This is a genomic window from Rhizobium sp. ZW T2_16, assembly GCF_044987325.1.
GTDB lineage: Bacteria > Pseudomonadota > Alphaproteobacteria > Rhizobiales > Rhizobiaceae > Neorhizobium > Neorhizobium cellulosilyticum.
In genome coordinates this window covers 170,970-225,564 of the sequence record NZ_JBJDRG010000001.1, presented here as the reverse complement: position 1 = coordinate 225,564, position 54,595 = coordinate 170,970, and the positions used below count along the sequence as shown (strand labels likewise).

The following is a 54,595-nucleotide window of genomic DNA, read 5'->3' as shown; positions in this document are numbered from 1 at the left end:
TCGCCAGACCATTTCAGATCGGATCGGTCACTGTCCGCAATCGGGCGGTGCTTGCGCCGATGTCGGGAGTAACCGACCTTGCTTTCCGTAAGCTTGCATGGCGCTTCGGGGCGGGCCTTGTCGTTACCGAAATGGTGGCGAGCCGCGAGCTTGCGATGAACAAGGGTGAATCCTGGGCGCGACTGAAGAATGCCGGCATGACGCCGCATATGGTGCAACTGGCAGGTCGCGAAGCCTATTGGATGGCTGAGGCTGCGAAGATTTCCGCCGACAATGGCGCCGACATCATCGATATCAATATGGGGTGTCCCGCCAAGAAGGTAACCGGCGGTTATTCCGGATCGGCCCTGATGCGGGATCCGGACCATGCGTTGTCGATGATCGAGGCAACGGTGAAGGCCGTTTCCGTCCCGGTCACGGTGAAGATGCGGCTGGGCTGGGATCATGACAGTCTCAACGCTCCACTGATTGCGCGCCGCGCGCAGGAGGCGGGTGTTCAGCTTGTCACCGTGCATGGACGCACCCGTATGCAGTTCTACGAAGGCAAGGCGGATTGGGACGCTATTTACGCCGTGCGCGACGTGCTCTCCATTCCGCTGATTGCCAATGGTGACGTGCAGACGCCTGAGGATGCGACGGAAATCCTGCGCCGGTCGGGTGCGGATGCAGTCATGGTCGGTCGCGGCGCGCAGGGGCGCCCCTGGCATGTCGGCTGGCTCGCAGGCCATGCGGCACCGGCGGCAAACGAAATCTGCGCCATCGTCATAGAACACTATGAGGCGATGCTCGAGTTTTACGGCGTCGAGGCCGGGCTCAGGCACGCCCGCAAACAACTCGGCTGGTATATCGAACGTCAGGATTGCGACATTTCGGCAGAGGACAAGGCTGCCATCATGATGTCTCGTGATCCGGCTGATGTTATCCGCCGCCTTACATCCGTTTTCGAAAACGGCGCATCAATACCGGCCCGCAAGGAGGCTGCATGACAAAGTCCGCCGTTCAGGATGCTGCCCATGGGCAGGCGCTGGCCATGGCCGTCCTCAATTCCGTGCAGAACCCGGTCATTCTGGTCGATCAGGCGGGGAAGATCGCGTTTGCCAACTGGGAGGCGGAAGCCTTTTTCGGGGCAAGCGCAGCGCATCTGGCCAAATACAAGATTTCGAGCTTCATTCCGTTCGGCAGCCCGCTTCTGGCGCTGATCGATCAGGTGCGGGAGCGCAAAGCGCCGGTCAACGAGTATCGCGTCGACCTGTCCTCGCCAAAACTCGGTCAGGAAAAGCTGGTCGATTTGTATGTCGCACCGGTGGTGAGCGAACCCGGTTCTGTCGTCGTGGTGTTCCAGGAACGCTCGATGGCGGACAAGATTGATCGCCAGCTGACCCATCGCGCGGCAGCCCGCTCGGTCACGGGACTTGCCTCGATGCTGGCGCACGAGATCAAGAACCCGCTGTCAGGCATTCGCGGTGCGGCGCAGTTGCTCGAATCGGTCGTGCCGGATGACGACCGCCCGCTGACGCGGCTGATCTGCGACGAGACCGACCGGATCGTATCTCTGGTCGATCGTATGGAAGTGTTCTCCGACGAGCGCCCGGTCGATCGTGTGCCGCTCAACATTCACTCCGTGCTCGATCATGTTAAGGCTGTCGCCAAGGCCGGCTTTGCCCGCGAAATCAAGATTTCGGAGATGTACGATCCGTCGCTGCCGCCGGTCTATGCCAACCGCGATCAACTGGTTCAGGTGTTTCTCAACCTGATCAAGAATGCGGCCGAAGCTGTGGATGGCCAGGCTGACGCAGAAATCATGCTGACGACGGCCTATCGCCCCGGTATCCGTCTCTCTGTCGCCGGCACGCGTGAGAAGATTTCTCTGCCGCTGGAATTTTGCGTTATCGACAATGGTCCCGGCGTACCGGCGGACCTTGTTCCCAACCTTTTCGACCCGTTCATCACCACAAAGACCAACGGTTCCGGCCTCGGGCTGGCGCTGGTCGCCAAGATCATCGGCGGCCATGGCGGCATAGTCGAATGCGACAGCCAGGCGCGCCGGACCATATTCCGTGTTCTGATGCCCATGCACAAGGAAGAAGCCGGTGACGGCCGCGCCTTGAACTCCACAGGAAGCGAAAAATGACTGCCACGATCCTTGTCGCCGACGACGACGCGGCCATACGTACCGTCCTGAACCAGGCCCTGACCCGGGCCGGTTACGAGGTACGCATCACGTCGAATGCCGCCACGCTGTGGCGATGGGTTTCGGCCGGAGAGGGTGACCTCGTCGTGACCGACGTCGTCATGCCGGACGAAAACGCCTTCGACCTTCTGCCGCGGATCAAGAAGGCTCGCCCCGATCTGCCGGTGCTCGTCATGAGCGCGCAGAATACGTTCATGACGGCGATCCGGGCATCGGAAAAGGGTGCCTATGATTATCTTCCGAAGCCCTTCGACCTCACGGAACTGATTGCCATCATCGGCCGGGCGCTGGCCGAGCCGAAGCGCAAGCCTGCCCGTCTCGATGACGACATGCAGGACGGCATGCCCCTGGTTGGTCGCTCTGCCGCGATGCAGGAAATCTACCGCGTTCTCGCCCGTCTGATGCAGACGGACCTGACGCTGATGATCACCGGTGAATCGGGTACCGGCAAGGAACTCGTTGCGCGCGCGCTGCACGATTACGGCAAGCGCCGTAACGGTCCGTTCGTGGCGATCAACATGGCCGCCATTCCGCGCGACCTGATCGAATCGGAATTGTTCGGTCACGAGAAGGGCGCCTTTACCGGTGCGCAAAACCGCTCGACCGGTCGTTTCGAACAGGCCGAGGGTGGCACGCTGTTCCTCGACGAAATCGGCGACATGCCGATGGATGCCCAGACGCGTCTCTTACGCGTGCTGCAGCAGGGCGAATATACGACTGTCGGCGGGCGCACGCCGATCCGCACCGACGTGCGCATCGTTGCTGCCACCAATAAGGATCTGAAGCACCTGATCAATCAGGGCCTGTTCCGCGAAGACCTCTATTATCGCCTCAATGTCGTGCCGCTGCGCCTGCCGCCGTTGCGCGACCGCGCGGAAGATATTCCCGATCTCGTCCGACACTTCATGCAGATGGCGGAAAAGGAAGGGCTTGACGGCAAGCGTTTCGACAGCGAGGCGCTGGACGTGATGAAGTCCTATGCCTGGCCGGGCAACGTGCGCGAACTGGAAAACCTGGTGCGCCGCCTGATGGCGCTTTATCCGCAAGAGGTGATCACGAGGGAGATCATCGATACGGAATTGCGGTCGGACGTGCCCGACAGCCCCATCGACAAGGTAAGTCCACGCGGCGGTTCACTGACCATCGCTCAGGCAGTGGAAGAAAACATGCGGACCTATTTTGCAGGGTTCGGCGACAACCTGCCGCCGCCTGGCCTTTACGATCGTGTCCTGACCGAAATGGAATATCCGCTGATCCTTGCTGCGCTGACTGCAACCCGTGGCAACCAGATCAAGGCGGCTGACCTGCTCGGTCTCAACCGTAACACGCTTCGCAAGAAGATCCGCGAACTCGGCGTGTCGGTCTATCGCAGTTCGCGTTCAGCATGATCCTTTGCGGACGTCGGATTACTGTCCGGCGTCCGATCCATTAACGCTCTGCGTTGTTACAGGAGTCTGCTGCGGATTTTTTCAACCGCATCGTCGGAGTCCGCACCATATGGGATAAGGCCTTTCAGGCGGCCATCGGCGCCGATGAGGAAAAGGTCCATTGTATGGCTCATGGAATAGCCGCCGCTCTTGTTCGGCACCTTTTCCGCAAATGCCTTCCAGCCGGCTATTACCCGCTTCATTTCTTCAGGCGTACCGGTCACGCCGGTGATCCGGTCTGAAAACGCGGTGACATATCCGTTCATGATCTCGGGCGTATCCCGTTCCGGATCGACCGTGAACAGGTAGCTCTTGATCGGAGCACCTTCTTCTCCGAGCTGGTTCAGATATCCCGCAACCTCGAAAAGCGTTGTCGGGCAAACCTCGGGGCAATGCGTATAGCCGAAATAGACCAGTGACGGATTGCCCTTGAAGATCGACTGGTCGACCGTTTCACCCTTGTCGTTGACCAGGGAGAAGGCGGTGCCGAACTTGCTGTTACGCGGCTCGTCCTTGAAGGTGAAGAACAGGATGCCGATCAGCACACAGAAGAAGGCCGCGCAGATCGTCGTGGCGATCAGCATGAACGGATTTTTCATCGTCATTTCCCGTGTTCAGCATGTGCATCACTGCCCTTGTCGCCGGCTACCGGGCCAACGGCAAATTCGACATCAACGGCCCCTGCTTTCTCAAACACCAGCGTCGCCTTGATCATCTCACCTTCCTTGAAGGGCTGCGGCACGTTAATGAACATCAGGTGGTAACTGCCGGGCTTGAGTTCGACCGTCGTGTTGGCCGGAATCGCGATGCCGGCTTCAAGCTCGCGCATCTGCATCACGGCGCCGTTCATCTTCATCTCGTGCAGCTCAACACTGCCGGCGCGATCGGATGTGACGCTGACGAGGCGGTCTGCCGGTCCGTTATTTGTAATCTTGAAATAGCCGCCGCCAACCTTTGCCATGGGCAACATTGCCCGGGAATAGGGGTGACCGATTTCGATCTGGCCGAGCTTGAAGCCGTGCGCCTGGGCAGAGCCGAATGCGAGCATGGTGCCGAGCACGGCATAGGTGGCGATGTTCCTGATGAACATGAGTGTCTCCGAGGGAGTGTTTCTGTTGGCTTTTGCCTGCCGGAGGAGAAAGCGCGCTCCGGTGACGGCCAACTAATGATGAAGGGCAAAGCGGTTAAAACTGCTTTGAAATGATAGATTGATGTTCCTGCCGTATCGGCGGACGATCAGACGAGCGAGGGAGGTGCTCTGGCGTCAGGCAATAGACCCCGACGCGTTGGTTCCGGTGTCGGGAGGACTGCGAAAACGATATTCGCCGGCGCCTGTGCCAAAGATACTTGCAAGGCAAGGCCGGCAGACAGGATCGCGGATGTGACAGAATGCGTCAGTCGGCACAGGCTTGCGCAGGGGCAGTCTGCACTTCGTTTCAGCGGTTTATCTGAACCGGCAGGCTGTGCGTCAAAAACGCCATTGGAGCCGCAAAGGACGTGAAGCTGATCTTGTGCGACGATCGCTGTCGACGCCCTTGCCATATTTCCGGTGAATCCCTGAAACACCAACAGGTAGCCAAGGGCTACGGCCAGTGCTGTAGCCAGAATCCTGTCCGATAGGATTTGCCGGATCGCCTTCATGATATCTCCATGCCACAGGCCGAAGATAAAGTCACCGGTGCGATTAAATTGTGCGGGTCCCGCTTCGCCTCTAACAGCAAGAAGCGTCGTTTTCCCAAGTGTACTGAACACCACGTTTGCGGTTGGCTATTTCCGTGGACATCCACTCATTGTGATGTGCCAAAATCACTGACTGCTTGACAGTTGGAGATGATCGTTGCATTTTCGCCACAATGCGTTGCTTAGAGGTCACGCAGGTGGCCTAGTGAGACCGGCGGCATTTTTCGGTCAAACACCCGGACATCCAAATTCGGTGATTTTGAAGCGTCTTTCCATATTTGGTCAGGCGACAATGTGGTTGGTCCCAGAGCGGGAGGGATATGATGGTGGACGGCGGGACGGCACCCCTTGCCGACGCTCAATCAGCGACCTTCATTCAGGATCGTCGCGCCTCCTTTGCCTTGCCGGGTATTCTTCTGGCTGGTGGTGCGCTGGTCTGCGCCATTCTAACCCTGCTTGTTCTCCTCGGACTGACGCCGATTGCGCCGACCGGAAACGTGGTGATTGCGTCGGCCGTCATCAATTCGCTGTTCATCATCGGCCTGATGTATCTCATTGGGCGCGAGGTGACGCGGCTGCTGCGTGCCCGGAACCGGGGCAGGGCCGCGGCGCGCCTCCACGTGCGAATCGTCGTTCTGTTTTCCATCGTCGCCATCACGCCGGCGGTGCTGGTGGCGATCTTTGCCAGCCTGACGCTGAATGTCGGCCTTGATCGCTGGTTTTCACTGCGCACGCAGTCGATCGTGCAGTCGTCGCAGGATATCGCCCGCGCTTACATGATGGAGAATGCGAGCTATCTGCAGGGTCAGACGGTCTCGATGTCCAACGACCTCGAACGCAATCGTGCGATGTTCTATCTCGATCGCACCGGCTTTCTGGACCTGATGACCCGTCAGGCGCGTGGGCGCGGCATGCTCGGGGCCTTCCTGGTTCAGGAGGATGGTCAGGCGATTGCACAGGCCGATATAAAGACCGAGCGACCGCTGCCTGCTATCCCAGCCGATGCGCTGAAGTCCGCCGCGGGCGGCCAGCCGACACTAATTCCGCCCGGCATCACCAATCTTGTGGGGGCGGTGATGAAGACGGAGGCTATATCGGGAACATTCCTCTACACGATCCGCGCCGTCGACCCGAAGGTCATGAATGCCATGCGGCTTATGGAGGAAAACACTGCCGAGTACAAGGCGATGGAAGCGGGCCGCTCGTCGCTCCAGTTTGCCTTTGCCGTGCTCTATCTCGGGTTCGCACTTATCGTTCTTCTGGCGGCAATCTGGGCAGCAATCGCGGTTGCCGACCGTATCGTGCGGCCGATCCGACTGCTGATCAGTGCTGCTGATGCTGTCGGCAGCGGCAACCTCAATGTTGTCGTTCCCGTTCGCGCTGCCGATGGCGACGTCGGCAGCCTGTCACGCACATTCAACAAGATGATCTCCGAAATCCGCACGCAGCAGGACGAGATTCTGGAGGCCAAGGACGAAGTCGATGATCGTCGCCGCTTCATCGAAGCCGTGCTTTCCGGTGTAACGGCGGCTGTCATCGGCGTCGACGACCGGAGGATCAGCATCGTCAATCCGTCCGCCGAAGAGATGCTCGGCGTTGAGCAGCAGGGCCTTATCGGTAGAACATTGCAGGAGATCGCACCCGAGATCGACCACGTGCTGACGGAAGCCACAACACGATCCCGCGGGGATTTCCGCAAGGAAGTCAACCTGATGCGCAACGGCAAGGAACGGACATTGTCAGTTCAGGTTACCCGCGAAGAACAGCGCACGTCGAACGATTCCTATGTCATCACGCTCGATGATATTACCGATCTAGTGATCGCACAGCGTTCAACGGCATGGGCGGATGTGGCGCGCCGCATCGCCCATGAGATCAAGAACCCGCTGACGCCTATCCAATTGTCGGCGGAGCGGCTGAAGCGCCGTTACGGCAAGCAGATCGATGAGAATGATAGGGCGGTCTTCGATCAGTGCACGGACACGATCGTCCGGCAGGTCGGCGATATCGGCCGCATGGTCGACGAATTCTCTTCGTTTGCCCGCATGCCAAAGCCGTCGAAGGAAATCACCGATCTCAGAGGCATCCTGAAGGATTCGATCTTCCTGCGCGAAATGGGCACGACCCATGTCGATTTCATTCGCGAACTCGGTGACGAACCTCTCAACGGCCTGTTCGATGGACGGATGCTCGGTCAGGCTTTCGGCAATCTCGTGAAGAATGCCGTCGAGGCGATCGAGATGGTGCCGGCCGACGAGGAGCGTGACGGGCGCAAGGTGATGGTGCGCTCCGGTTTTGACAAGGCACGCGATCTGTTCGTGGTGGATGTGATCGACAACGGCATCGGACTGCCGACCGAGAACCGCCACCGGATACTCGAACCCTATATGACAATGCGCGAAAAGGGCACAGGGCTCGGCCTCGCCATCGTCAAGAAGATCATTGAAGAACATGGGGGGCAGCTCGAACTGCACGATGCCCCTGCCGATTTCGATCATGGCAAGGGCGCCATGATCAGGGTGCTTTTGCCACATGTCGATGCGGTTGGCGCGCCCGTGAAAGATAAAGACAAGGAAATAGCTTATGGCGTCTGACATTCTGGTCGTCGATGACGAGGCGGATATCCGCGAGATCGTTTCGGGCATTCTCTCCGACGAGGGCCACGAGACACGGATGGCGTATGACAGCGACAGTGCTCTGGCGGCGATTTCCGACCGTGTGCCGCGGCTGGTTTTCCTCGATATCTGGATGCAGGGGTCGAAGCTCGATGGCCTGGCGTTGCTGGACGAGATCAAGAGCCGCCATCCCGACCTGCCGGTGGTGATGATCTCCGGTCACGGCAATGTCGAGACGGCCGTCTCGGCTATCAAGCGCGGCGCCTTCGATTTTATTGAAAAGCCGTTCAAGGCCGACCGCCTGATCCTGATCGCCGAGCGGGCACTGGAAAACTCCAAGCTCAAGCGCGAAGTGTCCGAACTGAAGAAGCGCACCGGTGATGCGGCCGAACTGGTCGGAACGTCGGTTGCCGTCTCCCAGCTTCGCCAGACGATCGAAAAGGTCGCGCCGACCAACAGCCGCATCATGATTCTCGGTCCTTCCGGCTCAGGCAAGGAACTCGTTGCCCGGATGATCCATCGCAAGTCGTCGCGCGCGACTGGTCCTTTCGTGGCGCTCAATGCGGCAACTATCACGCCCGACCGGATGGAGGTGGCACTTTTCGGCACCGAGGGGACGCCTGGCCAGCCGCGCAAGATTGGCGCGCTTGAAGAGGCGCATCGCGGCATCCTCTATCTCGACGAGATCGGCGAGATGCCGCGCGAGACACAGAACAAGATCCTGCGTGTGCTCGTCGATCAGCAATTCGAGCGCGTCGGTGGTTCGAAGCGGGTGAAGGTGGATGTCCGCATCATTTCCTCCACCGCCTACAATCTGGAGAGCCTGATCTCCGAAGGTGCCTTCCGCGAGGATCTCTATCATCGTCTCGCGGTCGTACCGGTCAAGGTTCCGGCCTTGGCAGAGCGTCGCGAAGACATTCCCTTCCTCGTCGACATGTTCATGAGGCAGGTTTCCGAACAGGCGGGTATCCGCCCGCGCAAGATTGGCGACGATGCCATGGCCGTCCTGCAGGCGCATGACTGGCCGGGCAATATCCGCCAGTTGCGCAACAATATCGAGCGGCTGATGATTCTCGCGCGCACGGATGGCCCGGATACGGCGATCTCCGCCGATATGCTGCCGACCGACCTCGGTGACATGCTGCCGAAGGTCTCGTCGAAGGGAGATGTCCACATCATGACGCTTCCGCTGAGAGAGGCGCGTGAAATGTTCGAGCGTGATTATCTTATCGCGCAGATCAACCGCTTCGGCGGCAATATTTCCCGCACCGCAGAATTTGTCGGCATGGAGCGCTCGGCGTTGCACCGCAAGCTGAAATCGCTCGGCGTCTGAGGTCTTTGCCTAGCTACCGGGGTCACATTCGTGCGGTCCCATGTATTTTTGACTAAGGCTTCACACAGAGTGCCGAAATCTGCATTCCAATCGTTTCAATCGATGGAAGACAGCGCCGGCGCACATAAAGGCAGTGTCGCATCGAATATGCGCGACGCCTTTTTCGAGATTGCGGAAAAGACGCCGATTTGGTAACCAGACTTGTGGGGGAAGGGAAACACGGGGCGTTTCTCCATCATCTCTTATCACGTGAGATCATTATCCCGGCAGATTGCCGGCAAGAAAGAAAGAATCGGCGCTATGGCGGAACGTTCTCAGAACCTGCAGGATTTATTTCTCAATACAGTCCGAAAGCAGAAGATTTCCCTGACTATATTCCTCATCAACGGGGTCAAGCTCACGGGAGTCGTAACCTCCTTCGACAATTTCTGCGTGCTTCTTCGTCGTGACGGGCACTCCCAGCTCGTGTATAAGCACGCGATCTCGACCATCATGCCGGGCCAGCCCATGCAGATGTTCGAAACCGAAGAAAACGCAGCCTAAGGACAGAGACAGATTTCTACACGAGATACGTCTAACGAATCGCTCGTCCCGGAAGCCGAAAAGCACCGGGACGATATGCGCGCCGTGGTCGTCGTGCCGGTGCTCAAGCAGACGCGCGCCCGCGGCAGCCAGAGCGACACACCGATCGTCGCCGCTCCCAAGAGATCCAACGAGGCACGACTGGAAGAGGCGACCGGGCTTGCCCGCGCCATCGATCTCGACGTGGTTCAGGGACTTATCGTTCCCGTCAATCAGCCCCGGCCAGCGACCTTGATGGGAACCGGCAAGATCGAGGAAATCAAGGCTCTTCTCGATGAGAGAGATGCCGGCCTCGTCATCGTCGATCATCCGCTGACGCCGGTGCAGCAGCGCAATCTCGAAAAAGAGCTGAACGCCAAGGTCATCGACCGTACCGGCCTGATCCTCGAGATTTTCGGCCGCCGTGCCTCCACCAAGGAAGGCACGCTGCAGGTCGATCTGGCGCATCTTAATTACCAGAAGGGTCGTCTGGTCCGGTCCTGGACGCACCTTGAACGCCAGCGCGGCGGTGGCGGGTTCATGGGCGGTCCGGGTGAAACCCAGATCGAAGCCGACCGTCGTCTGTTGCAGGACCGTATCGTCAAGCTTGAGCGCGAGCTTGAACAGGTGGTTCGCACTCGCCAGCTTCATCGCGCCAAGCGCCGCAAGGTGCCGCATCCGATCGTGGCTTTGGTCGGTTATACCAATGCCGGCAAGTCGACATTGTTCAACCGCATTACCGGTGCGGGCGTTCTCGCCGAAGACATGCTGTTTGCGACGCTCGATCCGACCCTGCGCCGGATGAAGCTGCCGCATGGCCGCACCGTCATCCTGTCCGACACCGTCGGTTTCATCTCCGACCTGCCGACCCATCTGGTTGCCGCCTTCCGTGCAACGCTGGAAGAGGTACTGGAAGCCGATCTCATCCTGCATGTGCGCGACATGTCCGATCCGGACAATGCCGCCCAGTCGCATGACGTCTTACGCATTCTCGCCGATCTCGGGATCGACGAGAAGGAAAGCTCCGAGCGCATCATCGAGGTCTGGAACAAGATCGACCGGCTCGACCCGGAAACCCATGACGCGCTGTTCGAGCGCGCCAAGGGCCGCGACAACATCATGGCGCTGTCGGCAATCACGGGCGAGGGGCTTGACCCCTTGATGGACGAGATCGCCAAGCGGCTCTCTGGCGTTCTCACCGAAACCTCTATCACCATTCCTGCGGACAAGCTTTCGCTGGTCTCCTGGGTCTACGGCAATTCGATCGTCGATGGCCGCGAGGACAACGAGGACGGTTCGGTGACGCTGGATGTGCGCATGTCGGAAGCGCAGGCGACCGAGATCGAACGTCGGCTCGGCAACGGGCCGAAGCGCGAGAAGGAAGACTGGGAGCGGTAGGTAGCCATGCGGTTCTTCACGTCAGAATGGGCACGTGGAGAAGACCACGACCACGATCCGGTCGCTCAATATCAACGGTTCCTCGATACGCTTGATCCGGCTAGTCCGGTCCATCAATTCGTGATGTCTGTCAATCTCAACGACGCGATTTTGGATCGCGCCGTTTATGACAGCGTGCAAAAGAGCCTGCAGCTCTTCCTGATAACCGGAGACTTGCAGGTTGGCTATTGGTCGACAGAGATCAACTACGTCGACGCCGAAATCAACGGGCGGAAAGTCCTGAGCAATGCTCTCGATGATCGCCGATCCGAGATCTTGTATGACGAGTTTTCGGTCGAAGGTAACGGGTTCTTACACCAGTTTCTGCTTGTGCAGAAAACGCGACGCAAAACCAAGGACCAAGAATTCGGTATCCGGTTCAGCTCGTTCAGCTATCGTCAGAGGTCGATCAACGAGCGTGCAGTCACGACGCTGGAAAATGTATCGGTCTGGCGTTAGGACCGTCCGCCTCTGGCTCTGGCTCTAGCTCTGGCCCTTTGGTTTAAGTCGCGGACTGGCAGTCGAAACGTATAAACGTGGCGCTCATCTGCCGCCCAGAGTTCGCGGCTGCCCTGCCGCTCGCTATGGCTCGTGGCGTTCGTCACTGCAATCGATTCACTGGATCGATTGCTCGGGCTCCGCCCGACCGTTCCTCACCCTACAAACGCCCGTTCGATGACGAACTCGCTCGGCTTATTATTGGCGCCTTCGGTCAATCCTGCCTTTTCGAGCAGTTCCTTGGTGTCCTTCAGCATCGCAGCCGAGCCGCAGATCATGCCGCGGTCGACGGCCGGGTCGAGCGGGGGAACGCCGAGGTCGGAGAACATCTTGCCGTTCTCGATCAGGTCGGTGATGCGGCCCTTAAACGGGTAGTCTTCGCGGGTGACGGTGGAATAGAGTTTTAGCTTGTCGCCGACTAGTTCGGAGAGGAACTCGTGGTTCTTGATCTCGTCGATCAGGTCCTGGCCGTATTTCAGCTCGGACACTTCGCGGCAGGTATGGGTGAGGATGACTTCCTCGAATTTTTCGTAGGTTTCCGGATCGCGGATCAGGCTGGCGAAGGGCGCAATGCCGGTGCCGGTCGAGAACATATAGAGACGCTTGCCGGGGGTGAGCGCATCGAGCACCAGCGTGCCGGTCGGCTTCTTGCGCATAAGAACGGTATCGCCCGGCTTGATCTTCTGCAGGTGCGAGGTCAGCGGGCCATCCGGCACCTTGATCGAGAAGAATTCCAGTTCCTCGTCCCAGGCCGGGCTTGCGATCGAATAGGCGCGGTAGATCGGCTTTTCGCCGACCATCAGGCCGATCATGGCAAATTCGCCCGAGCGGAAACGGAAGCCAGCCGGGCGCGTCATGCGGAAACGGAACAGCCGGTCGGTATAGTGCTGCACATCCAGCACTGTCTCGGCATAGACGCCATCCGGGATCTTTACGGCAAAGTCTTCGGTCTTCGTGGGAGCATTCATCGCGATCGGTCTTCCAGTCTCATCGTTCTGACAGCGAGATATACTATCAAGCTGCGCATTTGAAGGCATCCCCGCCCATTGTCGCGGAAAGCATAGAAAATATGTGTACGAAAGTCACCTTTAACTCTCCCAATTCGGGGGAGTGTCAGGCCGAGCGGCGGCGCCAGCTGTAACCTTCGCCGGCTTCCGCATGACGGGATGTCGGCTGGTAATGCACGGCAATACCGGGCAGACGGTCCTCCGAAAGTCGCTTCAGCGCCGTTGCGTTAGTGACGGCAAAGCTGTCGATACCGCAGCGAAGCATCAGTGGCACCTGATCGATCAGCACATCACCGACTGCCCGCAATTCGTTGCGATAGGCAAGCCGGTCGCGCAGCAGCGAGGCATGGCTGAAGGCGCGACCGTCGTTGAAGGCCGGGAAATCCACCGCAACGATCTCGATGCGATAGAGATAGGGCTCCAGCCTGGTGACGTCGTCGGCGGGCTTGATCAGCACGCCGAGGCCGACATCGTTGCTGGCCTCCGCTTTCTCGATAAACTGATCGAGCGGCAGAAGCGCCTTCTGCTCGCCTTCGGCCTTCGCCTCGTCTGTTTCGATCACCCACGGATCGTTCTCGACGAAACCGGTTTCTCTCCAGATCTTCGTCATCACGCGGCCTCCGCCTTGGCTTCACCATAGAGCGCATCCTTGAAAGGCTGCGGCCCGACACGGCGATAGGCGGCCAAGAAGGTTTCTTCCTTGCCCGTACGCAGACCGAGATAGGTATCGACGATGGTTTCGATCGCGTCCGTCACCTTGGCCGGCTCGAAGCCACGGCCGATGATTTCGCCGATTGATGTATGTTCGTCGCCGGAACCGCCGAGCGTGATCTGATAGAGCTCGGCGCCTTTCTTTTCCACGCCCAGAAGGCCGATATGGCCGACATGGTGGTGGCCACAGGCATTAATGCAGCCGGAGATTTTTATCTTGAGCTCACCAATCTCGGCCTGTCTTTCAGGCGCGCCGAAGCGTGAAGAAATTTCCTGGGCTACCGGGATCGAACGGGCGTTCGCGAGTGCGCAATAGTCCAGGCCGGGACAGGCAATGATATCGGTGATCAGGTTGGAATTCGCCGTTTCCAGCCCGTGCGCCGTCAGGGCACGATAGAGCGGCTCCAGATCGGCCAGCGCCACATGCGGGAAGATGACGTTCTGCTCATGGCTGATGCGGATCTCATCATGGGCGAATTCTTCCGCCAGATCGGCAATCACATCCATCTGGACGTCGGATGCATCCCCCGGAATGCCGCCGATGGGTTTCAGCGAAATCGTCACCATGCCGTAATCGGGATGCTTGTGCGGCTGGACATTCTGGTTCACCCAGCGGGCAAAGGCCTCGTCCTGCTTTTTCCAGCCGGCAAGCTGCGCCCAGCCTTCGCCACGGTTGGGCAGGGCCGGCGGTGCGAAATAGGCGGTGATTGCCGCGACATCAGCCTCCGGTAGCTTCAGTTCGCTTTCCTGCAGATGGGAAAATTCCTCCTCTACCTGACGGGTCAGTTCCTCGACGCCCGTTTCATGCACGAGGATCTTGATGCGCGCCTTGTATTTGTTGTCACGACGGCCATGCAGGTTGTACACGCGCATGATCGCGGTGATGTAGGAGAGCAGGTCCCGCTCGGGCAGAAAATCCTTGATCTTCTTGGCGATCAGAGGCGTGCGGCCCTGTCCGCCGCCGACATAGACGGCAAAACCGATCTCACCCTTTTCGTTCTTCTTCAGATGCAGGCCGATATCGTGGACCTGTATTGCCGCGCGGTCGCGTTCTGCACCCGTCACCGCAATCTTAAACTTGCGCGGCAGGAAGGAGAATTCCGGGTGGACGGAAGACCACTGGCGCAGAATTTCAGCATAGGGACGGGGGTCGGCCACTTCGTCTGCTGCCGCACCGGCAAAATGGTCGGCCGTGACATTGCGAATGCAGTTGCCCGAGGTCTGCAGCGCATGCATTTCGACACTTGCCAGTTCCGCCAGGATATCGGGCGTGTCGGAAAGCTTCGGCCAGTTGTACTGGATGTTCTGGCGGGTGGTGAAATGGCCGTAACCGCGGTCATATTTGCGGGCGATATGCGCCAGCATCCGCATCTGCCTAGAGTTCAGCGTGCCATAAGGGATTGCGACGCGAAGCATATAGGCATGAAGCTGCAGATAGACGCCGTTCATCAGGCGCAGCGGCTTGAAAGCATCCTCGGCGAGTTCGCCGGAAAGCCGGCGCTCGACCTGATCGCGAAACTGTTCCACGCGGCTCGAAACAAAGGCGTGGTCGAATTCATCGTAACGATACATGGGTGTCCCGGAACTCTTAGGTGTCAGACTGCGATGAAGGCTGCGTCGGCTTTGCCGTAGCCGCTCGCGTAATTCATTGTGGGGCCGGCGGCGCGGATACGCTCGCGAAGGCGGGTCGGCCACAGCACGCCATTGGTTTCCTCGACATCGATCACTGCGACATCGACAACCTTGTTGTCGGCGAAATCCCGCTTGCCGATCGCTTCCAGCGAGGCTGCGGCTTCCGCATGACGAGCGACCAGCGCATCCTGCAGGTTTTCCGTCCAGTGGCCTGCGGCATCCAGCCAGACGGCGATACCATCGGAAAGGCGGTTGGCGGTCAGAACCTTGTCGGTCATTGCTGCATTCCTTTTTCCTGGCCTTGTTCTTGGCCCGCATATTCGTGGCTACGGACAGATTTTCTGAAGGCGGAGAGCGGTTCGGATTTGTCGAAATTCGCGCCGGCGACGGCCTCGCCGATGATCACCATGACCGGACCATCGAGGTCGTCACGCGCTTCCAGTGACGGCAGCTCGCTCAGCACGCCATGGAAGAGCTTGCGGTCGATGCGGCTGGCATTTTCGATCACGGCAACCGTCGTGTCGCGGCTCAAACCTGCATCCATCAGGCGTTCGGAGACCGAGGCGGCGACCGTGCGGCCCATATAAACGGCGATGGTGGCGCCGGAGATGGCAAGGCTTGCCCAGTCCGGCAATACATCGCCGGTCAGGTCGTGGCCAGTGGTGAAGATCAGCGAGGAGGCAACACCGCGCAAGGTCAGCGGCAGATCGAAATCAGCGGCTGCAGCGAAAGCCGACGTGATACCGGGCACGATCTCGTAAGCGATGCCGGCTTCCCGAAGGGCTGCCATTTCCTCACCGGCACGACCGTAGATCAGCGGATCACCGGATTTCAGTCTTACGACGCGCTTGCCCTGGCGTCCGAGATCGACCAGCAGGCGGTTGATCTCGTCCTGGCTCTTGGAGTGACAGTTCTTGCGCTTCCCGACGGAAAGACGTTCGGCATCGCGGCGGCCCATGTCGACGATCGCCTGCGGTACAAGCGCGTCATAAACGATCGCGTCGGCTTCCATCAGCACACGCTGTGCCCGTAACGTCAGCAGGTCTTCTGCGCCGGGGCCGGCACCGACCAGCCAGATCTTGCCCTCGGCCTGTCCAGAGGTCGACAGAAGCACATTGGCGGCGCGACGGGCGGAGGCGTGGTCGTTTGCTTCAATCGCATCGGCGACATCGCCCGAGAAGAAGCGGCGCCAGAAAATGCGACGGGAAACACCGCGCGGAACAAGCCGTTCGGCGGCATCGCGGTAATCGGCGGCAAGGCTTGCGAGGCGGCCGAGAGACGGCGACAGCATCTGGTCGATGCGGGCGCGGATCATCTGCGCCAGAACCGGGCCTGCACCCTCCGTGCCGATAGCTATGGCGACCGGTGCACGGTTGACGAGAGCCGGGGTGAAGAAATCGCAATAGTCGGGCTGGTCCACGGCATTGGCCGGGATTTTTTGCGCACGCGCGGCGGTGACGATTGCCTGATCCTGCTCGGCTTCACCGGTTGCGGCAAAAACCAGTACGGCACCCTTTACCTGATCGGCGGAGAATTCGGCGCGGATGACCTCGACCCCCTGCGCATCGAGCCAAGCGGCATAATCCGATTCCGGCTCGTCGGCATAAGCGATGATCCCGGCATCGGTATTCCTCAAGAGACGAGCTTTGGCATAGGCTTCGTCGCCGTTGCCAAAGATTGCCACGGTCTTTCCATGCACACGGAAAAAGGCCGGGAAGGCTGACAGGCGTTGATGGCTGGCTGACATGCGGTTATCCTGAAACATATGACAGGAATATCCACAATCTGACGCAGGTTTTGAAGAAATGGATATGCGAAGTGGATTGGCCGCGGGTATTTCTGTTTCTCAATCAACCTGTTCTTGAGCAAAAGCCACCGCAGAGGATATTTCTCCAGTATTTCTGTAGATTACCAGGTTTTTACCTCGATCGGTCCGATCCTCGTTATAAATTGCCTAGACATACCAGCCATAAAGAGCCTCCATGACCACTGCCGCCACACTCGCCCCACGGCTTCTCGACGTCATCGAACACGATATCCTGCCGCTTACCCAAGCGGGTGTCGCTGCCGGCAACAAGGTCTTCGGCGCAGCGATCCTGAAAAAGTCCGATCTTTCGCTGGTGATTGCCGAGACCAATAACGAACTGGAAAATCCGCTCTGGCACGGTGAAGTCCACACGCTGAAGCGTTTTTATGAAAAAGCTTCAGGACTTTCCACCAAGGATTTGATTTTCCTGTCAACTCATGAACCCTGCACGATGTGCATGTCGGCGATTACATGGGCAGGTTTCGACAATTTCTATTCCTTCTTCAGCCATGAGGATTCGCGCGATGCGTTTGCCATTCCGCATGACCTGAAAATCCTCAAGGAGGTATTCGGGCTGGAGCCCGGCGGTTATCGCCGGTCGAATGCGTTCTGGAATTCCTACTTCATTGCAGATCTGGTGGAGACGGAGCAGGACCCGCTGCGACAGCAATTGCGCGAACAGACCGCCCGGATCAAACAGACCTATCAGCGCCTTTCGGATAGCTACCAGTCCGGCAAGGGCGAAAACGACATACCGCTCAACTGAGCGTCCAAGGATATTTCATGATGGAAGCTTCAAAGGATATTTCGCGGCTGATCGAGATCATGGCGGCGCTGCGCACGCCTGTCACCGGCTGCCCCTGGGATCTGGAGCAGGATTTCGCGTCGATCAAGCCCTATACGATCGAGGAGGCCTATGAGGTTGCCGACGCGATCGAACGCAAGGACATGGACGATCTCTGCGAGGAGTTGGGTGACCTGCTGCTGCAGGTGGTTTTTCACGCCCGCATGGCGGAAGAGGCGGGCGACTTTGCCTTTGGTGACGTGGTGGAAGTGGTGACGAGAAAGATGATCCGCCGCCATCCGCATGTCTTTGTTCCCCTTGGGGCCCGCTCCGATGCCGATACGCCCGGTGCGGTGAAAATCCAGTGGGACGAGATCAAGCAGGAGGAGAAACGCGAGCGGGCCGAACGGCGCTTGAGCCGCGGCATCACCGAGGACTTCAAGGCCGGTTTTCTCGGATCCGTGCATCGCAGCCAGCCGGCGCTGACCGAAGCGTTGAAACTGCAGGAGTGCGCTGCCAAGGTCGGTTTCGACTGGTCGCAGCCGGAACCGATCCTCGACAAGATCGAGGAAGAAGTGCGGGAGTTGCGTGAGGCGCTGCAGGCAGGCCATCCGGAAAAAGTGTCCGATGAGCTTGGTGATCTGATCTTCGCGATGGTCAATATCGGCCGTCATGTCGGCACGGATCCGGAAAATGCGCTGCGCGGAACGAATACGAAATTCCGGCGTCGGTTCAATCATATGGAGACGGAACTTAAAAAATCAGGCGAGAGCCTGGAGGCCGCATCTCTCGAGCGAATGGAAGACCTGTGGCAGGCAGCCAAAGCCATCGAGCGGCAGCTGGGTTGAGCGCGTGAACGCCACCGACAGGACCGTGCCATGAAGATCGATGGGCTGGAAGTCGCAATCGCCGGTGCCGGCATCGGCGGGTTGTCGCTGGCAACCATGCTCGCCCGTGGTGGCGCGAAAGTCGTGGTCTACGACCAGATGGAAGCGCCGCAGCCTGTCGGCTCGGGTTTCGTGCTGCAGCCGACGGGTCTGGCAATCCTAAAGGCGATGGGCCTGTTCGATGCGATCGCAGCTCGCGGACAGGTCATTACCCGCATGCACGGAGCATTGGCCAGCGGATCGTCCGGGCCGGGCAAGACGGTGCTGGAGATCAGTTATCCGGGTGATGGTCACGGCATCGCCATCCAGCGCGTGGCCTTGTTCGATCTTTTGCTATCCGCGGCAATTGCCTCAGGCGTCCGGTTTGAGACGAATGCAAGAACGACTGGCATCATAGAAGGCAAAAGACCGGCGCTGACGCTCGATGGCGGTCGTGCAACGCCTTCGGCAGATCTCGTCGTCGACGCGATGGGCGCCAGCTCACCGATCGGCCACGATCCGGCGAAGGAGCTGAACTATGGCGCGCTCTGGGCGACGGTGCCGTGGCCGGAGAACGGACCGTTTCATCCCCACGAGCTGGAGCAGCGTTACGAGCGGGCGAGCCATATGGCCGGCGTCCTGCCGGTCGGGACGGCGAGGGACGGCGCGGCGCCGATGGCGACCTTCTTCTGGAGCCTGCGTAACCGCGAGATCGAAGCGTGGCGCAATGCCGGCCGGGATGCGTGGCTGGAACGGGTGAACGCGCTGTGGCCGCAAGCCGTGCCGCTTGCCGAAGTCGCCGAGCCAGTCCATGCCCGCTATCGTCACCATACACGAAAGCCGGTGGCCGGGTGCGGTGTGATCCGCATTGGCGATGCATGGCATGCGACAAGCCCGCAATTGGGCCAGGGTGCGAACATGGCGATGATCGATGCCGCCTCGCTGTTCTTGGCTCTTGCCCGCGCACCGTCGATTGATGAGGCCTTTGCGCTGCATCTGCGCCAGCGCGGGCCGCATGTCTGGCTCTACCAGACGCTCAGCGTCGTGCTAACGCCTTTTTATCAGTCCGACAGCCGCATCCTGCCGGCCATGCGCGATATCGCGATCGGCCCGACGACGCGAATGCCGCTGGTGCGGCAGCTTGTCAGCCGGCTGGTCACAGGCGATTTCCTCAGCCCGATAAAGCGCATCGGACTCGAGGAGCTTTAGGCGCCGTTTCAGGCGGGCCGAAGCGTGATGACGGTCAGCTCCGATGGCACGCCAAGCCGCAGCGCAAAACCGATCCACAAAGCCGTGCCGTTGTTGACGTAAAGCTGCATGTCGCCGACGTCGTAACGGCCGGACACAAAGCCGTTGTTGAAGCGTGCGACCAACCGGTCCATACCAAGGATCATGCCGCCATGTGTATGGCCGGAAAGCTGCAGATCGGCACCGGCTTGTGCTGATACCCGTGCATTGCGCGGCTGGTGGTCCAGGAGGATGATGGGGGCTTCCGGCGGCGCGCCGGCCAATGCCTTCGCGACATCCGGCCCTTCGAGGCCGAAACGGGTCGCGTTGACATCGTTGACGCCTGCCAGCGTCAGCCTCGCATCTCCGCGCGACAACAGAACATGGCCGTTGGAAATCGTCTTGAGGCCAAGCTCCTGGTATTTCGCCATCCAGCCGTCATGGCCGAAGTAATATTCGTGATTGCCCGGGATGGTGTAGACGCCATCGGTGGCTTTCAGCTTTGCCAGCGGCGCAACGTCCCGCATGCGAGCTTGCAGGTCGCCGTCGATCAGGTCGCCGGTGATGACGATCAGGTCGGCATTCTGGGCATTGGCCTTTGCAACCGTCTCTTCGACCCAGGGCGCTTGGAACAGGCGGCTGATATGCAGATCGGTGAGCTGGATCATCCGGTAGCCGTCGAATTCCGCCGGGAGATTGCGGATCCTGATCTCGACTTCCTTCACCGGCGGAACGCGGATTGCCTGGGAAACGGCAAAGGCCGCCAGCGACATGGTGACGATGCCGACGCTGTAGCGCAGTTTCGGTGCGATCGAGATGCGCCGGCGTTTCAAGGCCGCGATCACCGATGCAACGATGTCGATTGCGAGCTGGCAGACGGCAGTCAGCAGTATGAAGCCTGACAGCCAGTTCGCCATGATCATCGCTAACCTCGGCACTTCCGGCGAGAACATCGTACCGAAGACGAGAAGGCTGATCAGGCTGTGCTGGAACACCACCATCAGGATGACGGCGAGAAAGCCCTTCAGCCAGTTCGGCCAGGGCAGCGGATAGATGAAACGGGCAACTACATAGAAGCAAAGGATGGCTTTGAAGAGATGAAACAAGGCGGGATGCTCTGGGTCTTGGGATAAGGAACCCTCTCTTCTTCGAGTTCGCCGCCCAACTCAACCGCCCAGACCGACCGGCTGACGCGATTTTGATCGCGTGCGATCAGGTCGAAATCTCTCGCAGCGTTAGTCCCGCTTGATCGTCAGCAGCAGATCCCACATGTCCGCACCGGTTTCGAAGACGGCAGCGTTGGCGTCATAACCTTGTTCGGCTGTCATCACATCGATCATTTCCCCTGCCTGATCGACGTCGTATCCGGGCGTTGAGGCATTGGCGATATTATTCGCAGCCGTATTCAGGCGCTGTGATTGCGTCTGCATGCCGGTGACGGAAATGCTCATTGCTGCCGAAATCGTCATTGCCCTACCTTCTCATCGTTCGCCATCGTTATGAAGGACAGGCGCGAATGAAGGGTGAAGGGACAGGGTTAAGTCCCGTCATCGTTTACCCCGTTTCCTGTGTCGATCAGGGACATCCGTCTCATGGTCACTTGTTCCCGATGAGGAGAGGTCCCCATAATGGCCGCATTCCTGGCCAAAACATCCAGCTCATGCCGATCCGATCGACCACATGGTTCGATCGGAAATCGGGAGAAGTGTCAGATTTAGGGATTGCCCTAAAAACGCATGAGCCTATGTCGGTATTGCACTGCAATATTTCCGATGCCGGCTGAAGGAGCTGTTCATGGCGGGTAAAGCAGCAATTCCGAGAATTATCGGAATAGATCTGACCCGGTCGGTCGCTATCTTTTTCGCCATGCTCAGCCATGTCTGGGTCGTCACCAATATGGACACGTTCTGGAGCGGTGCTTCGGCGGATTTCCTGCGGGCATTGATGGCGCTCGCCACCCCGACATTCATCCTGTTGTTCGGCACGATGCTCGAGATCGTCTATCGTCCGAGATTCGTTGCCGGTGAGCAGGAGCGGGTCGCTGTCCGGCTGTTTTCCCGCGCGATACAGTGCTGGCTTCTCTACTGCGTCTCGGTCTTCGTTCTCTACCTGTTTGCCGATGGCTATTCGCTGAAATTTTCGTTGGCGACCATGATGCTGATCGGTGTCACTCCCTTCACCGATATCCTCAAATTCTATGCCGTCGTCCTATTCCTGGCGCCATTCCTGTTGTGGCTGCGCTGCAGGGTCGGCTTGCTGCCGCTTGTGGTCATGGCGCTTATCGTTCATGCCGCCCATCCGGTCATTCGCGGGCTTCCTAGCCCGCTCGATTTCCATCTGAGCATGTATGCCGAGCGGGTGGTGACCTTCCTCTTCGGTGTCGGCGATGCCAAGCTTGGCGGTCCGTCGATTCTGCATGGGACAAGCCTGATCATCGCAGGAATGGCATTCGGTCGGCTGATTGCGGGAGACAGGACCGTTCAATCAGAGAAGCCACCCATTGGAGTCGTTACACGGGCGTCCTACCTGCTGGCCGGCTCGGCTTTGGTGATCGCTCTCGGGGTCCTGTTCTATGATGAAAAGTCCCTGGCGGAACTCGGCGACATGTCGCTGCGGATGGATAGCGATCCGCTCTATTTCGCCGCCGGCCTCTGCGGTGCCATTGCCATGACGAGCCTTGCGGTGCTTCTCACCCAGCGCCTTTCGCCGGAGGTGAAGCAGCGGCTGGAGAAACCGGTCTTCTTTGGGCGCACCAGTCTCTTCACCTTCGCCTTCGGCAACATGATCCTCTACGGCTGGCCCGGTGAGCCGGATACTCTGCAATCTGCCGTATTCCAGGTGGTTCTGATCAGTATCGCGATCATGCTGCTCAGCTACCTGTTCGATCGGGAGGTGCGGCGGGGCGGCACGCTGGCGGCTGCCGTGAAATGGATGCAGGCGCGGATCACATCGCTCGTCAACATGCTGGTGGGATGGAGAACGCCGCGGGTGAGGCAGGCCTGACGGTGAAGTCTTCAGGCCGCCTTCAGTTTCCGCAGCAGAGTTTCTAGTTCCTCTGACTCGGGAAGCGGCGTCGAAGGGCCGGATTTCAGGTTGTTGCGGTCACCGAGTTCGAACTGGTACCAGTTCATCAGGCCCGAGGCGATCGCCTGCGCTTCCTGGCTTTCCGGCGAGACATCGTTTTCCTCGCACCAGGCTTCCAGAAACCGCTGCAAAAGCTCGAGATCATCCGATCCGAGTACGATGCTAGACGAAACCTTATCCCTAAACATTTCTGTCCTCACAACCATGCTGGAGTTTCCGAAAGAGCATGTTTTGCTGCTGGTTCGGAAGCAGGAGAGTGCCTTTAGGACATGGCACCCATCGGATACATCTGATCATCCTCAATGCATCCGGCCTTAGGCCTATAATGCACGACGGCGCAAATGGTTCATTTTGATACAGAAAAGGCGGCCAGAGGCCGCCTTTTCCAATCGTTTTGTACCGGGTCGATTACTCGGCAGCTTCTGCATAATCCTCCAGCGGAGGGCAGGAGCATACGAGGTTGCGGTCACCATAGACGTTGTCGATACGGTTGACCGAGGACCAGTATTTGTCGACTCGGAACGAGCCGGGCGGGAAGCAGGCCTGTTCGCGGGAATAGGGACGATCCCACTCGCCGACGAGGTCTTCCACCGTATGCGGAGCGTTCTTCAGCGGGTTGTTGAGCTTGTCTGAACGGCCTTCCTCTATGTCGCGGGCTTCCTCGCGGATCGCCAGCATCGCTTCGCAGAAGCGGTCGAGTTCGGCCTTGGTTTCCGACTCTGTCGGCTCGATCATCAGTGTGCCGGCAACCGGCCAGCTCATGGTCGGTGCGTGGAAACCGCAGTCGATCAGGCGCTTGGCCACGTCGTCCACCGTCACGCCGGCAGAGGCGTTGAGCGGGCGGGTGTCGATGATGCATTCATGCGCCACGCGGCCGGTTTCCGACTTGTAGAGCACGTCATAGGCACCCTTGAGGCGGGCTGCGATATAGTTGGCGTTGAGGATCGCAACCTTGGTTGCCTGCATCAGGCCTTCGCCGCCCATCATCAGGCAGTAGGACCAGGAGATAGGCAGGATCGACGGCGAGCCGAACGGAGCAGCCGAAACCGCACCTTCACGACCATCCGATTGCGGGTGACCGGGCAGATAAGCTGCCAGATGCGCCTTGACGCCGATCGGCCCCATGCCGGGACCACCGCCGCCATGCGGGATGCAGAAGGTCTTGTGCAGGTTCAAGTGCGACACGTCGGAGCCGATGTCGCCGGGGCGGGCAAGGCCGACCATGGCGTTCATGTTGGCGCCGTCGAGATAGACCTGGCCGCCGTGCTTGTGGGTGATGTCGCAGATTTCCTTGACCGTTTCCTCGAACACGCCATGCGTGGACGGGTATGTGATCATGCAAGCCGAAAGATTTGCGGCATGTTCTTCGGCCTTGGCGCGGAAATCGTCGAGATCGATATCGCCATTGTCACGAACCTTGACGACTACGACCTTCATGCCGACCATCTGTGCCGAGGCGGGGTTAGTGCCGTGCGCGGATGTCGGGATCAGGCAGACGTTGCGATGCGTGTCGCCATTGGCAATGTGGTAATTGCGGATGGTGAGCAGGCCCGCATATTCGCCCTGCGCGCCCGAATTCGGCTGCATGGAGAAGGCGTCGTAACCGGTAACCTGGCAAAGCTTTTCCGACAGGTCGTCGATCATTTCCTTGTAGCCGAGCGCCTGGTCGACAGGAACGAACGGATGGATATCCGAAAATTCCGGCCAGGTGATCGGCAGCATTTCCGCTGTCGCATTGAGTTTCATCGTGCAGGAGCCGAGCGGGATCATCGCACGGTCGAGCGCGAGGTCGCGGTCCGACAGTCGGCGGATGTAGCGGGTCATCTCGCTTTCGGCGCGGTTCATGTGGAAGATCGGATGGGTCATGTAATCCGATTTTCTGAGCAGCGCGGTCGGCAGGCGGTATTCGACCTCGAAGTCGGAGACCTTGAAATTGCCGCCGAATGCACGCCAGACGGCTTCGAGCGTGACCGGACGGGTACGCTCATCGAGCGACATGCCGATCTTGGTCTCGCCGACCTTGCGCAGGTTGACGCCTTCGGCAACGGCTGCCCGCAGGATCAGGCCCTGCATGTGGCCGACCTCGACCGTGATCGTGTCGAAGAAGGTTTCCGGCTCGATTTTGTAGCCGAGCTTTTCCAGGCCCTTTGCCATCAGCACGGCCTTCTTGTGAACCTGCTGGGCAATTGCCTTCAGGCCCTGCGGGCCGTGGAAGACGCCGTACATCGAGGCCATGACGGCGAGCAGAACCTGCGCGGTGCAGATGTTCGACGTCGCCTTTTCGCGGCGGATATGCTGTTCGCGGGTCTGCAGCGACAGGCGATAGGCGCGGTTGCCGCGGGCATCGACCGAAACGCCGACAAGACGGCCGGGCATGGCGCGCTTGTGGGCATCCTTGACGGCCATGTAGGCTGCGTGCGGACCGCCGTAGCCGACCGGAACGCCGAAGCGTTGCGAGGAACCGATGGCGATATCGGCGCCCATCTCACCGGGAGACTTCAAAAGCGTCAGGGCCAGAAGGTCGGCGGCGACTGCAGCAAGCGCACCGGTCTGGTGCAGGCGGGAGATCAGGCCGGTGAAGTCACGAACTTCGCCATTGGTGCCCGGATACTGGAAGATCGCACCAAAAACGTCGACCGGGTCGAGATCGGTCATCGGATCGCCGATGATGACGCTCCAGCCGAGCGGGGCGGCGCGGGTTTCGATCAGCGCGATGGTCTGCGGGTGGCAGGCCTTATCGACGAAGAAAGCGCTCGCCTTGGTCTTTGCCTGGCGCTGGCAGAGCGCCATGGCTTCGGCAGCAGCGGTCGCTTCATCGAGCAGCGAGGCGTTGGCGACGTCGAGACCGGTCAGGTCGGCGATCATCGTCTGGAAGTTCAGCAGCGCCTCGAGACGGCCTTGGCTGATTTCCGGCTGGTAAGGCGTATAGGCCGTGTACCAGGCCGGATTTTCCAGAATGTTGCGCTGGATGACCGGCGGGGTGATGGTGCCGTAATAGCCCTGACCGATCAGCGAAGTCAGGACCTGGTTCTTGTTGGCGGTCTCGCGCAGCTTGTCGAGCGCCTCGCGCTCCGAGAGCGCCGCACCCCAGGTAAGCGGGGCCTGCTGGCGGATCGAGGAGGGCACGGTGGCATCGATCAGCGCGTCGAGCGACTTATAACCGATGACCTTCAGCATTTCGGTCATTTCAGCCGGCGAGGGGCCGATATGACGCCGATTGGCGAAGTCATACGGATTATAGTCGGTGAAGTGGAAATCGGTATTCTCGGTCATCCGATCAGGTCCTTGTAGGCGGCTTCGTCCATCAGGCCATCGACGTCGGAAACGTTCTTCAGCTTCAGCTTGAAGAACCAGGCGGCGCCCTGCGGATCGGAATTAACGAGCGACGGGTCGTCGACGATCGCCTGGTTGACTTCGGTGACTTCGCCATCGAGCGGGGAGTAGACGTCAGACGCAGCCTTGACGCTCTCGACGGTGGCGGCATTGCCGTCCTTGACGAGTTCTGCGCCGACTTCCGGAAGCTCGACAAAAACGAGGTCGCCAAGCTGGTCGGCGGCGTGCTGGGTGATGCCAACAGTGGCGACATCGCCCTCAAGCTTCAGCCATTCGTGTTCAGCGGTGAATTTCAACATTTTAGTTCTCTCCGGAGGATTTCTTAGCGTTTATAGGTGGGGGTGATGAAGGGAAGGGCGGTGACGGTCATGGGCAAGTATTTGCCGCGGACTTCCGCATAGACCTGTGTGCCAGCATCGGTGTGGCTAATCGGCAGGTAACCCATGGCAACCGGGCCTTCGACGCTCGGGCCGAATGTGCCGGATGTGACTTCGCCGAGCTCGGTCCTGCCTTCCGCATCGGCGTAGAGTTTTGCATGCGAGCGAACCGGTGCCTTGCCTTCGGGCTTCAGGCCAACGCGGCGGCGGGTCGTGCCATTGGCCAGTTCGCCGAGGATGCGTTCTGCGCCCGGAAAACCGCCTTCGCGGTCGCCGCCGGCCTTGCGGGCCTTTTGCAACGCCCATTCGAGCGAGGCTTCGATCGGGGAGGTGGTGGTGTCGATATCGTTTCCATAAAGGCACAGGCCGGCTTCGAGACGAAGACTGTCGCGCGCGCCGAGGCCGATGGCTTCGCAGTCCGGGTGTTCGAGCAGAGCCTTGGCGACTTCGACGGCATGGGCTTCGGGTACGGAAATCTCAAAGCCATCCTCGCCGGAATAACCGGAGCGGGAGATAATGCAGGGCACGTCGTGAAGCGGCACTTCGCGCACGTCCATGAACTTCATGGCCGATACGCCTGCCCAGAGTTCCGCCAGAACCGCCTGCGCTCGGGGACCCTGAAGGGCGATCAGTGCACGGTCTTCCAGAAGTGTGACGTCGCAGTCGGCGAGGTTCGCCTTCATATGGGCGACGTCCTGATCCTTGCAGGCGGCGTTGACGACAACAAGAAGATGGTCACCGCGATTGGTGATCATCAGGTCGTCGAGGATGCCACCATTTGCATCTGTGAAGAAGCCGTAACGCTGGCGGCCTTCCTTGAGGCCCAGAATGTCGACCGGGACGAGCTTTTCGAGCGCCAGCGCCGCGTCGGCATATTCGCCGGATTTCGCCTTCACGATCACCTGGCCCATATGAGACACGTCGAACAGACCGGCCTCCGCGCGGGTATGAAGGTGTTCCTTCATCACGCCGAGCGGATATTGCACCGGCATGTCATAACCGGCGAACGGCACCATTTTTGCGCCGAGCGAGATGTGCAATGCGTGGAGCGGAGTAGTGCGAAGAGCTGCTTGATCGTCCAAAAGACGTCTCCAGGTTTGGGCACGCCTGAAAACAGGTCGCACGCCGGCTCAGATTAGGACACGGGTTTGCCCATGTCGGTTTCGAGCCCCCTCTGTCCCTTTCGCCTGAGATTGTTATCCCTTCGGCGAGCCTCCGAAAATCGGCTGCTACTCTCCAGAGTTCCTGCAGTCTACCCGTGGTCCTTTTGCCTGAGAGTTTCCGGGGCGGTTGCTCCTTCGGCACCGCATTCAAGCGGCTTCTCCCTACGGGTCGCGCTCATTATCGTTGCGGCATACCTTTTGGCAAGGGCCGCATGTCGAAACCAGCACGATTTCTGTCGCATGATCTGTATGGATTGATCTGGTTCAATGACAACCTGCTCCGGCGGAGACCCGCACCGGGTTCGCTATTCGGCGATCTTGTCTGTCTGAAGGAGGCATTGGAATGTCGAAGCGGGAGTTCAGCGCGCGTGCAGCAGACTAGCCGTTCAGTTCAAAATACTCAGTCCTCGAGGTCGCGATAGGCCGCTTCGACCTGCTGCAGGGAATATTGCTGCTGCGGCTGTTTGCCGGTGGTCAGGACGTCGATGCCGACTTTTATCGCGGGGATCATGTTATCAATGGCTTCCGGATCGCTGACATTCTCCAGAGCCTTGGCGTTCCGATCAGCGTCAGCCTTGACATCGGCCACCTGGTCCTTCACGGAAACGCGGCGTGGCGTGCGGAGCGCTTCGATATTCAAAGCCGCCGTATTTGCAGAAATGGTCACGATCTGGGTCATTTGCCTCACCTTCGATCTTCCACCCTTACGAGAAGGGGTGTTCTTCGATGCTTAAGCCGAACCACTGCTTTTTAACGATGTGGGCTTTTAGTCACGCAGTCAAGGGTTGAAGTCATGACGAATATTCTATTGGCCGCATTGGGCGGGGCAATCGGTTCAGTTCTTCGTTATCTGGTGGGTGTGTTTTCTGTCCGCTGGTTCGGGCCAGGCTTTCCCTGGGGAACCCTTACTGTAAACGTGGTCGGATCCTTCATCATCGGCTTGTCAGTGGAAATGATCGCGCGCCGTTTCGACGCTTCGATGGAATTGCGCGTGTTCATCGTCACCGGAATTATCGGCGGCTTTACCACCTGGTCGTCCTTTTCTCTCGATACGATGGTCCTTTTCGAGCGCGGCGCGATCACTGCTGCCGCCGCTTATGTGATCGGCAGCCTCGTGGTTTCGTTCGCCGCCGTCTTTGCCGGGCTGGCGCTCGGGCGGGCAATGCTCTAAAGAGCGGCCCTCAAGAAGATATAAGAAAGAGCGTTGATGGCAGGCATCGAGCATATCCGCGTCGAGGCGGACGAGGCAGGCATGCGCCTCGACCGTTGGTTCAAGATTCACTATCCGGGTCTAGGTTTCGGCCCGTTGCAGAAATTGCTGCGCTCCGGTCAGGTGCGCGTCGATGGTGGTCGCGTCAAGACCGACACGCGCGTCGAGCCCGGCCAGACGGTCCGCGTGCCGCCCATGGATACGGATTCCAAGAAGGGCCCTATCGCCTCCAAGGACCTGAAGCACGCCGGCGATTACGAGCTGCTGCAGCGTATGGTTCTGCATGAAGACGACAAGGTGATTGTCCTCAACAAGCCGGCTGGCCTTGCCGTGCAGGGTGGTTCCGGCGTGACGCGCCATATCGACCAGATGCTTGAATCCTGGATCAGCCCCAAGGGTGAGAAGCCACGTCTTGTGCATCGTCTCGACCGCGATACGTCCGGCGTCCTGGTGATTGCCCGTACCCGCGGTGCCGCCCAGAAACTGACCGCAGCATTTCGCGAGCGCGATACCAAGAAGACCTACTGGTCACTGGTGAAGGGCGTGCCGCGCAAGCGCGAGGACAAGCTGTCGTCCTGGCTGGTGAAGATCCAGACACCGGATGGTGACAAGATGCGGATCGCCAAGCACGGCGAGGAGGGCGCCGATCACGCCATCTCCTATTACCGCGTGCTTGAAACCGCGGCGCAATCGCTCGCATGGCTGGAGATGGAGCCCTATACAGGCCGTACCCACCAGTTGCGCGTCCACGCGCTTTCCATGGGCCATCCGATCATCGGCGATCCGAAATATTACGACGACGATGTCAACTGGCCTTTCCCGGGTGGCATCCAGAAGAAGCTGCATCTGCACGCACGCCATATCGACATTCCACATCCGAATGGCGGTCGCCTGAAGGTTACCGCGCCGCTGCCGCCGCATATGGTTCAGAGCTGGAACCTGCTCGGCTTCGACATGGAAAATGGCGCAAGGGACGACGACGAATGAAACTGGTTCTGTTTGATTGCGACGGCACGCTGATCGATAGCGCTGGCCTGATCCATGAAACCATGCGCCGTACGTTCCTGCATTTCGGCAAGCCCGAGCCATCTTTCGAGGATACGAAATCGATCATCGGGCTGACGCTCGATATCGCGATTGCGCGAATGCAGGGCAAGCAGCATGCGGATCAGGAGGACATCGACATGATGGCCTATTACAAGTCGCTGTTTTCCGTCGTTCGCAGCGATATGGATTACCGCGAGCCGCTGTTTCCCGGCATTCTCGAACTGATGAATACGCTTCAGGGTCGTGACGAAATCATTCTCGGTGCCGTCACCGGCAAATCTCGCCGGGGGCTGGATTCTGTCAGGGAGACGCACGGCTTCAAGTTCGTCGCATCGCGCACGGCCGACGATTGCCCGTCCAAACCGCATCCGGCGATGGTGACGGAATGCTGCGACGAGACCGGCATGCGGCCGGCCGACACGCTTGTGATTGGCGATGCCATCTACGATATGCAGATGGCAAAGGCTGCCGGTGCGACCGCGATCGGTGTTTCTTGGGGTTACGCTTCCGTCACGGAACTCAAGGAGGCCGGTGCCGACGTGATCGTCAGCCACCCGAGCGAGATACTGGCCCATATCGGCTGAGGAACAAGACATGCGCGAACTTTTCCCCGATCCTTCAGAAGCGATGAGCCATCCGGACCCGACACGGCGGGCGCAGATCCAGATGCAGAAGCCGCTGCCGAAGCGTTTCTACACCGAGGTCTCGATCGTCGAAGGCGAGGGCGGGCATGCCGTGCATCTCGATGGTCGCCCGGTGAAGACGCCGGCCAAGGCCGCACTCGCCGTGCCGACGTCCCTGCTTGCGGAATTGCTGCGTGACGAATGGGCGAACCAGGTGGAGGTCATCGATCCGCGGACCATGCCGGTGACGCGCCTGATCAATACCGCCATCGATGGTGTCGCCGTCGAGGCCCAGGCCGTGTTCGAGGATATTCTCCGCTTCTCGTCCAGCGACATGCTCTGCTACCGGGCCGAAAGCCCGGAGAACCTCGTTCTTCGCCAGCAGCAACAATGGGATCCGGTCCTCGACTGGGCGGCAAACCAGCACGGCGCGTGTTTCGAACTGATCGAAGGCGTGATGCCCAGGGAGCAGCCGCGTGATGCAACTGCGGCGTTTTCCGCTGTATTGAGAAAATACGACGCACCGATCGAGCTCGCGGTTCTCCATACGGTAACAACGCTGACCGGCTCCGCCATTCTGGCGCTTGCCTTTGCCGAGGGCCACCTTGCGGCCGAGGATATCTGGAAGCTTGCCCATCTCGAAGAGGACTGGACGGCCGAGCATTGGGGCGAGGATGCGGAAGCGCAGAACCGTCGCGAAAAGCGCCACGCGGAATTTCAGGCTGCCGTGGCGGTTTTTGAGGCTCTGAAGCCTTCGGTTTAAGGCTTCACTAACCCTAAACGGGGAACATGCGGGCTCGTCATTCCGGATGCCAGCATGTTCCTGAAATCTGTCCGTATCATCGCTATTCCGCTTGCCGTGCTGATGCTGGCCGGCTTTCGCATGCCGGCGGCAGAAGAGCAGGCGGAGCGCATGCTCTATGACGTGCGAGGCGCTTTCGTGACGGCCCAGCCGGATGTTCCCCGCGATCTGATCACTGGCACCGATATTCTGGTTGATTCCGCGATCCGCGCCACATCGCGTTCGATGATGCTGCCGCGGACCATTCTGACGGTGAGGTTGTCCGATACGCGTCGATCACCTTTTCTTTTTGGCCAGCGTTATTCCGCAAGAGTTACGGTCAAGGTCATCTCGGTCGGATCGGGTGAACCGGTTGCCGAGGGCGAATTCGAGACATCGGTCATGAGCTTCGGCAAGGAGCCAGCCGACAGTCCTCTCGCGGAAAAGATTGCCACTAGAATCGCCTCGGAATTCCAGCTCGGGCGGCCGCATCGTGCCGGACTGCTTACATCCCTTGCGAGTGGCGGCACTCCATAACCGCTTGCTTAAATCGGATTTGCAACTTCTAAGGATGGTGTCGGAAAATTGATTTCTGGCAAAAATGGCCGTGAACTAACGCTGTGCCGCTTTATTCATCCGGGGAGATATCCGATGGCGCTTTTCGATCGTTTGGCAGTCTATAGAGAGCAAGGTCTCGCTGCCCTAAGAATCATGACTGGTTTACTGTTCCTTGAGCACGGGACCATGAAACTCTTTTCCTTCCCGGCAGCTCAGGGCGGTGATCATCTGTCACCGCTGATGCTGACTGCGGCACTCCTGGAATTTATCGGCGGCATCCTCATCACCGTCGGCTTCCTCACTCGTCCGGTCGCATTCATTCTTTCCGGACAGATGGCTGTCGCCTATTTCATGGCGCATGCGTCCAGAGGCTTCTGGCCTGCGCTGAACAATGGCGAGGCAGCCATCCTGTTCTCGTTCATCTTCATCTACCTGTTCTTCGCAGGCGCTGGCGCGTTTTCGGTCGATAACCGCAAGAAGATTTGACCCCGAAAACATTGAAGCCGGCGAAGTTGCCGGCTTCCTTCATCTTCGCAATTCTTGGAGAAATCAGCCAAGCCGCTCGGCATGCCAGCGCAGGTGATCGTCCATAAAGGTCGAGATGAAGTAGTAGGAATGGTCGTAACGCTCGTGCATCCTGAGCGTCAGGGCGATATCGGTGCCCTTCACTGCTTCCTCGAACAGCCATGGCCGCAGGCCGTTTTCCAGAAAGCCGTCCGCCTTGCCCTGGTCGATCAGGAATTCGGGGAAGCGTGCGCCATCGGCGACCAGCGCGCAGGCATCATACTGGCGCCACTGGGCCTTGTCTGCGCCGAGATATTTTTCATAAGCCGGTGCCGACCAGTCTGCTGTCGACGGCTCGACGATTGGCGCGAAGGCTGAGCAGCTCTTGAAGCGATCCGGACTTTTCAGCGCGATGGTCATAGCGCCGTGGCCGCCCATCGAATGGCCGAAGATACCCTGCCTTGCCATGTCGACGCGGAACTGCTCGCTGATGAGTTTCGGTAGTTCCTGCGTGATGTAGGTGTACATCTGGTAGTTTTCAGCCCAGGGCTTTTCGGTTGCATCGAGATAGAAGCCCGCGCCCTTGCCCATTTGCCAATTGGTCAGTTCGTCGGGCACGTCATTGCCGCGCGGGCTGACATCCGGGCATACGATGATCAGGCCGAGTTCCGCTGCAAGACGGCGATACTCGCCCTTTTCCATGACATTGGCATGGGTGCAGGTCAGGCCCGAAAGATACCAGAGCACCGGGCGCGGCTCTTCTATGGCCTGCGGCGGCACGAAGACCGCAAAGGTCATCTCGCATTTGCAAGCATCCGATTCATGGCTGAAAACGCCCTGCATGCCGCCAAAGGCGGTGTTTTGCGAAATGATCTTCATGGAAATGGTCCTTTCGGGCTTGCGGGGCCGGCGTCTTCAGGTCGCCAGCGAGACGACGGCATTGACTGCTGCGGCTACCAGTATCGTGTTGAAAAAGAAAGATACGACGGCATGAAGCAGGTTGATTTTGCGCATGTCGGTCGCCGTGATCGCCACATCGGAGGTCTGTGCAGTCATGCCGATGACGTAACCGAAATAAAGGAAATCCCAGGCACCCGGACGATCCGTCTGAGGGAAATCCAGTCCGCCGACCGATTTTCCGTCTTGCTTGTCACCCGGTCGCCAGTAGAGATGAGCGTAGTGCAGCGAGAACATCGTATGGATGGAGAACCATCCAAGAATGACCGCTGCAAAGCCGACTGCCACGTCCACCAGTCCCAACGGTTGTTTCTGGTTCAAGGCTTCGAAGAGCGTGACGAGTGCCACGACGGCTGCGAGCAGGGTAACGGCAAGGATGATCGGCGCGGGTTCATCGGTATTCTGGCCGCTTGCCTGCAGCCGGTCTGCATCGAGATGGCGGATTCGCAAGCCGATCAGGGTCAGATAGACCACGAAGAAGACGATCGCGGTCAGGGCTGCCGCGAGTTCAGGCAGCAGCAAGATCAGGACGGGCAGGGCAATGATTGCAGTAATTGCCGCCGCAAAGAAGGGGCCATGGCGGCGGTGGCGCCAATGCCGTTTGACTTTGCCGCCCTCGCTTCTTGCCATCCCCAATTCACCCGTATCGTTCAGCCGGCCGATTTTGCCCTGCGGCAGAGCCTGTCGAGGGTTTCCAGAAATGCCGAGCGATCCCGCGGCGAGAAGGCGGCATTGTATCCTTTGCTTTCACCCGTCTCGCGCAGATGAGCGCCGAGGTCGCGCATCGCGGTCGCCATGCCGATATTGCTCTTGTCGAACAGGCGTCCGGTCGGGCCGGTCACCAATGCACCTGCGGCAACGCACCGCCCCGCAAGCGGCACGTCTGCGGTCACCACGATGTCGCCAGTCGTGGCGCGTTCGGCGATCCAGTCATCGGCGGCATCGAAGGCTCCCGAAACGATGACGTTCTTGACCATCGGATCACGGGACGGGCGCAGGCCGGAATTGGCGACAAACGTCACCTCAAGGCCGTGGCGCTCTGCGACCTTCAGAATTTCCGGCTTCACCGGGCAGGCATCGGCATCGACATAGATCAAGGCTATTCGCTTCCTCGTAGACAGATTCAACAAAGAAGCGACTTAGCAGATCACGCCACCGCTGTCGTCTGGTCGTCGACGGTTGCGCCGGGCGCGTTTTTCTTGATGGATTCGATTGCGGCTATGGCAGAGGCCTTGGCTGCATAACCTTCTGAGGAAAACATGCTCTGGCCGTTGGAGGCCTTGAAACGGAAACGAAACTCGCCTGCCTTATCCTTGTAGACTTCGAATTTGTACATGGTTGCTTCCTCTCTCTTCTTCCCGTCATGGATGATAGATCGGGGCAAAGGAAAAGCAAGCACTGCAGATCGACTATGAGGTATATGGACGTAATCAATCCTGGCAATATCGACAGTAGTTCTGCGTCATAGGATTGCGAGCTAGTCTCAGAGCTTTGACCTAGTCCTTTTCAAACGGCGTGAAATTCAAGTCATACGCTCTTGGATTTTCATTCGGGGGCTCTTTGGCCTCCGTCGAATATGTGTATACCCGACCTGTCGTCTCGAATCCGATATGTCGACCGATTGTGATGATCATGTCGACCGCTTGCTCTGCGTCCAGCGCCCATACATTCATTCTGAAAAATGCTGGCGTACCAACTTGGATATCGAAGTCCGCATTAGTCTCGACTATTTCGCCTTCCGCCATCATCGTGAAATGCTGGAAAGGCGTTTGCAGTTTCCCGTATCTTAGCTTGAGCTTCCAATTCTTCTCAGCTTCCAAAGCGATACCCAATCAACTTTTGAAAGGGCCAAACTATCGCAATGGCCGTATCATATCCACATGCGGAATGCCGTCTTCCAGATATTCCTCGGATGTCCGTTCAAAGCCGAACGAAGCGTAGAATTTCTGCAGATGCGCCTGGGCGGAAATCTCGATCGCCTCGCCGGGATAGGCCTTTTCGCATTCGATGATCGCCTCGCGCATCAGCGCGTCACCGAGACCTTTTCCGCGGTGGTTCGGCGATACGGCCACGCGGCCGATACGGGGCAGGTGATCTGTTGTCGGTCGCCACAGACGGGCGCAGGCGAGCAGGTCTTCGCCATCGATCAGCCGCAGGTGCAGGCAGTCGGGATCGTTGCCGTCAAGCTCGGGATAGGGGCATGTCTGCTCGACGACGAAGACGTCGACGCGCATTTTCAGCATGGCGTAGAGATCGAGTGCGGAGAACTCGTCGAGCCTCCGCACATCAACCGTATATTTGGACAAGGCGATCAATAGACCACCACGCCACGGATCGATTCACCCTTGTGCATCAGGTCGAAGCCCTTGTTGATGTCTTCAAGCGGCATGGTATGGGTGATCATCGGGTCGATCTGGATCTTGCCTTCCATGTACCAGTCGACGATCTTCGGCACGTCGGTGCGACCGCGGGCGCCGCCGAAGGCCGTGCCCATCCAGTTGCGGCCGGTGACCAGCTGGAACGGACGGGTGGAGATTTCCTGGCCGGCACCGGCAACGCCGATGATGACCGACTTGCCCCAGCCGCGATGCGACGATTCCAGCGCCTGGCGCATGACCTTGGTGTTGCCGGTGCAGTCGAACGTGTAGTCGGCACCGCCGATCAGGTCACCATGACGCTTGGTCATGTTGACCAGATAAGGAACGATATCCTCGCCGACTTCCTTCGGGTTGACGAAGTGGGTCATGCCGAATTTTTCGCCCCATTCCTTGCGGTCCGGGTTGATGTCGACGCCGATGATCATGTCGGCACCGGCAAGACGCAGGCCCTGCAGCACGTTGAGGCCGATGCCGCCGAGGCCGAAGACGATCGCGGTGGAACCGATCTCGACCTTGGCGGTGTTGATGACGGCGCCGATACCGGTGGTCACGCCGCAGCCGATATAGCAGACCTTGTCGAAGGGCGCGTCGGGATTGATCTTGGCAAGCGCGATCTCCGGCAGAACGGTGAAGTTCGCGAAGGTCGAGCAGCCCATATAGTGGTGGATCTTGTCCTTGCCGATCGAGAAGCGCGAGGTGCCGTCCGGCATCACGCCCTGGCCCTGGGTCGAGCGGATCGAGGTGCAGAGGTTGGTCTTGCGGCTGGTGCAGGAATAGCACTCGCGGCATTCCGGCGTGTAGAGCGGAATGACGTGATCGCCCTTCTTCAGCGAGGTGACGCCGGGGCCGACATCGACGACGATACCGGCGCCTTCATGGCCGAGAATAGCGGGAAACAGGCCTTCCGGGTCTGCGCCCGAGAGGGTGAAATCGTCGGTGTGGCAGATCCCGGTGGCCTTGATCTCGACCAGCACTTCGCCGGCCTTCGGGCCGTCGAGCTGAACCGTCATCACTTCCAGCGGTTTACCTGCCTGAACGGCTACAGCGGCGCGGACATCCATCGTGTCACTCCCTTGGTTTGAAATTTAAAAGTCTTGTTACTGAATTAGAATCTGCGCGGACTTTTGCACGCTGAAGCGATCCGGCTCAAGCCGGAACCGGACGTGGCTTGCCGCAAAAACAACAGGTGTCGATCACGCTTTGATCAGCGAGGTTCGATGATCGGAACGTGAGGGGCAAGATCGCGCGACATGCGGCCATCGAGCCGTGGATCGTCGCAGATTTCGACCATGAAGGCATAAGGCGTGAAGCCGGAGCGCTGATAGAAGGCCAGCGCCGCCGGATGATCGAAATTGCAGGTATGGACCCAGAAACGGCTGATTGGCCGCGACCATGCGTTGTCGATCGCGGCATTCATCATGATGCGGCCTGCGCCGTTGCCTATCGCTTCCGGCACGACGCCGAAGAAGGCGATCTCGCATTCGCCCTCTTCGCGGAAATCGAGCTCCAGAAGTCCCAGTCGACGTTTTCCGTCGGTCAGGACATGGATCTCGATCAGCGGATCGGTGATGATCGCTTGCAGTTCCGCATCCGGCATGACGATACGCGATACCCACAGCCAATCCTCGCCGACACGACGATACAGGTCGCGATAGTCACTGACCGAAGGTTCTGCCCAACGTTCGACCCGCAGACCGGTTTCCGGCGGCAAAGGCCGGGCGGCCGGGCGCTCGAACATTTCGAGGCAGGTGACCATGTTGGCAAGCTTTCCCGCAGGGACGGGAGAGTAGCCGAAGGGGAGCGTAGGGTTCGACGTTTGCATGCGCCCTTGGACTGTTTTGCCTGGCGCATGTCAACCGTTGCCAAGGAAAAATCAGCTTCAAGCCACGCGTTCGTTCCAGGTCGCGATGTCGTCATCGGTCAGAAGCCAGGGATGGGAGCGAAGGCTCTCTATATGGCGCTCTTCGCCTGCCACATAGTTCATCACTTCCTGCCAGCCGGGATGGTTGTCCCGATGCCTTATGACGTCGTCGATCATCGCGAGGCTGGATGCTTCCAGCGCCGAAATGAAGAGGCGACCGCCATCGACCCGGCACCGCAAGAGCCGCCAGACATAGGCCATGTCATCGGCAGTGATCCCCGCATGACGAGGTGCCGGTACGCCATAGGATAACTCCGGGGGAGCCAGAAGCTTGTGTCGCAACTGGTCGAGCGCGAAGGCCGACAGGATATCCGGACAGCTTTCTGCACGTTCGATCGCGTGAAGAAGCGTTTCGAGCTGCAACGGATGATCGATCCGGCCCTCAAGCGCCAATGCACGGATCAGCCATGCGGCTTTCGCGGCGTCCAGGCGTCCGCGAGGTGGTGCTGTGTCGACGATGAATGCCGCCAGTTGTTCGACGAAATAGCTCGGCCATTCCTCGCAATGAACCGGACACATGTCGTTCAAGGCGAGAAGCAGGAGCGCGTCGTCGTAACCACGGATTCCGTTCGTGAAGGCGTATTTTCGCAGAATCAACAGGTCATGCCTGTCAATGCGGCCCTTTCCGGCGATGACACATGCCGGAAAAGAAAAGCGTATGCCGCTCATCTCTTTCTCCGTTTCATCATGAAACTGGATATTGCTCTTAAGTTGGAGAAGTTGAGAGGCCGACAATAAGGGCAGTTAACGAAAACTAGCCAAGCGGCGGTTCGGCCGAAATCTGTCTCACCCTGACACGCTCGCGCCAGATGATGAACAGGCCGGAGGCGACGATGATGGCGATGCCGAGCCATTTCGACGCCGTCGGAAAGTCGGCAAACAGCAGGTATCCAAGCACAGTCGCCGAAATGATCTCAAAATACTGGAACGGTGCCAGAAGCGACAGCGGCGCCATGCGGAAGGCCCGGACCACCAGAAGGTGAACATAACCGGACAGGCTGCCGAGGATGATTAGCAGAACGAGCCCAAGGCCGGATGAGGGTAGGGACGCTTCGAACTCTACGGGATAGATGAAATGGCCCGCCAGCAGCCCAACAGTCATGAACAATGTTCCGCCGACGCCGGCGACGAACTGCATGGTCAGCGGTGAGTCGGCATCGCCGATCGCGCGATTGAGAAAAAGGTAGAGCGTGTAGAGAAAGGCGCAGAGGACGGGCAGTAGAGCCGTCCAGCCAAAGATCTCGTAACTTGGCTGAATGACGATCATCGCGCCGCCAAAGCCTATGGCAATGGCGAGCCACCTTCGCCAGCCGACCTTCTCGCCGAGAAACAGCGCCGACATCATCGTCAGCATGAAGGGCTCGACGAAATAGATGGCGAAAACGTCCGCCAGCGGCATGTATTTGACCGCCATGAAGAACATCAGGCTGGCTGCGGCATGCAGCGCGCCGCGCAGAAGGTTCATCCAGGGTCGCTTGCCGCCACGGATCGCGCCGGGCACAAAAAACGCGATCGGCAGCAGCGCCAGAAACTGGAAAAAGAACCGGTAGAAGGTCACCTGGCCCGGCGACATGGTCTCGAAAGTCGCCATGTATTTGGCGATCGCATCCATCATCGGCAGGACGACCATGCAGGCCGCCATGATGGCCATGCCCTTGATCGGATTTTGCGGATGAGAATCGGACATGGCAGCACTCTTAGATATTCCGGTCGCACAATTCGTTCGAAAATAGTGGCAAGTGCCGATCGTTCCGAAGCTTGTTGGCGGCCACCTTGACGATGGGAGCCGCTGACAAGGCAGTTAATATGATTCAAACCTGTTTTAGCAAACGGATGCCCGTTAGTGACTGGTACTTCATGGTCAACTCACGAATTTCCTGAGTCTTAGCAAAATGGAAAACACGGGCATTACCCAGCGCTGTATGGCGATGTCTGGGGTTCAACACCTTTGAAAAATCCATCTTGAGATAGTCCCGCATAAGAAGTTCGCTAACTTTGGCTGCACTGAGTTCGAGCAGGGTCAGCGTCGCGTGCGAATTGCGCTCGGTAGTAGGGACGATACCCAATACGTCGCTAGTCTCGGCAAGGGACTGGTTCAACCTCAGTACCTTGCTGTGACCCCGCCTGTTTTTGGTACCGATCGTGCTCAGTGGAACCGACATTTCATCGAAAAGGTTCTGGTCCATTACGCACTGACCGATCGCGAATGAACTCCCGGGGAGGTGAAGTTTTTCTTGCGGAATTGATGTCAGATCGAGAGAGACTTGCTGATGGTCATTGTCCAGCAGAGTTCGTCTTATGGTGACGTTTCGAAGATGCCGCAGGAGCAAGAATTCTGACGAAAGACTGAAGAAGGCGATGTTGTTTGTCAGCATCCCCATGACGCTCGGTCCCCACATGAACGATTTGTCGAATCCGTAGAAGAGAATTCCTTTGCCTACCTTGTCCGCGGGAAATTTTGCTATCAGCGCGATCCGGTCCGCATAGGCCATGCGATCATTGATATGGAATTTAGGGGTCAGCCTGCGGTTTGCAGGAGAGGCGCCGTTTGCCCAAAGCCACATGCCCACGCGGACCTTGTCCAGCCAGTCCAGCAGGGTGATTCCGTCTTGCTGGGTCAGAGCAACGTCGTCACGAATTTTTACATAAACGGCCTTCGCCATTGACTCCAGTTTGGAGCGCTCCTCGTTGCACTTCTTGCAGACCTTGCTCCCGATTTTCTTCAAAGGAGCATCAAACGTTCGGCCGCCCATGGATACGGGTGCTGTGCGGTTTTGTAGATCTGCTTCATCTACAAGCCATTGTGGGATGACGTGTTCGAAATTGGTTTCCTGGCCAGTAAACAGCTTACCGCAAAATATGCATTTCCGTGCCGATGGCATAATCGCTCTTCCAATATGAGTTGCAGTCTAATCCTTGAACCGCCCGCGATTTGTTCACGAGTCTGTAAATTTTTGGTTGTGCAGAGATGCGCTGGTGAGAGATGTAGGCTTTTCGCGTCTGTCGCTGTCGCTGTCGCTGTCGCCGTCGCCGTCGCGGGCAGCGTGCTTACTGCGCCGGCATATTGGTTTTATGGACTTGGCCAACATCGCCAGCATACCTATCTCCCTGTCGAAATCAGGAGATCTTCGTTGTCGGAATTCATCAGCTATCTATTCGCCATCTTTGTCGTCACACCGCTTCAGGCTGAGTTGTCGCAACGCCTGCAGGGCGTGCCTTCGCAGGAACTCGTGGAGGCGGGCAAGGCCTGCATTTCCGTCGAGGCACCGGAACTGTTGCGCTATGCGCAGGAAAACTGGGGCTGGGCTGCGGCCAATGCGATTGGCGTCAGCGCCGGCCTTGTCGACCCTATGACACTGCTTCCGCAGGGCAATGAGAACTGCCGTCTGGTGATCCAGTCACTGGCTGTCGAAGGCTCTCGCAACGCCTGATTTCGCGTCGTCTCTGTCGCAAATAGGCGAGCCGGTCGGGTGTCCCGCAATGATTCCGCTTGCGGGACGCCGCATCAGGTAACTCATTGCCAGAAAACAAAAAACCCGGCCGAAGCCGGGTTGATTTGGTGCGGTCGAGAAGACTCGAACTTCCACGGGTTGCCCCACAGCGACCTCAACGCTGCGCGTCTACCAATTCCGCCACGACCGCATCGTGGTAGGCCGAATTGCTTCGGCGAGGCAGCATCTAGCAAATGGATTCCGGCTGCACAAGTGTGCCGTGACAGTTTTTTGAAAGAAAAAACAATGTCCACAGCCGCCGCCTTTTGCGGTTGATATGAACCCCTTGTTTTGCGGGCCTCAGAGGCGCATTGCAAATTTACAATCTTCTTGTCAGAAGGCTTGTCATGCAGACACGTACCGATCTCGACCACCAGATGTTCCCTGCCGCGCACTGTCCGCCGGTGCGCTGGCGCATCTCGGACTGTCCCGTGCCCTATGAAGAAGCGCTTCAGACGATGGAGCGCGAAGTCGCCGCAATTGCCGACGGCAAGGCGGACGAACTCGTCTGGCTGCTTGAGCACCCGCCGCTTTATACGGCAGGCACCAGCGCCAACTCCGCCGATCTGATCGAGCCGAACCGATTCCCGGTTTATGATACCGGTCGCGGTGGGGAATATACCTATCATGGTCCCGGCCAGCGGGTGGCCTATGTGATGCTCGACCTCAAGCGCCGCCGTCAGGATGTACGCGCCTATGTCGCGGCACTTGAGCAGCTGGTCATCCAGACCCTAGAGTTGATGAATGTTCGCGGGGAACGACGCGAAGACCGAGTCGGCGTCTGGGTTCAGCGGCCTGAAAAGCCTCGCCTGCCGGATGGAAGCATGGCGGAAGACAAGATCGCAGCTTTCGGCATTCGCCTGCGCCGTTGGGTGAGTTTTCACGGCCTTTCATTGAATGTCGATCCGGATCTTTCGCATTTTTCCGGCATCGTGCCCTGTGGCGTGACATCCTACGGCGTGACGAGCCTTGTCGATCTCGGCATGCTTGTGCTGATGGAGGATGTGGATATTCGGCTCCGCGAGGCCTTCGAAGAGATTTTTGGGCCGACGGTCATCGAAAAGGCATAAGCAGACAATGGTCGATCTGAAAATCAAGAAGCGCCCGATCGGGGCTGTGGCAAGGGTTCAGCGAAATGGTCACCCGCAGGTGACGAGCCGAACCGGCGGCGAGATCGGTGTCGTGACCGGCGCATCCGAAGAGGGGTTCAATCCGCTCGATCTGATGTTTGCGTCGCTTTCCGCCTGCCTGGTTCTGAGCGCACGGATCGCGGCCAGCAAACTCTCCGTCCTCGACCGGTTTGACGGAGCTTCGGCTGATGTGACGGGTGAAAAGTCAGCCGAAGAACCTTATCGGATCGAGCGCTTCATCGTTGCGATCACGATCGATGGCGATTTCACCCAAGAAGAGCGCCACCAGATCGTTCATATGGCCGAAGAAATATGCACGGTCAGCAATACGCTGAAGACGCGCCCGGAAATTTCGCTTTCGGTCGGCTGACTGGTTCAGTCCTCATCTGGAATGCGGCTGTCGACGCCGGCGAGACGCAGGTGGTTGATGATCCTGCCTACACCAGCGACATTCCGGGTCGCGCCAATGATGCCATGTGAAGTCGCAGCATCATCGACCTGACCTTCTATCGTAACGTTGTTCCGATCCACGTGGATGTCGATCAGGTCCATTTCGACGATCCCCAGCGCATCGATGGCGTCGGTGACACGTTCCTCAAGGTCATCCCAGTTCTCAAGGCCTGTCGTGCCGGGCCGCAGGCTGTCACGCTGAGGTTCTTCAAGCCCGTCGAAACCCGCCTCGTCGATCAGAAAGCCGGGATTGCGGCCTGTCTCCACGTCGGGACTTGTGCTGCCATAGGCGGCATTGTCGACTGGACCGGCAGCCTGGCCGGGCTTGTCGGCATAGGGCCACCCGTCATCCAGGTTTCGGTCGTCGAAATCGCGAAAATCCTCTTCGCGGGAAATGTCGTTTATGTCTTTTTTCGGTGACATGGTGCCTCCGTGCCCTGTCTCGTTCCTGCGGCGCACCGCGGAGCTCGTTTCTAGTTCGGTAGACCTGCCCTGTTGCCGGTCAGGGTCAAATGATTCTCCACGTCGTGGACGCCATCGACCGTTTCGGCCGCGAGAATCACCTTGCGCGCCGTCATGATTGTGTCGACAGCGCCTTCCAGCACGACGGTCGTGCCCTTCACATGAGGTTCGACCGCGGATGTGTCGATATCCGGCAATGAGGCAATGCGTGCCGCAACATCACTACCGATCTTGCTGTCTTCGATCTTGGATGTTTCCGTCATGGTCTTTCTCCTCGTTCAACCATGAGCGGGTAACGCGCGAAGCCTCGCCGGGTTCGCGGGAAAATTCTATTTTTCCTTCTGCAACTTTTTCACCAGCCGCTCGCGCTTCAGTCGCGACAGCCGCTTCAGCCAGAAAATGCCATCAAGCTGATCGATCTCGTGCTGGATGCAGACCGCATGAAAATCCTTCGCCTCTTCTTCATGGGGATTGCCGGACAGATCCTGGTAACGAAACCTGACGTGGCGCGGGCGCTCCACCTCATCGGTCGCTCCCGGCATGGAAACGCTGCCTTCCATATGCCTGATTGTCTCGTCGCTCGCCCACAGGATCTCCGGGTTGACGTAATAAAGCGGTCCCTGGCTTGCAGAGAGTTCCAGCACGAAAAGGCGCTGGAATACGCCGATATGCGCGGCCGTGATGCCGACGCCGGGGGCGTCGCGCATCGTCTCCAGCAAATCCTGTGCGAGGTTCGACAGGGTCTCGTCGAAGCTTGAAACCGGCTCGCAGATCATGGAAAGGCCCGGATCGGGATAGCTCAGAATGGTGCGGACGGTCATGTCGTTTCTCTTGTTGTGACATGGCGGCAGATCTGCCACTCCATGATGAAATGCAGATAAAAAGCCGTTTCGCGGCTGTCGATAAAATTGCTTCAGTCTTTCATGCTATCTGATTGTTGACTATATGTTTTCCGTCGCTGTACCGGCAGTGGCAATCGTGCACGGCGAGGGCGGTTGATGAGTGATATCCAGAACGACACGCTCATCAGCCGGAAAGCCGGCAGCGAGGAGCATGATATCTATTCCGAAGACGGTTCTATCCGCTCGGACTTTCTGGCGCGCGTCGGCGCAGCTATTGCTGACCGCGATGTGCTTTTCCTTCGCCAGAATGTCGCGAAGCTGCATGAATCCGAACTCGGTGACCTGCTCGAATCGATCCTGCCGGACCAGCGCCTGGCGCTGGTCAAACTGCTCGGCAAGGATTTCGACCTTACGGCTCTTACCGAAGTTGACGAAGCCATCCGTATGGAGATCGTCGACCAGATGCCGAACGAGCAGATCGCGGCTGCGATCGGCGATCTCGATTCGGACGATGCCGTCTATATTCTCGAAGACCTCGACCATCAGGACCGCGAAGAAATTCTCGCGCAGTTGCCTTTTACCGAGCGGGTGCGGTTGCGGCGTGCGCTGGATTATCCCGAAAGCTCCGCCGGCCGGCGCATGCAGACCGAATTCGTCGCCGTGCCGCCGTTCTGGACCGTCGGCCAGACGATCGACTATCTGCGCGACGAGGAAAATCTGCCGGACAGCTTTTCGCAGATCTTCGTCATCGATCCGACGTTCCGGCTGCTCGGTATCATCGATCTCGACCGTATCCTGCGCTGCAATCGGCAGATCCGGATCGAAACGATCATGCGGGAAACCAACCACCCGATCCCGGCCGACATGGACCAGGAAGAGGCGGCCCAGATCTTCGAGCAGTACGACCTTCTGTCTGCCGCCGTTGTCGATGACAATGGCCGCCTCGTCGGTGTGCTGACCATCGATGACGTGGTCGATGTGATCCAGGAAGAGGCGGAAGAGGATATTCGCCGCCTTTCCGGTGTCGGCGACGAAGAACTGTCCGACTCGGTGAAGGATACCTCGCGCTCACGCGTGCCGTGGCTGATGGTCAATCTCGTCACCGCTTTCCTGTCGGCATCCGTCATCGGGCTGTTCGAGGCGACGATCGAAGAGATCGTGGCGCTCGCCATCCTGATGCCGATCGTCGCCGGCATGGGCGGCAACGCCGGCTCTCAGACAATGACGGTGACGGTTCGGGCGCTCGCCACCCGCGATCTCGACATCCATAATGCCTGGCGTGTCGTGCGCCGCGAGGCGGGCGTCGGTCTGATCAACGGCATGCTGTTCGGCACCGTCGTCGGTTCTGTGGCCGGCTGGTGGTTCGCCGATCCTCACCTCGGAATGGTGATTGCGTCGGCGATGATGATAAACATGTTTGCTGCTGCGATGGCGGGCATGATGATACCGCTGCTGCTCGACAAGGCAGGGACCGACCCGGCGGTTTCGTCCGCGGTGTTCGTGACCGCAATCACGGATATGACCGGTTTCATGAGTTTCCTCGGCCTTGCAACACTATGGTTGCTGAAATAGGCACGGTTTGACTGTTACGTAAAAGTCAATTATTTTCGCGGGTCACAGCAAGGAAGTTACGTGGACAAATATTACAGCATAACCGAACTGACCCGCGAATTCGGCGTATCGACACGCACATTGCGATTCTACGAGGACGAAGGCCTGCTTCATCCCGAACGTCGCGGCCGGACACGTCTGTTCCGGGCGGCGGATCGTCGCCTGCTTCTGGAGATATTGCGTGGACGTCGCATCGGCTTCACGATCTCCGAAATCCGCGAGATCATCCAGGTTTACCGTGAACCTCCCGGCGAAATGGGCCAGCTCAAGCTGTTGATGAAACGCGTCGATGAGAAGCGTGACGAATTGCGCCAGAAGCGCAAGGATATCGACGAAACGCTGGCCGAACTCGACAATGTCGAAGAAGCCTGCCTTACGCGTCTCGCCGAAATCGGCGTCGGCACCTGAGGCTTTATTGCCTCAGGGCTGCTGCGCGTCGATCGAGCATTCCTGCGCCATGATCTGAACCCGGTTATCCTGCGCGTTAATCGTGCCGTTCTGCAGCGGTGTCATCAACTGTTCCGCGATCAACTTGTCGGCTGTGCAGCCGCAAAAACGCTGGCAGAGAGCGGGATCGCCCGTCTCTCGCAGGCAGCTAGGCTGGCAGCTGTTCATATAGACGAGCCGCGGATCAGGGGCCGGAGCCGGCGAAACAAGCGAGAAGAGATAGACGAGCGCAAGCAGGATCGGCTGGTGGACCAGATAGACGATCAGGCTGTGGCGGCCGGCCTTTGCAAGCATCGTATCGGTGGACTGCAGTTTTGCCAGTCGTCCGGTCCAGCCGCGGACAATGGCGAGCCGGGTAACTGCGATGCCCATCAGAAGCGCCGCCAGCCAAGGGAATAGCGGCACGTAATCGTTCGAGCGCGGCGGGAAATCGGCAAAGCCGATCCAGGCCAGCCAGCGCGTTTCAAACAGCGATGACTGCAGCATGCCGGGCATGACAACGGCATCGACAATCATGGCGGCGACGATCACGACCGGTACCGCGAAAGCGATGGCGAGTGGCAATTGCAGGAAGGCCAGGCCGATCAGGCTCGACAGGGCGATATTGTGCAATATGCCGAAAAAGATCCATTCCTGCGGGAAGATGAAGAACGTGGCGATGCTGATCGCGATGGCCGCGCCTGCCACGATGGTGAGGCGTTTCCAGAAGGAAGGCCAGCGTATGTCGCGACCATGCGCCAGAACCAGGCTCACACCGGCGAGAAACAGGAACGAGCTGGCAATCGCGCGGGCATAGAGCCGGAAGAACCCCTGGGTTGCCGTGCCGGGATCGACATAGCCGAAGAACTCGATGTCCCATGTGAAGTGATAGGTCGCCATTGCGATCAGCGCTATGCCGCGAAGCGTATCGATCAGCAGGATACGAGGCGCTCGCTCGCTTGTCGGCTGCGGTGGGGTGTCTGCTGCAGTCACTCTTCTCAAATCCCTCAGTCGTCTTCCATGATGGCGAGCCGCGCCTCGGAAAAATACTGGCGGCGGACCAATGCCACGATGATGATCACCGTTGTTGCCATGAACACATAGGGTCCGGCGAACCAACCGAGATAGCCGATCGACAGAAAAAGTGTCCTGAGGCCGGAATTGAAGTGCTTAGCTGCAATCATGTTCATTCTGATGACATGATCGGCGGCCCGGCGCGCCGTCTCGGGGTCGGCTTCGGCCTCCCTTGTCATAGGCAGGCCGCCGAAAAGGATCGTGCAGTAATTGAAAAGCCGGTAGGCCCAGCCGAACTTGAAGAAGGCGTGGCCGAGAAGAAATGCCAGTCCGCCAACCTTCATTTCGAAGACGGCCTGTCCGCCATAGGGGACAAAGGGCAGGTGAGAGAAGACCGCATTGACTTTCTCGGTCGAGCCGAGAAGGGCGAAACAGCTGCCCAACGCGAAGATCGACGAGGTGGCGAAAAATGCAGTTCCGTTCTGCAATCCGGCGAAGATCTGCGTATCGATCATCCGCAATTCACGCTTCAGGGAATTGTATATCCAGCGATGCCTTCGCTCGACCATGGCCTGGTTGAGGCTCTGCCGTGGAAGATATTTTCCTCCCGAACCCGCTGAAAACCAGGAGTAAGCCGCCCACAGAAAGGCGAAGAGGGCGAGCGCAATGTAATCTGCCAGAATCATGGAAAACTGCCGGAAGCCGAAATCGTATCATCCGACTTTTGCGTTGTTTCATCCGTCGCGGCAAGGGGAGCGATCAATCGCTGCCAAGAGTTTATGTGGACTTGCGCATCTGAGGACAAGACAGCATATGTGATCTGCGCCTCATGTCGTTGATGTCCAATAGTGTGTCGGATCGCCAACATGACGGCACACTCATATGACATAGGCTGAGACCGAGTTTGATCGGGCAGCCAGTATCTGGCCAGTATCTGGATTGTAGACTTCCATGTTTCTCTCCGTCTTCGACGTTTTCAAGATCGGCATCGGCCCGTCGAGTTCCCACACGATGGGGCCGATGTCGGCGGCCAACCGGTTTCTCGACCTCATCCTGTCCGACGACTGGCCGCGTCCCGCCGGTGCCCATGTTGCCGCCCTTCAGGCTTCGCTCCATGGCTCGCTCGCCTTCACCGGCATCGGGCATGGAACGGGCAGGGCGGTCATTCTCGGCCTGATGGGCGAAGCGCCGAATACTGTCGATCCGGACCGGATGGACGCGATCATCGAAGAGGTGGAGCGGACAGGCCGCGTGACGCCACCCGGTCATCCGGCCTATTACTTCCAACCGAAGACAGACCTGATCTTCGACAAGAAGCAGGCTCTGCCAGGACACGCCAACGGCATGAGCTTTTCGGCGCTCGACAAGGATGGCCGGTTGCTTCTCAAGCGGATCTATTACTCGATCGGCGGCGGTTTCGTGGTTACCGATACCGAGCTTGAGGCAATGCGCGCAACGAAGGACGCAGGCGGCGGCGATCACGTGCCCTATCCGTTCGCGACTGCCCGGCAAATGCTCGAGATGTCCCACGGCGCGGGTCTTTCGATCGCGCAGATGAAGCGGGCCAACGAATTGACCCACACGAGCGCGCAGGCGCTGGACGAGGGTATAGACGCGATCTGGGAGGCAATGAACGGCTGTATCGATCGTGGCCTCAAGGTCGATGGCATCATGCCGGGCGGGCTCAAGGTCAAGCGGCGGGCGAGGGCGATCCATGATCGTCTCAACGAGGAATGGCGCAGCAACAGGCCCAATCCCCTCCTCGCCAATGACTGGCTCTCGGTTTACGCCATGGCGGTGAACGAGGAAAATGCCGGCGGCGGTCGCGTCGTGACGGCGCCGACCAATGGCGCTGCCGGCGTCATTCCCGCAACGCTCAAATATTTCCTGCATTTCCACGAGGATGCGACGAAAGACGATATCCGCGAATTCCTGCTGACGGCTGCTGCGATCGGCGGCATCATCAAGCATAATGCCTCGATCTCCGGCGCCGAAGTCGGCTGTCAGGGCGAGGTGGGGTCTGCGGCGGCCATGGCCGCAGCGGGGCTTGCCGCCGTTATGGGTGGCTCTCCGGAGCAGATCGAGAACGCCGCCGAGATCGCGCTCGAGCACCATCTCGGCATGACATGCGATCCGATCGCCGGTCTTGTCCAGGTTCCCTGTATCGAGCGAAACGCGCTGGGTGCGGTCAAGGCCGTGACCGCCGCTTCGCTTGCCATCAAGGGCGACGGCACGCATTTCGTGCCACTCGATGCCTGTATCGAGACGATGCGCCAGACCGGCAACGACATGAGCGAGAAGTACAAGGAGACCTCCACCGGCGGCCTTGCCGTCAATGTGGTGGAGTGCTGAACGCGCTTATCGCTGTGGACCCGGTCGGGATTTGACTTGACTGGCGGCCTTGGCGGGTCTTCAAGCCAATTATGGCTCTTCATCTCATCAAGCTCTGCGTCGGCGCCGACAGTATCCAGGATCTGAGAGACTGGGTTTCCGAGCGATCCCTGACCGCGATGGCTGCCGGCCTCGAGCCGCACAGCATCCATACGACCCGCATGGTTCCCAAGCGCGTGGAAGAGCTGCTCGACGGTGGCTCTCTCTATTGGGTGATCAAGGGGCAGGTTTCCGCGCGGCAAAATCTGCTCGACCTGCGCACCTTTACCGGTGGCGACGGCATTCAGAGATGCGAGTTGGTTCTCGGCCCGGAAGTGATAGAGACCGCGTCGCAGCCGAAGCGACCGTTTCAGGGCTGGCGTTATCTGAAGGATGAGGAAAAGCCGCGCGATCTCGGTGCGCTGGGCGACGATGTCGCGGCGCTTCCAGAAGACCTGCGCCGCGAACTGTCTGATCTGGGGTTGCTTTAAACTTCAGTTTTAGCCGGAAGCCTCATTCTGACCGGTACACGGCCGGAATGTGCTGCCACATGCAGGTGGATACCTGCTTCCGGCTGCGACTGGCGCCAGGCACGTGCGCCATGGCTCAGGAGAAGAGAGACCAGATCCCGGGTCTTTTCCTTCGAGCGGGTCAGGCCGAGACCGGCCAGCCGCATAGCCGCTTCGTGAAGCGGATTGAGTGCCACGCCCCTGGCCCTGGACAAATGAGCCGTTCCGAGATTGGCGCTGTTTTCATTCATTCCCATCGGAAACCCCGTTTACACATTACATTTCGAGATTTCGCCGGGCCATTTGCGGCCCGGTGTTGAGGCGAGGGCCATAGGCCCTCACCGTTACTGCATGGACGCCCAGCAGCTCACGCCCTTCTTCTTCAAGACGTTGCAGGCATCCACCGCGGTCTTCTGATCGTCGAAACCACCAAAGCGGGCGCGGTAAATTTGTTCGCCCTTGTTGCTGAAGGCGACCGTAAAGGGTTTGGCGGAACGCAATACCTTGCCGCCTTTATCCTGCGCATTCTGCAGGAGATCGAGAGCCATCTTCTCACTCGGAGAAACGCCAATCTGAATAACCCAGCCGGACATGGCGGAAGCCGATGCACTAGTGCGGGTCGAAGCCGTGGTGACCTGATCGACAGGTTCCGAAGGCTGGTCACGCCTGGTTGCGGCGGCTTCGCGCTTCGGCAGCGATGCCTGAGGAGTGACTGCCGCGAGGGCCTGGGTGGCGGACTTGCTCTGCGCGCTTTCGCCAGCATAGGCTGAGGCGGAAGCTGCTACTTTCGGCACGGCAAGTGGTGCGGTCGGACGCTGCTCGCGCTGTTCGTAACGGGCATCGGGCATCGGGCCGCTATTGGGCAGGTCGAGTGCAGCCACCTGGCGGCTTTCCGATACCTCGGCCATTACTGCGGGGGTGCGCGGAACCGGTGTCGCGGGGACGGAGGGAGCGGTCTGCGCGATCAGGTTGGAACTGCCGCCGCGGGAAGCCTTGGGCAGATATTCTGCAACCAGCTTGCGCATTGTCGCATCGCGGGCGGCGCTGGAGCGGCCGCCGAGCACGACGGCAACGATAGAGCGTCCGTCGAGCTGTGCTGAAGTGGCAAGGTTGCTGCCAGCAGCCCGGGTGTAGCCCGTCTTGATGCCGTCTACGCCCTTAACCGTACCGACGAGGCGATTGTGATTGCCGATCGTCTGCTTGCCGAACTGGAAGGTGCGGATGCTGAAATAGCCGTAATACTGCGGGAAATGCTGACGCAGTGCGATTCCAAGGCGGGCCTGGTCGCGGGCGGTGGTCATCTGTGCCGTGTTCGGCAGGCCGTTTGCATTGCGGTAAGTTGTTCGGGTCATGCCGAGCGCGCGGGCCTTGTTGGTCATCAGCTGCGCGAAACGTTCTTCCGAGCCGCCGACATACTCGCCGAGTGCCGTTGCCATGTCATTGGCGGAGCGAGTTACAAGGGCACGGATCGCCTGGTCTACGGTGATCGAGCCACCGGCGCGCACGCCGAGCTTGGACGGGGGTTCTTTGGCGGCATTGGCCGAAACAGGGACTCTCGAATCAATCGAGAATCGACCCGCTTCAAGTGCCTCGAATGTAAGATAGAGGGTCATCATCTTCGTGAGCGATGCCGGATAGCGCAGGCCATCCGGATCTTCACCGTAAAGCACCTTGCCCGACTTCGCGTCGACAACGATGCCCGCATATTTAGGATCCGCATGCGCCGGCTGCGCAACTGCGGATAACGACAACGCAATTGCGATGAAGTATCCGAGGCGTTTTGCCTGCGCTTTCACTGCACCCTTGGGAAGAGACGCCGGGAACATGGTTTTCAACACTGCCGCACTCATCGATTCTGTCATTTTTCAATAGATCCGGACGTGCCCCCACCCCGGATTGCTAGTGAAGCAATCTAGGAGAACAGCGTTACCAAGAGGTTTATGATGAACGGCCACTTACTTCGATTTGAAGCATTTTAGTCGCCTTTCGAAGCGGAGTTGCTGCCGGTGGCGTCAAGCCGCGCGTCGACAAACGAGTGAACTGCGGCATCAATGTGATCCCAGTCCTTCAAAAGGCTGCTCGAGAATCGATAAAGAGTGGTCAGGTCGCTGCCGATATGTACATCCCGTTGGCAATCGCCGCTGGTGGCGTGCCCGGTGGCAGACGGTAAAAGGCACCGTACGACGAAGGGCTGTTTGCCAGGGCGTTCCGCCGTCAGAAGAACCTCTTCCCCGTAGCCGCTCGTGTTCTTGAGGCGATGAAGCGTCAGTCCATGGCCGTAAGCGATCGGCGGCCCATCAAACAGCTGGGTGTAGATAGGCTCCAGGCGTCCGGACATGTCCTTCGACATGGTGCTTTGGGAAATCTGCAGAAAGATAAGGAGGTCGGAGCGCTCGACATTGTCAAAACTGTCTCGCCGATCATGGCCGTATCCCATCATGCCCGGCCATGTGAGGTAGAGGTCGATGCGCTCTGCCGGTCCGGATCGACGCTGTTCGGCGAAGCGTATCGTGTTTTCAGGAACCTGCAGCGTGTCTTCACCGATGGTGACGGCCAGCATGGCGCTGCTTTCCGAGTGGCCGCCCAACGCCATGCGCTGACCAAGCCAGCGGCCACCGATGCTGATCGCAAGGGTTATTGCAACAAGCAGGATCGTGGCCAGCGTCAGCCGCTGCAGAAATCGATCGGAAATGAGTGGCAGGTCTTCCTGCGGCTGCGCTGAGGCGCGGCGTGTCATGGTCGGTCCCGTGTCCAGATGTGATTTTGCGGGACCGGAACAGGATACGGGGTCCAAACGCCTCTGCCCGCGATAGTCTCGCGGGCAGGGTTAATTTTCGGTGAATTCGTTGAGGTCGGTTTACTGGCTGACGCTGCCCACGGCGATGGCGCGGCCATCTTGGAGCTTGACCCAGCGCGACGGATCAACCGTGTCCTGACGCTTCAGGTAGGTGTATTCCGTGTCCATCCAGGGCAGAACCTTGTTGCGCATGTTGTCGAGGATGTAGTCGCCGCGATCGGTGCGGACGGTGAGGACGGCATGGCCTTCGCCGTTCGGCTGCAGCACGACGGTGATGAGCAGGTCCGATGCATCAAAGCCCTTCTGCATCAGCATCTTGCGCTTCAGGAGAACGAAGTCCTCGCAATCGCCTGCCGTCGTTGGGTAGGTCCAGAACTCCTCGACGCCGTAAAGTTCCTGGTCGGTCATCGGGGTGATGTCTGTGTTGACCGTGTAGTTGACGTCAAGCAGCGTGCGCCAATTGTCTTCCGTCAGCGCAACGGGGCCGGCATCGCCCTTAAGCGGCTTGCATTCGCTGACATAGGTCTTGCAGAATTCGTAATGACCGATCGGCGGGCTCGCTTTGCCGATGACGCGCATGGCACCGGCCGGCATTGCAAGCGATGGTGCGGCAGCTGCGAGTGCGATGGCGGCGGTCAGGAATACCTGTGCAAGTCTTTTCGGAAGCGTCATTTTTCTGTCTCCCCGTGGTTGGTGAGACAATGCCGGAAAGCCTTTGAGTGAACGCAAAATAGCGACGTAAAATCAATCGCTTATTGTAATAGATATTGACGAAAAACCGAATAAAACACGCGTTGTTTTTGAATAAAAGACGACGAAAATTCGCGGCAAATTTAGCTAAAATTCTACTCGAATCCGGCCGACCTTCTCGTAAGTCTCTGGAATCTCATCACGTCAGTCTGTTCGTGCTCTCGCCAATCGTAAGGCGGTTGGGATGTGTATGCTCCGACCGGCTTCGAAAATGCAGTTCAAATTGCTCTGACGGCGCGCAAAAACGCCCTTCTAGGCCTTCAAAATTGCCTGGAAAAAAATCCCGAAAAGATACATTTTTTTGATACTGACCGATTTTCGGACGGCAGTGCGTGGGGAGCCGCCGTTTTCGTGTCGATTTCGGACGTGGAAACGAACGACCGATTGGCTGAAAATGATATCGGGAGATTAAGGCGCTGTCGCGCAGATGGGCGGCAGCCTTGCTGTGGTGAGGTGCTTTAAGTTTTAAAGCGAAGAGTTGAGATGGGGCGAGCCAAACTGGATGCTCGCGAAACGCGTCAGAGGAATTCCGTCAGGGCTTCGCGCGACTGGACCGACGCGAATTCGATCGCGACGCCTTCCATGAAATGGCGGACGACGCGGCCGCGCATATTGCCAAGTCGCACCGGGGTTCCGATGACCGGCCTGATCTCGACATCGACAGCTGCGCCCGACAAGGAAAGGTCCATTAGGCGGCAGGAATAGCGGCTGCCATCTTCGAGAGTCAGTTCAGTCAGCGTGTTGCGCGGCATCAGGCGATCGTGTCGACGATCTTCCGGCAGGCCAAGCTCGTGCTTGTTGGCAATCCAGGTCAGCTGGGCTGCCAGCTTCTCGCGCTTTCGCTCGGTGGCGTTGATTGACAATACAAAGCCATCGTTGGTGAGGCTGATCACATTGCCTTCAAGTCGTCCAAGATGGTCGAGATAGGCTATGACGCGCTCGTTCAGGCGCGGCTGTCCGGTGCAGACAAAGTTCACGTCGCCGGGCGACATGTCTATAACCGTGCAGGGGTATTCTTCATGATCAGCCAG

The 54,595-nt window shown here is 58.8% G+C and carries 60 protein-coding genes, 1 tRNA gene and 1 riboswitch (2 of these 62 only partly in view); of the genes, 25 read left to right on the top strand and 36 right to left on the bottom strand.

Annotated elements, in window-relative coordinates:
• The 3 genes in view from dusB to ntrC are tightly spaced (each overlapping or abutting the next) and all read left to right on the top strand, a layout consistent with a single transcriptional unit that may run on beyond the window.
• Window positions 1-986: the 3' portion of a tRNA dihydrouridine synthase DusB gene (gene dusB, locus ACI3K0_RS01070; protein WP_183821549.1), read on the top strand. Its footprint begins 43 nt before the window's first position; only the last 986 of its 1,029 coding nucleotides appear in the window; its start codon lies off the left edge, out of view; its stop codon occupies window positions 984-986.
• On the top strand, window positions 983-2,131 hold the full coding sequence (locus ACI3K0_RS01065; protein ID WP_183821550.1) for a nitrogen regulation protein NR(II): 1,149 nt from the start codon (window positions 983-985) through the stop codon (window positions 2,129-2,131). Before dusB ends, ACI3K0_RS01065 begins: the two co-directional genes overlap by 4 nt.
• Complete coding sequence (gene ntrC, locus ACI3K0_RS01060) at window positions 2,128-3,579, top strand: nitrogen regulation protein NR(I) (protein WP_148144876.1); 1,452 nt, start codon at window positions 2,128-2,130, stop codon at window positions 3,577-3,579. Before ACI3K0_RS01065 ends, ntrC begins: the two co-directional genes overlap by 4 nt.
• 56 nt (window positions 3,580-3,635) lie before the next feature.
• Here ntrC and ACI3K0_RS01055 read toward each other — a convergent pair whose 3' ends face one another.
• Together ACI3K0_RS01055 and ACI3K0_RS01050 are read right to left on the bottom strand one after the other, a co-directional pair.
• The gene (locus ACI3K0_RS01055) at window positions 3,636-4,217 is read right to left on the bottom strand and encodes an SCO family protein (protein WP_404944805.1); all 582 of its coding nucleotides are present in this window, start codon (window positions 4,215-4,217) and stop codon (window positions 3,636-3,638) included.
• Between the two features lie 2 nt (window positions 4,218-4,219).
• Window positions 4,220-4,708 (bottom strand): copper chaperone PCu(A)C, encoded by a 489-nt coding sequence (locus ACI3K0_RS01050; RefSeq protein WP_404944804.1) that lies wholly within the window; start codon window positions 4,706-4,708, stop codon window positions 4,220-4,222.
• Between the two features lie 913 nt (window positions 4,709-5,621).
• Here ACI3K0_RS01050 and ACI3K0_RS01045 point away from each other — a divergent pair.
• The 5 genes from ACI3K0_RS01045 (at window position 5,622) to ACI3K0_RS01025 (ending at window position 11,703) form a co-directional block, all read left to right on the top strand.
• Window positions 5,622-7,892 carry an ATP-binding protein gene (locus ACI3K0_RS01045; RefSeq protein WP_404944803.1) on the top strand — a complete coding sequence of 757 codons (2,271 nt, stop codon included), beginning with the start codon at window positions 5,622-5,624 and terminating at the stop codon, window positions 7,890-7,892.
• A complete protein-coding gene (locus ACI3K0_RS01040; RefSeq protein ID WP_183821553.1) occupies window positions 7,882-9,246 on the top strand; it encodes a sigma-54 dependent transcriptional regulator in 1,365 nt (454 codons plus the stop codon). The genes ACI3K0_RS01045 and ACI3K0_RS01040 overlap by 11 nt, the downstream gene beginning before the upstream one ends.
• Window positions 9,247-9,546: 300 nt before the next feature.
• Window positions 9,547-9,789, top strand: a complete 243-nt coding sequence (gene hfq, locus ACI3K0_RS01035) for an RNA chaperone Hfq (RefSeq protein ID WP_007757453.1) — start codon at window positions 9,547-9,549, stop codon at window positions 9,787-9,789.
• 75 nt (window positions 9,790-9,864) lie between these two features.
• Window positions 9,865-11,205, top strand: coding sequence for a GTPase HflX (hflX, locus tag ACI3K0_RS01030; protein ID WP_404944802.1), 1,341 nt, complete (start codon window positions 9,865-9,867; stop codon window positions 11,203-11,205).
• A gap of 6 nt (window positions 11,206-11,211) precedes the next feature.
• Complete coding sequence (locus tag ACI3K0_RS01025) at window positions 11,212-11,703, top strand: hypothetical protein (protein ID WP_183821554.1); 492 nt, start codon at window positions 11,212-11,214, stop codon at window positions 11,701-11,703.
• Between the two features lie 194 nt (window positions 11,704-11,897).
• On the opposite strand, the gene ACI3K0_RS01020 is transcribed toward ACI3K0_RS01025, so the two are convergent.
• From ACI3K0_RS01020 to cysG, 5 genes are all read right to left on the bottom strand, one after another.
• A complete protein-coding gene (locus ACI3K0_RS01020) occupies window positions 11,898-12,710 on the bottom strand; it encodes a ferredoxin--NADP reductase (protein ID WP_183821555.1) in 813 nt (270 codons plus the stop codon).
• 145 nt (window positions 12,711-12,855) lie between these two features.
• On the bottom strand, window positions 12,856-13,359 hold the full coding sequence (locus ACI3K0_RS01015) for a DUF934 domain-containing protein (protein ID WP_183821556.1): 504 nt from the start codon (window positions 13,357-13,359) through the stop codon (window positions 12,856-12,858).
• Complete coding sequence (locus tag ACI3K0_RS01010; protein ID WP_148144868.1) at window positions 13,359-15,032, bottom strand: nitrite/sulfite reductase; 1,674 nt, start codon at window positions 15,030-15,032, stop codon at window positions 13,359-13,361. The genes ACI3K0_RS01015 and ACI3K0_RS01010 overlap by 1 nt, the downstream gene beginning before the upstream one ends.
• Before the next feature lie 23 nt (window positions 15,033-15,055).
• Entirely contained in the window at window positions 15,056-15,370 is a 315-nt protein-coding gene (locus tag ACI3K0_RS01005; RefSeq protein WP_148144867.1) for a DUF2849 domain-containing protein, read from the bottom strand.
• Window positions 15,367-16,839 (bottom strand): siroheme synthase CysG, encoded by a 1,473-nt coding sequence (cysG, locus tag ACI3K0_RS01000; protein WP_183821557.1) that lies wholly within the window; start codon window positions 16,837-16,839, stop codon window positions 15,367-15,369. Before cysG ends, ACI3K0_RS01005 begins: the two co-directional genes overlap by 4 nt.
• A 235-nt stretch (window positions 16,840-17,074) precedes the next feature.
• On the opposite strand from cysG, the gene ACI3K0_RS00995 reads away from it, so the two are divergent.
• Genes ACI3K0_RS00995 through ACI3K0_RS00985 form a run of 3 tightly spaced genes read left to right on the top strand, consistent with a single transcriptional unit; the run spans window position 17,075 to window position 19,758 of the window.
• The gene (locus tag ACI3K0_RS00995; protein ID WP_183821558.1) at window positions 17,075-17,665 is read left to right on the top strand and encodes a deaminase; all 591 of its coding nucleotides are present in this window, start codon (window positions 17,075-17,077) and stop codon (window positions 17,663-17,665) included.
• 20 nt (window positions 17,666-17,685) lie between these two features.
• Window positions 17,686-18,531, top strand: a complete 846-nt coding sequence (mazG, locus tag ACI3K0_RS00990; RefSeq protein WP_183822397.1) for a nucleoside triphosphate pyrophosphohydrolase — start codon at window positions 17,686-17,688, stop codon at window positions 18,529-18,531.
• Window positions 18,532-18,561: 30 nt separating this feature from the next.
• Window positions 18,562-19,758 (top strand): FAD-dependent oxidoreductase, encoded by a 1,197-nt coding sequence (locus ACI3K0_RS00985; RefSeq protein ID WP_404944801.1) that lies wholly within the window; start codon window positions 18,562-18,564, stop codon window positions 19,756-19,758.
• An 8-nt stretch (window positions 19,759-19,766) separates the two neighbouring features.
• Here the strand turns inward: ACI3K0_RS00985 and ACI3K0_RS00980 are convergent, their stop codons facing one another.
• Together ACI3K0_RS00980 and ACI3K0_RS00975 are read right to left on the bottom strand one after the other, a co-directional pair.
• Complete coding sequence (locus ACI3K0_RS00980; protein ID WP_183821560.1) at window positions 19,767-20,882, bottom strand: metallophosphoesterase; 1,116 nt, start codon at window positions 20,880-20,882, stop codon at window positions 19,767-19,769.
• A gap of 129 nt (window positions 20,883-21,011) precedes the next feature.
• Window positions 21,012-21,245 (bottom strand): flagellar basal body protein, encoded by a 234-nt coding sequence (locus ACI3K0_RS00975; RefSeq protein ID WP_404944800.1) that lies wholly within the window; start codon window positions 21,243-21,245, stop codon window positions 21,012-21,014.
• Window positions 21,246-21,570: 325 nt separating this feature from the next.
• Between ACI3K0_RS00975 and ACI3K0_RS00970 the strand changes: the two genes are divergently transcribed.
• Window positions 21,571-22,779, top strand: coding sequence for an OpgC domain-containing protein (locus ACI3K0_RS00970; RefSeq protein ID WP_183821562.1), 1,209 nt, complete (start codon window positions 21,571-21,573; stop codon window positions 22,777-22,779).
• 11 nt (window positions 22,780-22,790) lie between these two features.
• Here ACI3K0_RS00970 and ACI3K0_RS00965 read toward each other — a convergent pair whose 3' ends face one another.
• The 5 genes from ACI3K0_RS00965 to ACI3K0_RS00945 form a co-directional block, all read right to left on the bottom strand.
• On the bottom strand, window positions 22,791-23,048 hold the full coding sequence (locus ACI3K0_RS00965; protein WP_404944799.1) for a hypothetical protein: 258 nt from the start codon (window positions 23,046-23,048) through the stop codon (window positions 22,791-22,793).
• Between the two features lie 220 nt (window positions 23,049-23,268).
• Window positions 23,269-26,133: an aminomethyl-transferring glycine dehydrogenase gene (gene gcvP, locus ACI3K0_RS00960; RefSeq protein WP_148144859.1), complete on the bottom strand. Its 2,865-nt coding sequence runs from the start codon at window positions 26,131-26,133 to the stop codon at window positions 23,269-23,271.
• A complete protein-coding gene (gcvH, locus tag ACI3K0_RS00955; RefSeq protein ID WP_148144858.1) occupies window positions 26,130-26,492 on the bottom strand; it encodes a glycine cleavage system protein GcvH in 363 nt (120 codons plus the stop codon). The genes gcvP and gcvH overlap by 4 nt, the downstream gene beginning before the upstream one ends.
• A gap of 23 nt (window positions 26,493-26,515) precedes the next feature.
• The gene (gene gcvT, locus ACI3K0_RS00950; protein WP_148144857.1) at window positions 26,516-27,652 is read right to left on the bottom strand and encodes a glycine cleavage system aminomethyltransferase GcvT; all 1,137 of its coding nucleotides are present in this window, start codon (window positions 27,650-27,652) and stop codon (window positions 26,516-26,518) included.
• 167 nt (window positions 27,653-27,819) lie between these two features.
• A riboswitch (glycine riboswitch) is annotated at window positions 27,820-27,908 on the bottom strand.
• Window positions 27,909-28,133: 225 nt separating this feature from the next.
• The gene (locus ACI3K0_RS00945; RefSeq protein ID WP_148144856.1) at window positions 28,134-28,412 is read right to left on the bottom strand and encodes a hypothetical protein; all 279 of its coding nucleotides are present in this window, start codon (window positions 28,410-28,412) and stop codon (window positions 28,134-28,136) included.
• Between the two features lie 114 nt (window positions 28,413-28,526).
• Between ACI3K0_RS00945 and crcB the strand changes: the two genes are divergently transcribed.
• The 6 genes from crcB (at window position 28,527) to ACI3K0_RS00915 (ending at window position 32,438) form a co-directional block, all read left to right on the top strand.
• A complete protein-coding gene (gene crcB / locus ACI3K0_RS00940; RefSeq protein WP_183821564.1) occupies window positions 28,527-28,904 on the top strand; it encodes a fluoride efflux transporter CrcB in 378 nt (125 codons plus the stop codon).
• A gap of 36 nt (window positions 28,905-28,940) precedes the next feature.
• Window positions 28,941-29,930 carry an RluA family pseudouridine synthase gene (locus ACI3K0_RS00935; protein ID WP_183821565.1) on the top strand — a complete coding sequence of 330 codons (990 nt, stop codon included), beginning with the start codon at window positions 28,941-28,943 and terminating at the stop codon, window positions 29,928-29,930.
• Window positions 29,927-30,574, top strand: coding sequence for an HAD-IA family hydrolase (locus ACI3K0_RS00930; protein WP_404944798.1), 648 nt, complete (start codon window positions 29,927-29,929; stop codon window positions 30,572-30,574). Before ACI3K0_RS00935 ends, ACI3K0_RS00930 begins: the two co-directional genes overlap by 4 nt.
• 10 nt (window positions 30,575-30,584) lie before the next feature.
• Entirely contained in the window at window positions 30,585-31,376 is a 792-nt protein-coding gene (locus ACI3K0_RS00925; RefSeq protein ID WP_183821567.1) for an ATP12 family chaperone protein, read from the top strand.
• A gap of 54 nt (window positions 31,377-31,430) precedes the next feature.
• The gene (locus ACI3K0_RS00920) at window positions 31,431-31,931 is read left to right on the top strand and encodes a hypothetical protein (RefSeq protein ID WP_183821568.1); all 501 of its coding nucleotides are present in this window, start codon (window positions 31,431-31,433) and stop codon (window positions 31,929-31,931) included.
• 114 nt (window positions 31,932-32,045) lie between these two features.
• Window positions 32,046-32,438, top strand: a complete 393-nt coding sequence (locus tag ACI3K0_RS00915) for a DoxX family protein (RefSeq protein WP_183821569.1) — start codon at window positions 32,046-32,048, stop codon at window positions 32,436-32,438.
• A 63-nt stretch (window positions 32,439-32,501) separates the two neighbouring features.
• Here the strand turns inward: ACI3K0_RS00915 and fghA are convergent, their stop codons facing one another.
• The 11 genes from fghA to ACI3K0_RS00860 all read right to left on the bottom strand — a co-directional run bounded on the left by fghA (window position 32,502) and on the right by ACI3K0_RS00860 (window position 40,594).
• Entirely contained in the window at window positions 32,502-33,335 is an 834-nt protein-coding gene (gene fghA / locus ACI3K0_RS00910; protein WP_183821570.1) for an S-formylglutathione hydrolase, read from the bottom strand.
• Between the two features lie 36 nt (window positions 33,336-33,371).
• A complete protein-coding gene (locus tag ACI3K0_RS00905) occupies window positions 33,372-34,043 on the bottom strand; it encodes a DUF1345 domain-containing protein (protein ID WP_183821571.1) in 672 nt (223 codons plus the stop codon).
• 20 nt (window positions 34,044-34,063) lie between these two features.
• Window positions 34,064-34,510 (bottom strand): YaiI/YqxD family protein, encoded by a 447-nt coding sequence (locus tag ACI3K0_RS00900; RefSeq protein ID WP_183821572.1) that lies wholly within the window; start codon window positions 34,508-34,510, stop codon window positions 34,064-34,066.
• 50 nt (window positions 34,511-34,560) lie between these two features.
• On the bottom strand, window positions 34,561-34,749 hold the full coding sequence (locus ACI3K0_RS00895) for a DUF1508 domain-containing protein (protein ID WP_183821573.1): 189 nt from the start codon (window positions 34,747-34,749) through the stop codon (window positions 34,561-34,563).
• A 160-nt stretch (window positions 34,750-34,909) separates the two neighbouring features.
• On the bottom strand, window positions 34,910-35,245 hold the full coding sequence (locus tag ACI3K0_RS00890; protein ID WP_206825835.1) for a hypothetical protein: 336 nt from the start codon (window positions 35,243-35,245) through the stop codon (window positions 34,910-34,912).
• Between the two features lie 21 nt (window positions 35,246-35,266).
• A complete protein-coding gene (locus ACI3K0_RS00885) occupies window positions 35,267-35,725 on the bottom strand; it encodes a GNAT family N-acetyltransferase (RefSeq protein ID WP_183822404.1) in 459 nt (152 codons plus the stop codon).
• Entirely contained in the window at window positions 35,725-36,852 is a 1,128-nt protein-coding gene (locus tag ACI3K0_RS00880; RefSeq protein ID WP_148144843.1) for an S-(hydroxymethyl)glutathione dehydrogenase/class III alcohol dehydrogenase, read from the bottom strand. Before ACI3K0_RS00880 ends, ACI3K0_RS00885 begins: the two co-directional genes overlap by 1 nt.
• A gap of 143 nt (window positions 36,853-36,995) precedes the next feature.
• The gene (locus tag ACI3K0_RS00875) at window positions 36,996-37,613 is read right to left on the bottom strand and encodes a GNAT family N-acetyltransferase (protein WP_183821574.1); all 618 of its coding nucleotides are present in this window, start codon (window positions 37,611-37,613) and stop codon (window positions 36,996-36,998) included.
• A 57-nt stretch (window positions 37,614-37,670) separates the two neighbouring features.
• Window positions 37,671-38,381, bottom strand: coding sequence for a hypothetical protein (locus ACI3K0_RS00870; RefSeq protein ID WP_183821575.1), 711 nt, complete (start codon window positions 38,379-38,381; stop codon window positions 37,671-37,673).
• Window positions 38,382-38,466: 85 nt separating this feature from the next.
• A complete protein-coding gene (locus ACI3K0_RS00865; RefSeq protein WP_183821576.1) occupies window positions 38,467-39,399 on the bottom strand; it encodes a DMT family transporter in 933 nt (310 codons plus the stop codon).
• 124 nt (window positions 39,400-39,523) lie between these two features.
• On the bottom strand, window positions 39,524-40,594 hold the full coding sequence (locus ACI3K0_RS00860; protein WP_183821577.1) for a hypothetical protein: 1,071 nt from the start codon (window positions 40,592-40,594) through the stop codon (window positions 39,524-39,526).
• Window positions 40,595-40,843: 249 nt separating this feature from the next.
• Here ACI3K0_RS00860 and ACI3K0_RS00855 point away from each other — a divergent pair, with 249 nt between their 5' ends.
• Window positions 40,844-41,143, top strand: a complete 300-nt coding sequence (locus ACI3K0_RS00855) for a hypothetical protein (RefSeq protein ID WP_148144838.1) — start codon at window positions 40,844-40,846, stop codon at window positions 41,141-41,143.
• A 126-nt stretch (window positions 41,144-41,269) separates the two neighbouring features.
• Here the strand turns inward: ACI3K0_RS00855 and ACI3K0_RS00850 are convergent.
• Window positions 41,270-41,354, bottom strand: a tRNA-Leu gene (locus tag ACI3K0_RS00850).
• 196 nt (window positions 41,355-41,550) lie between these two features.
• Between ACI3K0_RS00850 and lipB the strand changes: the two genes are divergently transcribed.
• Window positions 41,551-42,273, top strand: a complete 723-nt coding sequence (gene lipB / locus ACI3K0_RS00845; RefSeq protein ID WP_183821578.1) for a lipoyl(octanoyl) transferase LipB — start codon at window positions 41,551-41,553, stop codon at window positions 42,271-42,273.
• Between the two features lie 7 nt (window positions 42,274-42,280).
• The gene (locus tag ACI3K0_RS00840) at window positions 42,281-42,703 is read left to right on the top strand and encodes an OsmC family protein (RefSeq protein WP_183821579.1); all 423 of its coding nucleotides are present in this window, start codon (window positions 42,281-42,283) and stop codon (window positions 42,701-42,703) included.
• 5 nt (window positions 42,704-42,708) lie between these two features.
• Here ACI3K0_RS00840 and ACI3K0_RS00835 read toward each other — a convergent pair whose 3' ends face one another.
• The 3 genes from ACI3K0_RS00835 to ACI3K0_RS00825 form a co-directional block, all read right to left on the bottom strand.
• Window positions 42,709-43,206, bottom strand: coding sequence for a BON domain-containing protein (locus tag ACI3K0_RS00835; protein ID WP_183821580.1), 498 nt, complete (start codon window positions 43,204-43,206; stop codon window positions 42,709-42,711).
• Window positions 43,207-43,256: 50 nt separating this feature from the next.
• Complete coding sequence (locus ACI3K0_RS00830) at window positions 43,257-43,508, bottom strand: BON domain-containing protein (protein ID WP_183821581.1); 252 nt, start codon at window positions 43,506-43,508, stop codon at window positions 43,257-43,259.
• A gap of 66 nt (window positions 43,509-43,574) precedes the next feature.
• Window positions 43,575-44,066 carry a peptide deformylase gene (locus ACI3K0_RS00825; RefSeq protein ID WP_404944797.1) on the bottom strand — a complete coding sequence of 164 codons (492 nt, stop codon included), beginning with the start codon at window positions 44,064-44,066 and terminating at the stop codon, window positions 43,575-43,577.
• Window positions 44,067-44,243: 177 nt separating this feature from the next.
• Here ACI3K0_RS00825 and mgtE point away from each other — a divergent pair, with 177 nt between their 5' ends.
• Window positions 44,244-45,659 (top strand): magnesium transporter, encoded by a 1,416-nt coding sequence (gene mgtE, locus ACI3K0_RS00820; RefSeq protein WP_148144832.1) that lies wholly within the window; start codon window positions 44,244-44,246, stop codon window positions 45,657-45,659.
• Between the two features lie 60 nt (window positions 45,660-45,719).
• Window positions 45,720-46,106 (top strand): MerR family DNA-binding transcriptional regulator, encoded by a 387-nt coding sequence (locus tag ACI3K0_RS00815; protein WP_148144831.1) that lies wholly within the window; start codon window positions 45,720-45,722, stop codon window positions 46,104-46,106.
• Between the two features lie 12 nt (window positions 46,107-46,118).
• Here ACI3K0_RS00815 and ACI3K0_RS00810 read toward each other — a convergent pair whose 3' ends face one another.
• Together ACI3K0_RS00810 and ACI3K0_RS00805 are read right to left on the bottom strand one after the other, a co-directional pair.
• On the bottom strand, window positions 46,119-47,117 hold the full coding sequence (locus tag ACI3K0_RS00810) for a DUF1624 domain-containing protein (RefSeq protein WP_343062254.1): 999 nt from the start codon (window positions 47,115-47,117) through the stop codon (window positions 46,119-46,121).
• Window positions 47,118-47,131: 14 nt separating this feature from the next.
• Complete coding sequence (locus ACI3K0_RS00805; protein WP_148144829.1) at window positions 47,132-47,824, bottom strand: DUF599 domain-containing protein; 693 nt, start codon at window positions 47,822-47,824, stop codon at window positions 47,132-47,134.
• Between the two features lie 265 nt (window positions 47,825-48,089).
• Between ACI3K0_RS00805 and ACI3K0_RS00800 the strand changes: the two genes are divergently transcribed.
• Window positions 48,090-49,490, top strand: coding sequence for an L-serine ammonia-lyase (locus ACI3K0_RS00800; protein ID WP_183821583.1), 1,401 nt, complete (start codon window positions 48,090-48,092; stop codon window positions 49,488-49,490).
• 71 nt (window positions 49,491-49,561) lie between these two features.
• Entirely contained in the window at window positions 49,562-49,999 is a 438-nt protein-coding gene (locus ACI3K0_RS00795) for a DUF1489 family protein (RefSeq protein WP_148144827.1), read from the top strand.
• Here the strand turns inward: ACI3K0_RS00795 and ACI3K0_RS00790 are convergent.
• The 5 genes from ACI3K0_RS00790 to ACI3K0_RS00770 form a co-directional block, all read right to left on the bottom strand.
• Window positions 49,996-50,274 (bottom strand): hypothetical protein, encoded by a 279-nt coding sequence (locus ACI3K0_RS00790; RefSeq protein ID WP_183821584.1) that lies wholly within the window; start codon window positions 50,272-50,274, stop codon window positions 49,996-49,998. The genes ACI3K0_RS00795 and ACI3K0_RS00790 overlap by 4 nt on opposite strands.
• Before the next feature lie 87 nt (window positions 50,275-50,361).
• Entirely contained in the window at window positions 50,362-51,843 is a 1,482-nt protein-coding gene (locus ACI3K0_RS00785; protein WP_246435834.1) for a D-alanyl-D-alanine carboxypeptidase, read from the bottom strand.
• 149 nt (window positions 51,844-51,992) lie between these two features.
• Window positions 51,993-52,754: a hypothetical protein gene (locus ACI3K0_RS00780; RefSeq protein WP_404944796.1), complete on the bottom strand. Its 762-nt coding sequence runs from the start codon at window positions 52,752-52,754 to the stop codon at window positions 51,993-51,995.
• Between the two features lie 120 nt (window positions 52,755-52,874).
• Window positions 52,875-53,486, bottom strand: a complete 612-nt coding sequence (locus ACI3K0_RS00775; RefSeq protein WP_148144824.1) for a transglutaminase-like cysteine peptidase — start codon at window positions 53,484-53,486, stop codon at window positions 52,875-52,877.
• Between the two features lie 596 nt (window positions 53,487-54,082).
• On the bottom strand, window positions 54,083-54,595 hold the 3' portion of the coding sequence (locus ACI3K0_RS00770) for a PilZ domain-containing protein (protein ID WP_183821586.1). It continues 99 nt past the right edge of the window; the window shows 513 of its 612 coding nt (coding positions 100-612); its start codon lies beyond the right edge, outside the window — the gene reads right to left on this strand; it ends in the stop codon at window positions 54,083-54,085.

Excerpts from the sequence above, each read along its gene's own strand:
- ACI3K0_RS00905 (WP_183821571.1), bottom strand. The coding sequence starts at position 34,043 with ATGGCAAGAAGCGAGGGCGGCAAAGTCAAACGGCATTGGCGCCACCGC.
- mgtE (WP_148144832.1), top strand. The coding sequence starts at position 44,244 with ATGAGTGATATCCAGAACGACACGCTCATCAGCCGGAAAGCCGGCAGC.
- ACI3K0_RS00925 (WP_183821567.1), top strand. The coding sequence starts at position 30,585 with ATGCGCGAACTTTTCCCCGATCCTTCAGAAGCGATGAGCCATCCGGAC.
- ACI3K0_RS01005 (WP_148144867.1), bottom strand. The coding sequence starts at position 15,370 with ATGACCGACAAGGTTCTGACCGCCAACCGCCTTTCCGATGGTATCGCC.
- mazG (WP_183822397.1), top strand. The coding sequence starts at position 17,686 with ATGGAAGCTTCAAAGGATATTTCGCGGCTGATCGAGATCATGGCGGCG.
- ACI3K0_RS00965 (WP_404944799.1), bottom strand. The coding sequence starts at position 23,048 with ATGTTTAGGGATAAGGTTTCGTCTAGCATCGTACTCGGATCGGATGAT.
- hflX (WP_404944802.1), top strand. The coding sequence starts at position 9,865 with ATGCGCGCCGTGGTCGTCGTGCCGGTGCTCAAGCAGACGCGCGCCCGC.
- ACI3K0_RS01050 (WP_404944804.1), bottom strand. The coding sequence starts at position 4,708 with ATGTTCATCAGGAACATCGCCACCTATGCCGTGCTCGGCACCATGCTC.
- ACI3K0_RS01040 (WP_183821553.1), top strand. The coding sequence starts at position 7,882 with ATGGCGTCTGACATTCTGGTCGTCGATGACGAGGCGGATATCCGCGAG.
- ACI3K0_RS01020 (WP_183821555.1), bottom strand. The coding sequence starts at position 12,710 with ATGAATGCTCCCACGAAGACCGAAGACTTTGCCGTAAAGATCCCGGAT.
- ACI3K0_RS00805 (WP_148144829.1), bottom strand. The coding sequence starts at position 47,824 with ATGATTCTGGCAGATTACATTGCGCTCGCCCTCTTCGCCTTTCTGTGG.
- ACI3K0_RS00985 (WP_404944801.1), top strand. The coding sequence starts at position 18,562 with ATGAAGATCGATGGGCTGGAAGTCGCAATCGCCGGTGCCGGCATCGGC.
- ACI3K0_RS00790 (WP_183821584.1), bottom strand. The coding sequence starts at position 50,274 with ATGGGAATGAATGAAAACAGCGCCAATCTCGGAACGGCTCATTTGTCC.
- ACI3K0_RS00995 (WP_183821558.1), top strand. The coding sequence starts at position 17,075 with ATGACCACTGCCGCCACACTCGCCCCACGGCTTCTCGACGTCATCGAA.
- hfq (WP_007757453.1), top strand. The coding sequence starts at position 9,547 with ATGGCGGAACGTTCTCAGAACCTGCAGGATTTATTTCTCAATACAGTC.
- ACI3K0_RS00865 (WP_183821576.1), bottom strand. The coding sequence starts at position 39,399 with ATGTCCGATTCTCATCCGCAAAATCCGATCAAGGGCATGGCCATCATG.
- ACI3K0_RS00895 (WP_183821573.1), bottom strand. The coding sequence starts at position 34,749 with ATGTACAAATTCGAAGTCTACAAGGATAAGGCAGGCGAGTTTCGTTTC.
- ACI3K0_RS00975 (WP_404944800.1), bottom strand. The coding sequence starts at position 21,245 with ATGACGATTTCGGCAGCAATGAGCATTTCCGTCACCGGCATGCAGACG.
- ACI3K0_RS00830 (WP_183821581.1), bottom strand. The coding sequence starts at position 43,508 with ATGACGGAAACATCCAAGATCGAAGACAGCAAGATCGGTAGTGATGTT.
- ACI3K0_RS00835 (WP_183821580.1), bottom strand. The coding sequence starts at position 43,206 with ATGTCACCGAAAAAAGACATAAACGACATTTCCCGCGAAGAGGATTTT.
- ACI3K0_RS01055 (WP_404944805.1), bottom strand. The coding sequence starts at position 4,217 with ATGAAAAATCCGTTCATGCTGATCGCCACGACGATCTGCGCGGCCTTC.
- ACI3K0_RS00780 (WP_404944796.1), bottom strand. The coding sequence starts at position 52,754 with ATGACACGCCGCGCCTCAGCGCAGCCGCAGGAAGACCTGCCACTCATT.
- gcvP (WP_148144859.1), bottom strand. The coding sequence starts at position 26,133 with ATGACCGAGAATACCGATTTCCACTTCACCGACTATAATCCGTATGAC.
- ACI3K0_RS00795 (WP_148144827.1), top strand. The coding sequence starts at position 49,562 with ATGGCTCTTCATCTCATCAAGCTCTGCGTCGGCGCCGACAGTATCCAG.
- ACI3K0_RS01010 (WP_148144868.1), bottom strand. The coding sequence starts at position 15,032 with ATGTATCGTTACGATGAATTCGACCACGCCTTTGTTTCGAGCCGCGTG.
- crcB (WP_183821564.1), top strand. The coding sequence starts at position 28,527 with ATGACGAATATTCTATTGGCCGCATTGGGCGGGGCAATCGGTTCAGTT.
- ACI3K0_RS00825 (WP_404944797.1), bottom strand. The coding sequence starts at position 44,066 with ATGACCGTCCGCACCATTCTGAGCTATCCCGATCCGGGCCTTTCCATG.
- ACI3K0_RS00920 (WP_183821568.1), top strand. The coding sequence starts at position 31,431 with ATGTTCCTGAAATCTGTCCGTATCATCGCTATTCCGCTTGCCGTGCTG.
- fghA (WP_183821570.1), bottom strand. The coding sequence starts at position 33,335 with ATGAAGATCATTTCGCAAAACACCGCCTTTGGCGGCATGCAGGGCGTT.
- ACI3K0_RS00775 (WP_148144824.1), bottom strand. The coding sequence starts at position 53,486 with ATGACGCTTCCGAAAAGACTTGCACAGGTATTCCTGACCGCCGCCATC.
- ACI3K0_RS00945 (WP_148144856.1), bottom strand. The coding sequence starts at position 28,412 with ATGACCCAGATCGTGACCATTTCTGCAAATACGGCGGCTTTGAATATC.
- ACI3K0_RS00785 (WP_246435834.1), bottom strand. The coding sequence starts at position 51,843 with ATGTTCCCGGCGTCTCTTCCCAAGGGTGCAGTGAAAGCGCAGGCAAAA.
- ACI3K0_RS00970 (WP_183821562.1), top strand. The coding sequence starts at position 21,571 with ATGGCGGGTAAAGCAGCAATTCCGAGAATTATCGGAATAGATCTGACC.
- ACI3K0_RS00935 (WP_183821565.1), top strand. The coding sequence starts at position 28,941 with ATGGCAGGCATCGAGCATATCCGCGTCGAGGCGGACGAGGCAGGCATG.
- ACI3K0_RS01015 (WP_183821556.1), bottom strand. The coding sequence starts at position 13,359 with ATGACGAAGATCTGGAGAGAAACCGGTTTCGTCGAGAACGATCCGTGG.
- cysG (WP_183821557.1), bottom strand. The coding sequence starts at position 16,839 with ATGTCAGCCAGCCATCAACGCCTGTCAGCCTTCCCGGCCTTTTTCCGT.
- ACI3K0_RS00880 (WP_148144843.1), bottom strand. The coding sequence starts at position 36,852 with ATGGATGTCCGCGCCGCTGTAGCCGTTCAGGCAGGTAAACCGCTGGAA.
- ACI3K0_RS00840 (WP_183821579.1), top strand. The coding sequence starts at position 42,281 with ATGGTCGATCTGAAAATCAAGAAGCGCCCGATCGGGGCTGTGGCAAGG.
- gcvH (WP_148144858.1), bottom strand. The coding sequence starts at position 26,492 with ATGTTGAAATTCACCGCTGAACACGAATGGCTGAAGCTTGAGGGCGAT.
- ACI3K0_RS00930 (WP_404944798.1), top strand. The coding sequence starts at position 29,927 with ATGAAACTGGTTCTGTTTGATTGCGACGGCACGCTGATCGATAGCGCT.
- ntrC (WP_148144876.1), top strand. The coding sequence starts at position 2,128 with ATGACTGCCACGATCCTTGTCGCCGACGACGACGCGGCCATACGTACC.
- ACI3K0_RS01025 (WP_183821554.1), top strand. The coding sequence starts at position 11,212 with ATGCGGTTCTTCACGTCAGAATGGGCACGTGGAGAAGACCACGACCAC.
- ACI3K0_RS00875 (WP_183821574.1), bottom strand. The coding sequence starts at position 37,613 with ATGCAAACGTCGAACCCTACGCTCCCCTTCGGCTACTCTCCCGTCCCT.
- lipB (WP_183821578.1), top strand. The coding sequence starts at position 41,551 with ATGCAGACACGTACCGATCTCGACCACCAGATGTTCCCTGCCGCGCAC.
- ACI3K0_RS01065 (WP_183821550.1), top strand. The coding sequence starts at position 983 with ATGACAAAGTCCGCCGTTCAGGATGCTGCCCATGGGCAGGCGCTGGCC.
- ACI3K0_RS00870 (WP_183821575.1), bottom strand. The coding sequence starts at position 38,381 with ATGAGCGGCATACGCTTTTCTTTTCCGGCATGTGTCATCGCCGGAAAG.
- ACI3K0_RS00800 (WP_183821583.1), top strand. The coding sequence starts at position 48,090 with ATGTTTCTCTCCGTCTTCGACGTTTTCAAGATCGGCATCGGCCCGTCG.
- ACI3K0_RS00915 (WP_183821569.1), top strand. The coding sequence starts at position 32,046 with ATGGCGCTTTTCGATCGTTTGGCAGTCTATAGAGAGCAAGGTCTCGCT.
- ACI3K0_RS01045 (WP_404944803.1), top strand. The coding sequence starts at position 5,622 with ATGGTGGACGGCGGGACGGCACCCCTTGCCGACGCTCAATCAGCGACC.
- ACI3K0_RS00860 (WP_183821577.1), bottom strand. The coding sequence starts at position 40,594 with ATGCCATCGGCACGGAAATGCATATTTTGCGGTAAGCTGTTTACTGGC.